This window comes from Deltaproteobacteria bacterium, assembly GCA_020848745.1.
In the GTDB taxonomy this organism is placed as follows: domain Bacteria; phylum Desulfobacterota; class Binatia; order UTPRO1; family UTPRO1; genus UTPRO1.
In genome coordinates, this window is the sequence record JADLHM010000115.1 from 1 (window position 1) to 50,848 (window position 50,848).

Below are 50,848 nucleotides of genomic sequence, written 5' to 3' on the forward strand. Positions count from 1 at the left end.
GCACGTGCAGGTTCTCGTGGCCGTGGCGGCGGTAGGTCAAGCGGTGGATCAGCCACGGGTAGCCGTGGAAGGCGAAGATCACCGGCTTGTCGGTCGTGAAGAGCGCGTCGAACTCGTAGTCGGGGAGGCCGTGCGGGTGCTCGTGCGGCGATTGCAGCTTCATGAGGTTCACGACGTTCACGACCCGCACCTTGAGACCGGGGACGTGGGTGCGCAGGAGGTCCACGGCCGCGAGTGTCTCGAGCGTCGGCACGTCGCCGCAGCACGCCATCACCACGTCGGGCTCGGAGCCGCGGTCGTTCGACGCCCATTCCCAGATGCCGATGCCGGCGGTGCAGTGCCGCTCGGCCTCCTCCATCGTGAGCCATTGCGGCGCCGGCTGCTTCCCGGCGACGACGACGTTCACGTAGTTCCGGCTCCGCAGGCAGTGGTCGGTCACCGACAGCAGGCAGTTGGCGTCGGGCGGGAGGTAGACGCGGATGACTTCGGCCTTCTTGTTTACGACGTGGTCGAGGAAGCCCGGGTCCTGATGGGAGAAGCCGTTGTGGTCCTGGCGCCAGACGTGCGAGCTCAGGAGGTAGTTGAGCGAGGCGATCGGCCGTCGCCACGGGATGTGGTTGCACACCTTCAGCCACTTCGCGTGCTGGTTGAACATCGAATCGATGATGTGGATGAACGCCTCGTAGCAGCTGAAGAAGCCGTGGCGCCCGGTGAGGAGGTAGCCTTCGAGCCAGCCCTGGCACTGGTGCTCGCTCAGGACCTCCATGACGCGGCCGTCGGGAGCGACGTGGTCGTCGTAGGGGTAGATCTCGGCGACCGAGCAGCGGTTCGTCACCTCGAGAATGTCCTGCCAGCGGTTCGAGTTGTTCTCGTCGGGGCTGAAGACGCGGAAGTTCCGTGACGCGAGGTTCTGCTTCATGACGTCGCGGAGGAAGGTGCCCTGGACGCGCGTCGCCTCGGCGTCGACCGCGCCGGGTGCCGTCACCTCGACGGCGTAGTCGCGGAAGTCGGGGAGGCGGAGCTCTTTCAAGAGCAGGCCGCCGTTGGCGTGCGGGTTGGCGCTCATGCGCCGCTCGCCGACGGGCGCGAGCGCGGCGATCTCGGGAAGGAGGCGACCGCTGCGGTCGAAGAGCTCCTCGGGACGGTACGACTTCATCCACTTCTCGAGGATCTTCACGTGGGCGCGGCTCTCCATGTCGCCCATGGGAACCTGGTGGCTCCGCCAGTAATCCTCGGCGCGCTTGCCGTCGATCGTCGGCGGGCAGGTCCAGCCCTTCGGCGTGCGGAGCACGATCATCGGCCAGGTCGGCCGGCCGGTGAATCCCGAGCGGCGCGCCCGCGTCTTGATGTCGGCGATCTTGGCGAAGACGGTGTCGAGGGTCGCCGCCATCTGCTGGTGGACGGCGGCAGGTTCGTGGCCCGTGACGAAGTGCGGCTCCCAGCCGTAGCCCTCGAAGAGCTTCCGGAGCTCGCTCTCGGGGATGCGGGCGAGCACCGTCGGATTGGCGATTTTGTAGCCGTTGAGATGGAGGATCGGCAGCACGGTGCCGTCGCGCGCGGGGTTCAGGAACTTGTTCGAGTGCCAGCCGGTCGCGAGCGGCCCGGTCTCGGCCTCGCCGTCCCCGACGACGCAGGCGACGACCAGATCCGGGTTGTCGAAGGCGGCGCCGAAGGCGTGCGAGAGCGCGTAGCCGAGCTCGCCGCCCTCGTGGATCGAGCCCGGCGTCTCGGGCGCGACGTGGCTCGGGATGCCGCCCGGGAAGCTGAACTGCTTGAAGAGGCGCTGCATCCCCTCGGCGTCCTGCGACACGTCGGGGTAGATTTCGCTATAGGTACCCTCCAGGTAGGCGTGCGCGACGATCGCGGGGCCGCCGTGCCCGGGGCCTATGACGTAGATCATGTCGAGGTCGCGCTCTTTGATGATGCGGTTCAGGTGCACGTAGACGAAGTTCAGGCCCGGCGTCGTGCCCCAGTGGCCGACCAGACGCGGCTTCACGTGCGCGCGCGTCAGCCGTTCGCGCAGCAACGGGTTCTCGAAGAGGTAGATCTGCCCGACCGCGAGGTAGTTCGACGCCCGCCAGTAGGCGTCCATCGTGTCGAGCAGCTTCGCCGGCAGCGGGCCCGAAGGCCGCCGATCATGCGTGCGCTTCGCCGTACGCCTCGTGTTCTTCGCCATGCGCCACCATCCTCCCTCGAGCGCGCGCTACGCGCCGCGCGGCGTGCGAGATGGGGAACACTACGCCGCCGGCACCATGCTTGCGAGCAAGGACGAGCTTCCGAGCGACAGAAAGCAGTTGATCATCGGCGCGCGCCGTGCAATGACCGCTCGCGAATCGCCCCGCCCGGCGACCGGCTCGTCCGTCGAACGAACCTCAAAAGAATCCACCGGAGGCCACCACCCATGCCGTCGAAACGACTCCGCACCTCGGCGTTTCTCTCCCTCGTCCTGCTCACGGCCGCTTCGATCCGCGAAGCACGCGCGGCGACGACCTGGGGCGTTCCCGGAGACAGCTCGAATACCTGCACGGTCGTCGTCCCGAGCTGCAATACGATCGCGCAAGCCGTCACGGCATCGAGCAGCGGCGATACGATCCTGATCGGCGCCGGGTCGTTCCCGGTCCCCTCGTCGATCGCGCTCACCAAGTCGCTCACCATCACGGGCGCGGGCATCGGCACGACGTTCGTGCAGCCGACGACGACGGCGTTCTCGGTCCGCACCAGCAACATCGTGTTCAGCGACTTCACGTTGCAGAACGGCGCCATCGGCATCGCCTTCCAGAGCGCGTCCAGCAACAACACGCAGATCACGCGGGTCGCCTTCAGCGGCCAGACCTCGCGCGGCATCGACGTTTCGCTCGGGGCGGCCTTCCCGGTGACCAACGTGGCGATCACGGACAGCTCGTTCGCCACCGCCAACATCGGCATCCGCACCTCGTCCACGGCGCAGGTGGCCGGGCTCACCATCACCGGCACCAGCTTCACCGGGAACAAGTTCGGCATCTACGTCGCCAACGACAACAACACGTCGAAGTTCTCGGGCCTGACGATCCAGAACTCGACGTTCACGAACAACGTCAACTGGGCGATCTACGCCGAGGAGATGCGCGACGCCCTGATCGAGGACTCCACCTTCACGGGCGGCGGGACGGCGATCGGCCTGTTCAAGTTCTACGGAAGCAGCGGGGTGGCGATGTCCAACATCACCATCCGTGAGAACACCTTCAGCGCCTTCACGGGCAATGCGCTCGATCTCGAGGTCTATCTCGGCGGCACGGCTCCGGCCGGCGTGGGTCTGGAGAACCCGGTCGTCGTGCAGAACAACACCATCCAGAAGGACGTCGGCATCGCCACGTCGAGTACGGCCGTGTTCGTGCGCCTGCCGCCGGCGCTGACCAACGCGCCGGTCAACATCCTCGACAACGACATCCTGATCTCCGGCACGTTCTCGGCGGGGACCCGGGCGTACGGCGTCACGCTGCGTGGCAACGGTCCCGTCGTGATGACCGGCAACGTCATCGACGGTGGCAACGTCGGCGGGTCGGGTACGACCCCGCCGACGTCGGGCATCTTCATCCAGTCGCAGAGCGCGCCGATGAGCCTGCCCTCGGGAACGTTCCCGAACGTGATGCCGGCCACCGTCAGCATCACCGCCAGCTGCAACCGGATCCAGGGCTTCCGCAACGGCGTCAGCGTCTTCGACTCGATCGGCAACGCGTACGGCGGCCTCCAGGTCGGCGCCACCGTGACGATCGAGGACAACGCGATCCTCGGGAACGACAGCGGCCTCGTCACCGGAGCCGCCGCGCCGACGATCGACGGGGAGAACAACTACTGGGGCTGCCCCGCGGGCCCGAGCGACGCGGCGTGCGACGACGTCGTCGGCGACGTCGACGCCGATCCCTTCCGGATCGTGATCGCTCCGTGCGTGCCATGTCTCCAGAACTCGGAGTGCAATGACGGCCTCTTCTGCAACGGCGCCGAGACCTGCGACCTCCAGACCTCCCAGTGCGTCGCCGCCGTCGATCCCTGCCTCGGAGGCCCCGCCTGCGGGAACACCTGCAACGAGGTCACGGACGATTGCTTCGTCCCCGCCGGAACGGTCTGCCGCGCCGCCGTCGACGCGTGCGATGCCGAGGAGACCTGCAGCGGGCTCGGCGGACCGTGTCCCGGCGACGTCCTCCTCACCGCCGGGTCCACCTGCCGCCCGGCCACGGACGTCTGCGACGCCGCCGAGACCTGTGACGGCGTGAGCGCCGCTTGCCCGGCCGACGCCTTGCAGGGTGCGGACGTCGTATGTCGTACAGCCGCCGGATCCTGCGACGTTGCCGAGAATTGCAGCGGATCCGCCGCCGCCTGTCCGGTCGACGGCTTCGCGCCTGCCGGACAGGAATGCCGCGCCAGCGCCGGCGTTTGCGACGTCGCCGAGAGCTGCACGGGAAGCGGTCCGAACTGCCCGGTGGACGCTTTCCAGCCGCCGGCGACGGTCTGCCGGGCGGCGGCCGGCGTCTGCGACATCGCCGAAACCTGCGCGGCCGGGAACCCGAGCTGTCCGCCGGACGCCGTCGAGCCCGCGACGACCGTGTGTCGCGCGGCTGCCGGCGCCTGCGACGTTGCGGAGAACTGCAACGGATCAGGGACGACATGTCCGAGCGACGGGTTCGCCGCCGCCGGGACCAACTGCTCCGACGGAGACTTCTGTACGCAGCCCGATGTCTGTGACGGCAGCGGGATCTGCGACGGTCCGGCGGTCGATTGCGACGACGCGAATCCGTGCACGGACGACGCCTGCGACTCCCAGGCGGGCGGCTTCCTTTGCGTCTACACCAACAACGGTAGCTGCATCGGGCCCAATTGCGGCAACGAAGTGGTGGATGCGGGCGAGACCTGCGACCCGCCGAATCTCGCGATCGATCCGATCACGAATCAGGCCGAGTGCCGTCTCGACTGCACCTCGTGCGGCGACGGTGTGGTGCAGGCCAACGATCAGGAGACCTGCGACGACGGCAACACGATCGGCGGCTGCCGGCTCGACAAGCCGCAGAAGCCGATCGACGATTGCCTCAATAGCTGTCGCTTGCCGATCTGCGACGACCCGTCGCGCATCAAGCTGACGAGCGGACTCGACCAGCTGGCGTTCCACGGCCGCCTGATCACGTCTGCCGGCATCGACTTTTCGAGCGAGCACCTGGTGATCCAGCTTTCCAGCAGCGACGGGACCGTGCTCTATCGCGACTCCCTGTTGGCCGGCGCGATTTCCCAGACGACGGCCACCGCATGGAAGTACCGCAACAAGCTCGCCAAGCAGCAGGGTGGGGTCTATGCCCTCAAGGTTCGGGGCAAGGACGGCGCTTACGCGTTCACGATGCAGGCCTACGGAGACGGCAGCGCCGCGGTGGCCGACATGCGGACACAGGTCTTCGTGGGGTCGAACGAATGGGCGCTACGCGGTCGGTGGACGGAGCTGCCGGGCGGTAAGGGTTGGCGGCTCAACAAGAAGTCCGAGTTCCTGGAACCCTGAGCGCACCTCGGTTCGCCAGGGCGGCGTTGCCATCGAGGCGCGCCGCCCTGGCGAGACACGCATGAGAACGCTCCGCGCCCGTGCCGACGTGACGCTGGTCACTTGGGTGTGTGATCTCCATCAGGGCGGATAGGCCAGGGGGTCGTAGCCTCTCCTGATGCCGGGAACGCACCGGCGAAGGAGGGTAGCGCCATGCATGTTGTGTTCCGCGTCTCGCGCCTTCGAGTTCGCAGCGGGAGGACGATCGCGGCCGCCGTCGTTCTCGCCGCGCTGGCGGTGACGTCCGCATTCGCGGCCCCGTGCACCGCCCCCGACAGCGGCGGCAGCGCCGCTTTGCCGCCGGCGGCGCCGACCGTGGCGTGCCCGGACGGCTACCTGAGCCCGTCGGACAAGCTCGAGATCATCGACGGCCTGCCCCTCGGGACGACCATCGAGATCACGGGCGAGCTCACGGGCTTCGCCGCCATCATGGCGAGTCCGGGCGGCAGCCTCGGCGGCGAGGTCCAGGATTTCGGAGCGCAGCTCGCGATGCAGATGCAGGGCACCGGCACGCTCGCCGGCTATACGCGCTCCCTGACCATGACCAACGTGACCGGGCAGACGCACAGCGCACCGCGGTCCCCCGGTGCGGCGGTACAGAGCTTCGACACCGACTTCCATCAGCTCAACGGTCAGCTCCCGCCCGGCGATCCGGACTTCGACCTCCTGCGGATCACGGCCGGAACCGATTTCGGCTTGCCGAGTCCGGGACACACGACCCTCACGCGGATGGGAGGGGATTGGAACGTCGACAGCTTCTTCGACATCACCTACCGCATCGACTTTGTCGGCGCGCCGGGTGGTACCCTCGCCGGAAGATCGGGCAGCACCACGGGAACGATCCGCATGCAGCTCGGCCAAGAGGCGATCTTCGACCACCTCGAATGTTTCGGCGTCAAGGACCCGCTCAAGCTGAAGGGCGTCGTCAGCCTGCCGTCGCTCGCCGGCGGACTCTACGATGCGGTGGGGTGCAAGATCGGGAGGGCCAAGAAGTACTGCACGCCGGTCGCGAAGCTTGTCACCGCATCGAGCGTGCCGGTCGTCCCGCTCGCGGGCCAGGGCCTCGTCGACGACTACGTCTGCTACCCGATCACCTGCCCGAAGGTGAAAATCACGCAAGGCATCGTCGATCAGTTCGGAGCGCGCGTCCTCGAGAAGCTGAAGCAGAAGGAGCTCTGCGTCCCGGCGCAGCGCGCGCCGTGAGCACGGGATACGACGCGTGGCCATCGCTGCGACCGCGAGCGCCGCGATGCTTCGTTCCCGATGTGCCGGTTTCGCCAGCGGTGACCCCTCCTCCGCAACAGCGCATGCCGAGCCCGGCTCAGACGACGTCCAGGCGGTTCCGACGCGCAGGGAACGTACTGCTGCCGATTCTCATGATCGCGATCCTGTCGGTCTCGCCCGGCTCGGCTGAGCCCGGACCATCTGTGCCGGCATCTTTTCGAGCCGGTCCCCCCGCGCAATTCGCCTACACCGTCACCGACCTGGGCACGCTGGGGGGCGCCAGCGAGGCGCACGCCATCAGCGAGAACGGCAAGGTGGCGGGTATGTACAACCCCGGCGGCGGGTACCAGGCGTTTCTCTGGGATGATGGGGTGATGACGGGGCTGGGCACGCTCGGCGGCAGCAGCAGCGAGGCGCACGGTGTCAACGACGCCGGGCAAGTTGTTGGCTATTCCGTCACCGGCAACGGTCGCACGCATGCTTTTCTGTGGCAAAACGGCGCCATGCAAGACCTGGGCACGTTTCCCGGCGGCCTACAGAGCCATGCGCTGGCCATCAACAACGCGGGCCAGATTGCAGGCCACTCAGACAATGCCGCCTACAAGTTGCGCGCCTTTCGGTGGAGTGGCGGCATGGCGGATTTGGGCTCCCTGGGCGGGGATGGCAGTTGGGGCAATGCCATCAACGAGAGCGGGCAGGTGGCGGGCTTTTCGACGATTGCTCCCTATCCAGACAATACCCATCACGCCTACCTGTGGAATGGCGGGATGCAGGACCTGGGCACAGGGGGCTGGGCGAAAAGTCTGGGGTTTGGCATGAACGACCATGGGGATGTGGTCGGCCGTTTGGTGAACGCGGGTCTGGACGACTGGCACGCCTTCGTGTCGCAGGGAGGCGGGGTGCAAGACCTGGGCGGCACCAACTCCACCGCTTACGACATCAACAACGCCGGGCTGATCGTCGGCGAATCGGGTGCGGCTCCGCACGTATACGACGGCCGAGCCATGCTGTGGGAAAACGGCCAGATGAAGAACCTGAACAGCCTGATCGACCCTGGTTCGGGTTGGGTCTTGCAATCTGCCCGTGCCATCAACGAACAGGGGCACATCGTCGGCATGGGTTCCTTGAACGGCCAGACGCGCGCCTTCCTGCTCGAGCCTGGCACCTATTACTGGATCAACCCGAGCGGTGGCTCGTGGCACACGGCCACGAACTGGGATCCGCAAGGCGACCCCGGTCGCGGCGCTGCGGTCGTCTTCGCTCTGAACGGACAGTACACCATCGACGCCGGCCCTCGGGGCCGCGCGGGCCAGTTTCCGGTGGGCCGCATGATCGTCTCGGACACCAACACCGTCGATTTCAACAACCTCGCCTTGAATCTCCTGAACGATTCGGTGACGGAGCCGGCGTTGACTGTCAACGACGGCGCGACGGTGAAGATCACCTCGGGCACGGGCACCTACATCCACGCCGTGGTCGGCGGGGTGTCTCCGGCGAATCCCTTGAGTCCGCCCACCGCTCATCTATGGGTGTTCAACGGCGGCACCACCCTGAACGGCACGGGCCGCTTGAGTATCGGCGACAAAGGCCCGGGCGACCTGTTCGTGGCCAACGGCGGTCAACTGAGCAGCGCCGAGTCACGACTGGGTGGCCTGTCCACGGCGCCCGGCACGGCGGTGGTGGGCGGAGATGGCTCGCTCTGGGAGACGGGCAACATCGCCGTCGGTCATGGCACGACCGGCGAATTGACCATCGAGAGCGGCGGGCGCGTGAGCTCGAACGACGGCTACGTGAGCTTCGGCGCCATCAGCGACGATTCGCGAGTGGACGTCGAGGGCATCGGTCTCGGCAACCATCAAGCCTCACTGTGGGCGCTCTCGGGCAATTTGTTCATCGGACAAAGTGTGCGTGGGTTTGTCTCCGCGGAGAATGGCGGCGACGTGTATGTCGGCCAGGATGTTCACATCAAAGAGGGCTCACTCTGGATTGAAGGCCGCCATGCCAACGGAGACCCGTCAGAGCTCGACGTATTGGGCAGTGTGTTCGTCGGCGGCGTGGACAACCCGCTCTTGTACTTGAGCCGCGGGGCGGAGGGCGACATCGAAGGCGATCTGCACGTTGGCAAGGACGGCGGCGGTGTCGTGGCGCTGTTTGGCTTTGGGAGTACCACGCGGTTGGACGTAGTGGATCCGCAAGCGGGTCTCTGTGTCATCGGGCGCGAGTTCGACGGCGAAGTGGGCCTCGACGACGGCGGCTCGCTGCGCTGTCGAATCATCCAGCTCGGCTGGGCCGGCACGAACGGCGCCGGCGCGATCGGCGTGGACGGCGGCGTCGTGCACGCGCTGGAGGTCTTGCGGGTGGGCCAGGTCGGGGGCGGCGGCGGCGTGGTGAGGATGCAGGCCAACGCGACGATCACGACCGACATCGGGATGAACGTCGCTGCCAACGGCACGGTCAGCGGCTCGGGGACGCTGCAGGTGGGATCCGTCGGGTTGATCAACGACGGAACGATCGACCCCGGCATCACCGTTCTCTCCCCGATCGTCGTTCCCCGTTCTGCGGGACGGCTGCGGCGCGACGCCGCGACGCCGGCGGTCGGCCGGAGCGGCCTCGGGGCCGGCGCGCTCGGAACGACGCCCGGCACGATCGTCGTCGACGGCGACTTCACGCAGGACCAGGCGGGGGTCCTCGTCATCGAGGTGGGCGGGAGCACGCCCGGAGCGTTCGACGTCCTCGACGCGCGCGGCGCCGTCCGCCTCGGGGGCACGCTCACGCTGCGCTTCCTCGACGGCTACCTGCCGCAGCCGGGAGACGCGTTCGCAGTCCTCCCCGGCAAGAAGTTCAAAGGCGTGTTCGACGCCGTGGAGGTCGAGAACGTCGGGCCGGGCTTCGACTTCGCGCTCGCACCCACGGGTGCAGCCCTCACCTTGACGGCGCGCTCGGCCGCGACGCCGCCACCCTGCCGCGACCCGGCCGACGGCGATGCGGACGGCGTCACCTGCGCGGACAACTGCCCCGCCGTCGGCAATGCCGATCAAGCCGACGCCGATGGGGACCGGAACGGCGACGCCTGCGACGCCTGCACGGGCGGTTCTCCGGTGAGGAAGCCGGTCCTCGGGCTGAAGAAGGAGAAGCTCGTCCTCAAGGGGGCGCTCTCGCTTCCGGGGGCACCCTTGCTGCAGCCGGCGGTCACGGGGGCGCGCGTGACCGTCGAGGACGGTACCGGCGCCGCCGTCGCAACCTTCGACGCGCCGCCCGGCGCGTTCGACGCCGCCACGAAGACCGGCTGGAAGAAGCTCGCGTACACGAGTCGAACGGGCGGCCTCCGCGGGCTCAAGATCGGACAGGCGAAGAAGAAGCCGGCGGCGGTGAAGATCACGCTCAAGGCCGTCCTGCCGGGCATCGACCCGTCGACGATCGTGCCGCCGGTTACGGCGCGCATCCTGCTCGAAGGGCTGAAGCCGACGTCGTCGCTCTGCGGGCAGGTCCGCTTCGCGGGTCCGCCCGGGGTGAATCCGGTCTGCGCGCTCAAGCGCGGTGCGCTCGACTGCCGGGTACGCAAGAGCCAATGAGCGCGGCGCGCGTACGGGCTACGTCGTGCTCACCAAGGCACTCCGCGCACCAACATCACCCCCGCGGCGACGAGGATCAGCGCCAGGACGACGTTCACGCGACCGAGGACGGAGGTTCGCCGCCGTAGACGCTGTGCTCCGGGCGACCGGGGGTCTGCGGCGATCGCCCGGGTCGCTCGCGGCCCCACGACGAAGTCGTGGACGGCGCTCACCACGAGCACCAGCAGGAAGACGCCGAGCTTGAGGACGACGGTCTCCCCCAGCGGAGACGCCAGCCACTCCGCGCGCCCGAAGTCCGACAGGCGAACGCCCCGAACCCACAGGTTGAACGTGCCGGTGATCAGGAGCAGGAGGAAGCAGCTCCAGCCGACGTTGCGAAAGCGTACTCCGGTCTCACGCAAGAAGACGCCGGCCTCGATCTGTCCGCCGCCCCGCAGCCAGGGCACGACGACGAGGACCAGGAACAGCATGCCGCCGATCCAGACCATCGCGGCGAGGATGTGGATCCAGACAGCGAACAGATAGAGGGCGTGCGTCGTTACCTCCGCTCGCCCCGGGTGCCGAGCTGCCCATCCAGGTACTCTTTGAGCGCCACGGCGTTGTTGTGCAGCTCGTCCTTGGCCGCGAACAGCAAGGTGATCGTCTTTCCGCGCGCGGCGTCCGCGAGCTGCTCGACGATGCCGTCCTGCCGACGGAGCTCACGGAAGTACTTGCGCTTGAAGGACGCCCACTTCGCGGGGTCGTGACCGAACCACGAGCGAAGCTCGGCGCTCGGAGCCGCGTCCTTCAGCCACGCGTCGAGCTTCGCCGCGTCTTTCGAGATGCCGCGGGGCCATATGCGGTCCACGAGGATCCGGCAGCCATCCGAGCGCGCGGGAGCCTCGTAGATTCGCTTCACCTCGATCGTGAGGCGCCGTCTCATGGCATCCCCCCCCGCGCTACTGGCCCGTCCGCCAGCCCAACGTGAGCAGAAACGCGCCGTCGGTCTGGGCGTGCACGTCATGCGCGAGGCCGGGGCCGAGCACCAGGAGCTGGCCGGCCTCCAGCTCCACGGCTCGATCGGGGAGCTGCAAGCGAATCCGCCCGGAGAGAACGTGCACCGCGGCGGTGACGTTCGCGTGGTGCTCGGAGATCGTGCTCCCCGCGCGGACCGCGATCAGGACGACGCGAAGGTCCGATGCCCGAAGGAGCGTCCGGGCCGTGTGCCCTTCGCGGACGTACGGCTCCTCGTTTCGAAGCTCCTGCGCGATGGTCGCGAGATCGAAGGTGACGCCGTGCTCCGCCGATTCGGGTGTGCTCATGGTTCGTCCTCCTGTGCCGGGGTCGATCGAGGTTGCCGCTGCGAGGCGCGACGTCGCTCCCGGAGCTCGTCCACGATCGATGTTTGCGTCTCCGCGGGCACCTCGTGGCGAAGGGCGGGAAAGATCACGCGCTCCTCGAGCGCCAGGTGCTCCTCGAACTCGGTCTGCAACGGCTCGGCGACCGCGGCGAGCCGGCTCTTCGCGGCCTCGTCGAGAGGCGCGCGCCGCACCTCGGCGAGCGCGCGGAGCAACAGCTCGATCCGGGCATCGTGCCGTAGGTGCTGAGCGCTCAGAGCGTCGAGGACGTCGTTCACGGCGGGGCTTCGATCACGAAGACGCGGCGCGATGCTCTGCTCCTCGTCCGCTACGTGCAGCGGCAGCGCCTCGCTGAAGTAGCGCATCGCATCGGCGCAAGCCTGCGCCGCCTCGACGGCCGGCACATCCCGCCGCCGGGCGACTGCGCATGCGAGGCCAATGAAGTGGCGGATCCGGTGGTGACACTCGCCGAGGAGATCCACCAGGCTCGATGCTTCGGCGGCGGGCCGCGACGACAGATTGATTAGCATGCGTCGGTCTCCGCTCGCGGCTCCTGGCAGCCCGGAGAAGACCCCGAGCCGCATGGGAGGCGTGTAGCCCATGCGGCTCGTACGGACAAGGTGGGTGTGCGGGCGGGCTCAGATGACACGGGCCGAGGTCGCCAGCGGCGGCCTCGACCCGTGTCGCTTTCCTGGGGCGCCTCGTGATGCCCGCGGCTCAGGGGCAGGTGATGACGATGTCCGGGCCCACCACACTGAACGGAGCTTCGTAGCCGCAGACGCCGCTCGGGCACTCCGCATCGGTGCTGCATGACGCACCGTCGTTGCTCCCGCCCTCGCACTGGCGAATGGTCGGAACGAAGTCACCCGGGAGGAGAGTGCCGCACGACGTCGGGCTGTCGCACTCGACGTTGTTCCAGCCGGGCGTGCGATGCACCATCGCGCTCACCCAGTCGACGATCGTCGGAACGTTGCCGCTCGTGTCGGTGTAGACCTTGCCGGATCCCCACATCGTATGCAGGTCGCCGGCGCCGATGTAGTAGCGGTAGTTTGACGGCGCGGCGGCGGCCATGGCGTGCGCGCCCGCCACCATCGCCGAGTTCCACGCGCAGGTCGCGTGCCACCAGTTGGTCCACTCGAACACGTTGCCGGGGTTCAGCATGATGTTGTAGAAGCCGGTCTGCCCGCCGATCGCGCCGTCATAGGCCGTCGTGTAGTGCGCCCAGCGCGTGTTCGGATAGTACGCGGCAACCGCCTCCGTGTAGGCCCGGATTCCCGTCCCGTCCGAAATGGATTCCGCGACGCCCGGGATCGCCGGAAGATGCCCCTCGAAGTTCCACTGCTGCAGGCCATAGCCCGGCGTGTTCAAGAAGTCCGGCGGAATGATGCCGTTCTCGGCGTCGGCGAGCACCGCGGACCGCGCCGCCGGCCACACCTCGAGGTTGTGCGGAGCGTTGAACAAGGCGCCGAGAGCACCCGCGCTCGAGCCGGTCACGAGGAGATCCTCGGGAGCGACGAAATGCTCGCGCGCCCACTTCTCCGCGATGAGAGCGTTGTGCCAGCCCTTGTGGCGGATCGGCGTCCCGCCGTAGCTCCACGTCGTGTCGCCGAAATGCACGTCGCCCGTGCAGTACGGGACGAAGACGATGTTCCAGTCCTTGAACGGGTTCAGCGGGTTCGTGAGATCGTTGAGGCCGCTCGTGGCGTTGTTCGGGTTGTCGCCGTAGCACAAGGTGCCCGCGCTCTGGTCCGGACAGTCCGCGATCGTGGTGCAGGACTCTTGCGCGTTGGTGCCTCCGAGGCACAGCCCCGTCAGCGAAACGTCCTGGTCGAACGTCCCGAGCGTGGCGCAGGTGAGCGTGCTCCAGCACGCACCGCCGCCCTGATAGTAGACGAGGAGCCTGTTCGTCGATCCCTTCTTCACGAAGAAGTGGTACGGCGTGCCGTGCGAGCAGACGGGGTGCAGCTCGGTGCCCTCGTAGACGACCCCGTCGTTCTCCCCGGGCGAGATCATGGTGAACTGGGTGTCGTCGACGACGGGGGAAACGATGCTGTTGCCGACGACGTCCTCGGTGAGCCCGTCCACGTCTTCGTCGAGGGACGCGAGGGTCGCCGCCGTGGGGCAGCCCGCGAGCGCGGCGGTTACCGTGCTGTCGAACTTGTCGTCCGCCTTGTCGTTGCCGGCGTCGCGTTTCGCGGTGCCGGCCGACTGCTTGCCGACGAAGCCCGCTTCGTTTTTCAGCAGGCTGGCGCAATACCCCGCGGCCGCCTTCAGGAGCGTGGCGCCGCACTTGGCGTCGCCCGGGTTGCCGAGCGTGAGGCCGGTCGTGACGTCGGTGACGATGTCCGAGACCGCGTTGGCGACGAGCGCCTGCATGGCGCCGTCGGCGAGCGTTGTGTCGATGCAGTCCGCGCCCTTGGCGGTCGCCTTGGTCTCGGCCTTGCTCCAGGAAGCGGTCATCTTGGCGGCGGCCTTCGCGAGCGCGTCGTCGCGCTTCGCCGTGTCGGCGCCACCCCCGCCGACGAACTTGGACCACGCGCCGAGCACCGCCTTGCAGTTGCCGCTCGCGGCCTTGAGCTTGTCGGCGACGCACTTGGTGCCCGGATAGGTCGCGGCGTGGAGCGCTTTGGGAACGATCAGCGCCGGAGCGGCGATCACGAGCGCGGCGAACGCGCCGGACAGAACTCTGGAACGAGCCATTGAGAGACCACCTTTCGACCGTCGTTGCCTGGGATTGAGCGGCCCGCCGAACGAAGGGGCCACCTCGACGGAGGTTCACACCCGCGAGGTGCACGGGTCAAGAAGAAATCGACGCGTGCGCTCGGCGTCTCGGTGCCGGACGGACGCGCCTCGCGCTGGTCTGCCGATCTGATAATACCGATCAACCCATCTAATGCGCCGCGTTGCTTGCGGACCCGAAACCGCCTCTTTATAGTCCGCCGCCCATGGCTCCCCACCCGTCCGCGGTCGGCGGACACGTCGAAGGTTTCGGCGCCACCGAGCGGAAGGACGGCTGGTGGGTCGAGCCGGCCGTCACCGCCGTCGTCTTCCTCACGTTCGTCGTCTACACGACGTGGGCCGCGCTCCAGGGCGTGCACTATCACTGGGGACCGTATCTCTCGCCCTTCTATTCTCCGCTCCTGTTCGCCGCACCGGGGGACGAGGCAGGGCTGCACCATGCGTGGTTCGGCGCCTGGCCGACCTGGTGGCCGTCGTTCCTGCCGGCCTCGCCGGCGGTGCTGATCCTGGCCTTTCCCGGGAGTTTCCGGTTCACCTGCTACTACTACCGGAAGGCGTACTACCGCTCGTTCGCGGGCTCGCCGCCGGGATGCGCGGTCGGTCCGCTCGCGGGCAACCGCCCGTACCGCGGCGAGACGTTTCTGCTCCTCTTCCAGAACCTCCATCGCTACGCGATGTACTTCGCGGTGCTCTTCGTCTTCATCCTCTCCTACGACGCGATCGTGTCGTATTGGTGGGACGGCCGCATCGGGGTCGGCGTCGGCTCGATCATCCTCACCCTGAACGCCGTCCTGATCGGCGCGTACACGTTCGGCTGCCATTCCTTCCGGCACATGATCGGCGGCGGTACCGACTGCATGTCCTGCGGCAAGGCGACGCTCAAATACGGGGCCTGGAAGAAGGCGACCTGGTTCAACGAGCGGCACATGGAGTTCGCGTGGCTGAGCCTCGTCTGGGTCATGGTCACCGACCTCTACGTCCGCCTGCTCTCGGCGGGCGTGATCACCGACCTCAACACCTGGAGCCGCTGAGCCCGGCGCCGCCATGCTGAACGTCTCCGAGATCCAGACGATCGATCACGACGTGCTGGTGGTGGGCGCCGGGGGCGCCGGCCTCCGCGCCGCGATCGAGTGCAGCGCGCAGAAGCTCTCGACGGGCGTCATCTCGAAGAGCCTGCTCGGGAAGGCGCACACGGTCATGGCCGAGGGCGGCATGGCCGCCGCCATGGGCAACGTCGACCAGCGCGACAACTGGAAGGTCCACTTCCGCGACACCATGCGCGGCGGCAAGTTCCTGAACGACTGGCGCATGGCCGAGCTGCACGCCAAGAACGCGCCGGCGCGCGTGCGGGAGCTGGAGGAATGGGGCGCCGTCTTCGACCGCACGAAGGAAGGCCTGATCTCGCAACGCAACTTCGGCGGCCACCGCTATCCGCGCCTCGCGCACGTCGGTGATCGCACCGGCCTCGAGCTCATCCGGACGCTTCAGGATCACGGCGTGCACTCGGGCATCTCGTTCCACATGGAATGCAACGGCCTCGAGATCCTGAAGGACGGAGACCGGGTCGCGGGGCTCCTCGCCTACTGGCGCGAGACCGGCCGCTTCGTGATCTTCCGCTGCAAGGCGGTGATCCTCGCCACGGGCGGCGGCGGCAAGGCGTGGCCGGTCACGTCGAACTCGTGGGAGTACACCGGCGACGGCGGCGCGATGGCGTACGGCGCCGGCGCCGAGCTCATGGACCTCGAGTTCACGCAGTTCCACCCGACCGGCATGGTGTGGCCGCTCTCGGTGCGCGGCATCCTCGTGACCGAGGGCGTGCGCGGCGACGGCGGCGTCCTCAAGAACAACAAGGGCGAGCGGTTCATGTTCAACTACATCTCCGAGCGCTTCGCGCCGGAGACCGCCGACACCGTCGAGGAGGCCGATCGCTGGCTGAAGGGCGACAAGACCGCTCGCCGCCCGCCCGAGCTCCTGACGCGCGACGAGGTCGCGCGCGCGATCACCGCCGAGGTGAAGGCGGGACGCGGGTCGCCGCACGGCGGCGTCTTCCTCGACATCGCCTCGCGCCTCCCGGCCGAGACGATCAAGCGGAAGCTCCCGTCGATGTACCACCAGTTCATGGAGCTCGCCGAGGTCGACATCACCAAGGAGCCCATGGAGGTCGGACCGACGCTCCACTACTTCATGGGCGGCATCAAGGTCGATCCCGACTCGCAGATGTCGTCGGTGCCCGGGCTCTTCGGGGCCGGCGAGTGCACCGCGGGCATGCACGGCGCCAATCGCCTCGGCGGCAACTCGCTCTCCGACCTCGTCGTGTTCGGGAAGCTGGCCGGCGAGGGCGCCGCCGCCTACATCCGGAAGCTCGCGTCGGCGCCGCAGGTGCAGGACGCGCAGGTCACGACCGCCGTGCGGTCGGCGACCGACATCCTGAATCGCGCAAAGGGCACCAATCCGTATCTCCTCCACGAGAAGCTCCAGGACACGATGTCGAAGGGCGTCGGGATCGTGCGGGTGAAGAACGAGCTCGAGCAGGCGATCGCCGAGATCGAGCAGCACAAGAAGGAAGCCGAAACGCTGAAGGCGCCCGGCGCGAGCCAGTACAACCCCGGCTGGCACGAGGCGCTCGCGATGCGGTCGCTGCTCGTCACCGCGGAAGCCGTCGCGCGTTGCGCGCTCATGCGCGAGGAGAGCCGCGGCGCCCACACCCGTCTCGACCATCCGGGCGAGAGCAAGGAGTGGGCGAACTTCAACTGCGTCGTGAAGCGCGGTCCCGACGGGACCATGGAGATCGAGAAGCGGCCGAAGCCCGCGGGCCCTCCCGGTCTCGTCGCGATCGCCAATGCCAAGATCGAAGACCTGGAAAGCGGCGCGGTCGGCGCGGACGTGAAGTAGGGCGGGGCACATGGCGACGACACGGACATTCAAGGTCTGGCGCGGCGACGCGAAAGGCGGCGAGTTCCAGCGGTTCGAGATCGAGGTCGACGAGGGCATGGTCGTGCTCGACGTCCTCCATCGCATCCAGGCGCGGCAGGCGAACGACCTGGCGCTGCGCTGGAACTGCAAGGCCGGGAAGTGCGGGTCGTGCAGCATGGAGATCAACGGCAAGCCGAGGCTCGCCTGCATGACCCGCATGAACTCGCTGCCCGAGGGCGAGACCATCACCGTCCAGCCGTTGAAGACGTTTCCGGTGATGAAAGACCTCGTGACCGACGTCTCGTGGAACTACGAACAGAACCGGCGCATCCCGAAGTTCCAGCCGAAGCCGCGCGATTCCGACGGCGCGTACCGCATGTACCAGGAAGACGTCGATCGGGTGCAGGAGTTCCGGAAGTGCATCGAGTGCTACCTCTGCCAGGACGTCTGCCACGTCCTGCGTGATCGCGACGGCCGCGAGCAGAACAGCTTCGTCGGCCCGCGCTTCATGATCCGCCTGGCGTCACTCGAGATGCATCCGCTCGACACCGCCGATCGTATCCCCGCCGTGCGCGACGAGTTCGGCTCGGGCATGTGCAACATCACCAAATGCTGCACCGAGGTCTGCCCCGAGCACATCCACATCACCGACAACGGCATCATCCCGCTGAAGGAGCGCGTCGTGGACCGCTTCTACGACCCGATCGCGATGCTGATGCGCAAGATCTTCGGGTAGCCGCGCGCGTTCGGCGCGCGCACCGGAAGCCGGTGCCGCGGCTCCGGTTGTGCGGCGGCACGCGGGCGTAATGGAGGGGATCCGTATGGCCGACACGTCCGAGTACACGCCGCCGAAGGTCTGGACCTGGAACAAGGACGCCGAGCACCGCTTTTCGAGCATCAACCGGCCGATCGCCGGCCCGACGCACGAGAAGGAGCTGCCCGTCGGCAAGCATCCTCTCCAGCTCTATTCGCTCGCGACTCCGAACGGCGTGAAGGTCACCGTGATGCTCGAGGAGCTGCTGGCGAAGGGTCATACGGGCGCCGAATACGACGCCTGGCCCATCGTGATCCTCACCGGAGAGCAGTTCGGCTCGGGATTCGTCGCGGTGAACCCCAACTCGAAGATTCCGGCGCTCCTCGACCGCTCGAACTCCGAGAAGCCGATCCGCGTCTTCGAGTCGGGCGCGATCTTGATGCACCTCGCCGAGAAGTTCGGCGAGTTCCTGCCGACCGAGACGGCGGCGCGTGCGGAGTGCCTGTCCTGGCTTTTCTGGCAGATGGGCGCGGCGCCCTTCCTCGGCGGCGGCTTCGGGCACTTCTACGCGTACGCGCCGGTGAAGCTCGAGTACCCGATCGACCGCTACGCGATGGAGGTGAAGCGGCAGCTCGACGTGCTCGATCGCCGGCTCGCCGAGAGCGAGTACGTCGCCGGTCCCGAGTACACCATTGCCGACATGGCGATCTGGCCCTGGTACGGGGCGCTGGTGAAGGGGGAGATCTACGGCGCGGCGGAGTTCCTGAGCGTGCTCGAGTACACGCACGTCATTCGCTGGACCGATCGGATCCTCGCGCGTCACGCCGTGAAACGCGGCGTCATGGTGAACCGCATGTGGGGCGAGCCGTCGGGCCAGCTCCCCGAGCGCCATGACGCCAGCGACTTCGACACGATCGCGAAGCCGCCGCTCTGAGTCCGGGAGCGATCGGCGCCGCGGTTGACCTCGCGCGCGGGGTCGGGTCATATCGATCGCGCCGCCGATGCTCGAGCTGAAGAAGATCTCGCCGCAAAGCATCCCGCACGCCCTGGAGAAGGCGGAGGGCTATCGTCTCCGCAACGACCCGGCGCAGGCCGAGAGCATCTACCGGGACGTTCTCGCCGTCGATGAGCGCAACGCGGACGCGCTTCGCGGTCTCGTGCTCTCGCTCACGGATCAGTTCGGCGTCTCCGGGCCCGCGGGGGGAGCCCGCGAGGCGCGGAGTCTCATCGAACGCTTGAGCGACCGGTACGAGCGCGCCTACTACACCGGGATCGTCTGCGAGCGGACGGCACGGGCGCTCCTGAAGCAACGCAACGCGGTGCGCTCGTCGGTCTATGACGGGCTCCGGCAGGCCATGGAGTGGTACGAGCGCGCCGAGGCGATTCGTCCGCCGGGCAACGACGACGCGATGCTGCGCTGGAACAGCTGCGCGCGCGCGATCGAAGCCGAACGTCTCGAGCCGGCGGCTCGCGGCCGCGAGCTCCCGCTCGAATAGGGTCGGTCGCGCGGCGATTCCGGTCGCTTCAGGGGAAGCCGCCGCCGCTCTGCAGGAGCTCGTCGAGACGCGGGAGCTCGCGTTCGACGAGCTGCCGCGCCCGGCACGCGTGATGCCGCTCGAGGCAGTCGCTCACCGCGGTCACGGAGTCGAGGCTCGCGACGCCGAGCGCCTTGCAGAGCGGCGCCGCGGCCTGGAACCCGGCGCCGGTCGCGCCGAGGATCTCGCCGATCGCGAGAGGCGGCGCGCCGCATCGCTTCGCCACCGCGTCGGCGACCCGCGCGGCGAGCGCGGCGATCGCGGCCGCCCGCTTCGGGCACCAGGTCCGGGCTTTCGCGATGCAGTCCGGGTCGCTCGGCTTCGTCTGCCGGCACGCGAGCACCCGACCGGCGCAGGACCGGAGCGCCGCCGCCGCTCCGCTCGCGAGCTTGGTCCCGGCCTTTTGGAGCGCGCGCGTGCACGCATCGACGACCTTGCCGCGCGCGCCGAGCCCGCTCCCGCCCGCGCTTACGGCAAGCGGCGGGCAGCGGAGCGCGCCGGGCGACACGGCGCCGAGCGCCAGGAGCTCGCCGAGGCGCGGCGTCTCGAGCGCGACCAGGCGATCCGTGGCGCAGGCGTGCTCCGCGAGGAGGCAGCGCGCCACGTCGTCCGCTCCGGCGAGCGGGGCGACGTCGAGCTCGGCGCAGCGGCCGGCCTCCGCGCTCCAGCCGAGGCCCGCCGACCCGAGGAGCTCGCCGCTCGCGAGCGTCTCGCAGCGCGCCACGATCGTCGCGCGCGCCTTCGCGCCACCGGGCGCGAGCTCCGCGAGCGCCGCGCCGCAGGCCTCGCCGGCCTTGGCGGCGCACGCCGCGTCGCCGGGCTTCTTCTGGACGCAGGCGGCGAGGCGGGCGACGCAGCCGCGGAGCGTCTTCGCGCGCGCCGCGCCCGCCTTGGCGCCGGCCTTCTGCAGCGCGGCGGCGCACTTCGCGACGAGCTTCCCCCGCGCGGCGTCGCCGACGCCCGCATCCGCGCCGTCGGCGCGCGGCGGGCAGTCCGCGTCGTCGCGGTCGACGGCGCCGTCGCCGTCGTCGTCGATGCAGTTGGCGCAGCGTTCCGGACAGAATGGATGGCCGGCGCACGCGAGATCGTCGCAATCGACGAGTCCGTTGCCGTCGTCGTCGAAGCCGTTGGCGCAGTTCTCGATCGCCGCGGCGAGCTCGAAGGCGCCGGCGTCGCAGCGCGCGGCGCCGTCGCCGTCGCCGTCGGCCGGGCGCGGGTGTCCGCGCTGGTCGACCGCGTCGCACGCGGCGTCGCTGCCGGCGTCGACGGCGGGGCTCGTCGGGTCGAGCGCATGGGTCGCCGTCGGGCCGCCGTTGTCGGCGAGGGGGCCGAGGAGCGGATCGACGCTCACGAGATCGCCCATGCCGGCGAGGGGACAGGATGCGTCGCCGCTCACGTTGCCGCCGTTCGAGACGAGCGGATCGGTGCCGGCGGCGATGCCGCAGTTCGCCGCGGTCGCCGGCGGCTCGACGTTGTCGGCGAAGATCACGTTCGCGAGGGTCGTCTGGAGTCCGTCCTCATAGAATCCGCCGCCGCGGCCTCCCGTGTTGCCGGCGATCGTGACGTTGCGCATGACGAGCACGTCCTCGTTGTCGATGCCGCCGCCGTCGCGCCGCGCCTGGTTGCCGCTGAGCGTGCTGTCGACGAGCAGGACCGCGCCTTCGCCCTCGATGCCGCCGCCGGTGCCCTGGAACGTCCCCGCGCCGAGCGCGCGGTTCCCGCGCACGGTCGCGCCGTGGAGCGTGACGAGCGTGTTCAGCGATTGTCCGCAACAGGCATAGATGCCGCCGCCCTGCGTGGGGCCGTCGTTGTCGCTGACCGTGCTGTCGCTGACCGTCAGTGAGGTGTCGTTGCAGCAGTGGTAGATGCCGCCGCCCTCGCCGTGCAGGCCCGCCACGCTCGGGTCGTCGACGGCGGTGTTTCCGGTGATGGTCGTGCGCTCGATCGCGACCGTCAGGTTCTCGCAGCAGAGGTGGAGGCCGCCGCCGTCGCCGTCGGCGAGCGTGTTGCCGCTGATCGTGCTGTCGCTGATGGTCACGGACGACGCCAGGGGTCCCTCCTGGTCGATGCGGATGCCGCCGCCGCCGTCGAGGCCGCGCCCGCCATCGTTTCCGGTGACGATCACGTCCGCGAGCGTGAGGGTGAGCGCGCGTCCCGTGTCGGGCTCGTTCCAGAGGAGGCCGCCGCCGCCCTGGGTGTCGCCGTCGGGCACGCGGCCGTTGCGAATCGTGAGGCCGCGTAGCGCGACCGTCGCGGTCGCGACGACGTCGAAGACGCGGTCGCCGCCGCCGCCGTCGACGATGGTGAGGTCGGCGCCCGCACCCGTGATCGTGACCGACCCGGCGAGATCGAGGTCGCCGCTCGCCGCCAGATCCTCGAAGCCGGCGCCGCCGAGGACGTAGGTGCCGGCCGGGAGCAGGATCGTGTCGGCGTCGGGCGCCGCGTTGGCGGCGATTACCGCGTCGCGCAGTGAGCAGTCGGCGTCGCAGGCGCCGTCGGCACCGTCGGCGATCTTGGTGACGGTGAAGGTCGCGGCGCCCGCCCCGGGTGCGATGAGGCCGGTCACGAGCACGGCGGCGAGCGGGAGGCTACGGAGGATCGGGCGAAGCATGAGAGGCGGGCCAGTTCCGGGAGTAGCAGCGCGCTCCGCCGCGGTGCAACGGTGATTCGGCGCCGGGTGCGCGCCGACTCCCGACTAGCGCATTCGCTCGGGCGTCGGCCGTGCGCCGAGCGATTCCTTCCGACCACGCGGCCGCCATGGCCGCCAGCGCGCCGGCCGGCGCGACCATGGCGCGACCGCGACCCCTCCCGTCGCGGTTGAGGCAGGGTTCCCCGCCTGGTACGCCATCGCCCCATGCCCAAGACCCAAGGCCCCCTCTCCGGAATCAGAATCGTCGAGCTCGTGGGCATCGGCCCCGGCCCCTTCGCGTGCATGCTGCTCGCCGATCTCGGCGCCGACGTGATCCGCGTCGACCGCGCCCAGAACGTGAGCGGCGGCGATCCCGAGTCGCCCCCGGCCGACCTGCTCGCACGCGGTCGCCGCTCGATCGGCGTCGACCTGAAGTCTCCGGCCGGCGTCGAGACGGTGCTGCGCCTGGTCGAGAAGGCCGACGTGCTGATCGAGGGTTTCCGTCCCGGCGTGATGGAGCGCCTCGGGCTCGGCCCCGACGTCTGCGCGAAGCGCAATCCGCGTCTCGTCTACGGCCGCATGACCGGGTGGGGACAGGAGGGTCCGCTCGCGCACGCGGCCGGCCACGACATCAACTACATCTCGCTGACGGGTGCGCTGCACGCCATCGGCCGCTCCGGCGAGGTGCCGGTGCCGCCGCTGAATCTCGTCGGCGATTTCGGCGGCGGGACGATGTACCTCGTCATGGGCGTCCTCGCGGCGCTCGTGGAGCGCCAGGCGTCGGGGAAGGGGCAGGTCGTGGACGCCGCGATGACCGACGGCGCCGCGTCGCTCATGACGATCTTCTACGGCATCAAGGCCATCGGGTTCTGGAAGGACGAGCGCGGCGTCAACATGCTCGACAGCGGCGCCCATTTCTACGACGTCTACGAGACCAAGGACGGCCGGTACGTCTCGATCGGCTCGATCGAACCGCAGTTCTACCAGCTCTTGCTGAAGCACACGGGGCTCGCGGGCGAAGAGCTTCCGGTGCAGTTCGATCGCGACCAGTGGCCGGCGTTGAAGGAGCGGATGGCGGCGATCTTCCGCACCAAGACCCGCGACGAGTGGTGCGCGATCATGGAGAACACCGACGTGTGCTTCGCGCCGGTGCTCAGCATGAGCGAGGCGCCCCGCCACCCGCACAACGCGGCTCGCGGCACCTTCACCGAGGTGAAGGGGGTCGTGCAGCCGGCGCCTGCCCCGCGCTTCAGCCGCACGCCGGGCGCGATCCAGTGCCCGCCCGCGCATCCGGGACAGCATACCGACGAGGCGCTCGCCGACTGGGGCTTCTCGGCCGCGGACATCGCGAAGCTCCGGGAGGCGAAGGCGATCGCGTAGCCGCCGGCGGCGACGTCAGCGGACCTCGGCCTGATCGAAAACGGGCGTGGCCGCTCGGTCGTACGGCCAGGGCTCCGCGCCGAGGGCCACGGCGAGCGCTCCGACGAGCGCGTCCTGGCGCCGGCGCGCCTCGGGCACCGGCACGCCGCGATTCAGGATGGCGAAGGTGACGACACCGTGATGCGCCGTGCGGAGCGCTCCCGCGAGTCCCGAGGCGCCCTCCGAGCCGTAGGTGCCGGTCTTGCCGACCACCAGCCCGCGGCCGGCCGGCGGTTCGAGGAGACGTTCGCGCAGCGTCCCGGGGTCGATCCCCGACACGGGCAGCACCGCCGTGAGGTCGCGCCCGAGGCTCGCGACCTTCCGGCGGAGCGCTTCCAGCAACGCCACCGCCGCCCGCGGGCTGATGCGGTTCACGGTGCCGGCGCCGGCGCCGTTCTCGATGAGGATCTCGCCGCGGAACTCGGGCGGCACCGCGGCGCGCGCCGCCGCCTGCACGGCGGCCGCGCCGCCGATCGCGTCGGCGGCGAAGTGGAAGACGTTGTTGGAATAGCCGTTCAAGGCCTTCACGATCGCGAGCAGCGGCGGCGAGCGATACTCGACGAGCGCCGTCGGCGCGGCGCTCCACTCGGCGTGCGGTACACCTCCGAAGGCGAGTGCGGCGGCGCGGAGCGACGGCCAGTCGGGTGCGGTCGGCCACTTCGTGATGGCGCCGCCGAGGGCGCGGGCGAGGGCACGGCCCGTAGGATCGCGTTGCCAGTCGAAGAGGAGCGACCCGCGCACGACGAGCCGACCCGTGACGCGGCGAACGCCGAGCGCGTGCAGGCGACGGAGGATGAGCGCCGCACCCTCGTCGACGAGGAAGGGGTCCCCGCCTGCCGCGACCACGAGGTCGCCGCGGAGCACGCCGCCTGTGACCTCGCCGTCGGCGAGGATGCGGGTGGTGAAGCGGTGGTCGGGACCGAGGCGTTCGAGGAGGGCCAACGTCGTCGCGATCTTCGTGACCGACGCGGGATGGACCGCCCGCGCAACGGCCTCCGACGCGAGTACGGTGCCGTCCTCGGCCACCGCGTAGACCCCTTGCCCCGTGCCGACGACGTCACGGGCGAGCGCCGTGTACGGCGCGTCCGCCGCCCGCGCGGGTCCGGCGAGCGCCGGGCCGAGCGCGAGCGCGAGCAGCATCCCGACCCGTGCGCCGATCACCCGACCCCGAGCTGCGCGAGGAGTCCGGCCATCGCGAAGACCTCCGCCACCGCGCCGGCATCGTGCGCGTTCCACGCCGCGGAGGTCGCGTCGTTGATTCGGAGCGTCTGCTCGCGCGAGGCCGGCATTCAGGCGAGCGCCGTGGGATCGTAGAAGAACGCCTCGCGTGCGATCTTGCCGTCGCGGATCTCGTGCACGGCGACCTCGTGCAGCTCGGCTCGGCGCCCGGACGCCGCGAGCGTCGCCCGCCCGAGCCACTCGATCACGATGACGTTGCCGTCGACCATGATCCGGCGCGGCTCGAAGGCGGTCTCGGTGGTCATGCTGCGCCACCCGGCGAACTTGGCGCGGAGTGCGTCCTTGCCGATCGCGGGCAGACCGCCGGCTTCGCTCGATTCGACGTCGTCGGCGTAGAGCGCGAGGATGGCCTCGTCGTCGTCGCCGAGCGAGACGTCGACGATGTGCTGCGCGAGGGCGCGCATCGCCGCGGTCGGGTCGACCGTGCGGGCCGGCTTCGGCTTTCGCGCCGCCCGGACGGCGGCGCGTTTGCGGGGTTTCGTCGCGACGGGTCGTTTCGGCGCCTTCTTGGCGGCGGCCTTCCTGGCGGCGATCGTGCGGGTCTTCGTCTTGCGGCGTGCCATGGCGTCCTCCTCGGGGTGGCAGTCGGGGTAGCGCGCCGGCGCGGGCGCGGCAAGCGGGCCGGGGCGGCGGGGGGGCGGCCCGTGAGGCGGGTGGGTCGGGTGCCGCCCCCGCGTGCTTGTCCGACGCGGCGGCTCTCGGTTAGGGTCCGGTCCTCTTCGAGGAGGCTCCCGCTATGACCCTTCGCGCCCCGCAGGTGATGGTTGCCGTGCTTCTGCTGCTCGTATCCGTTTCGGCGCGCGCCGATTTCCCTCCCGGATTCCTCTGGGGAACCGCGATCAGCGGCTTCCAGACGGAGGCGGGCGGGGTGCCCGCGAACGGTGATCCCGGGTCCGACTGGTGGGTGTGGGTCCACGATCCGACCAACATCACGAGCGACTTCGTGAGCGGCGATCTTCCCGAGAACGGTCCCGGCTTCTGGGATCGTTATCCCGGCGACTTGAAGCTCGCGCAGAAGCGCTTGCGCAACAACGCCTTCCGACTCGGCATCGAGTGGAGCCGGATCTTCCCGAGTTCCACGGCGGGCGTCGACGCGAGCGGCGGCATCACGCTCCCGGTGCTCCAGCAGCTCGACGCGCTCGCCGATCAGACGGCGGTCGGGCGCTACCGCGCCGTCTTCGACGAGATCCGCGCGCGCGGGCTCACGCCCTTCGTGACCCTCGTCCACTTCACGTTGCCGCTCTGGATTCACGACCCGATCGCGGCGCGCGACGCGCTCGCCGGCACCGATCCCAGTGCTCCGCCGCCGAGCGGGTTCGGACCGGCGGGGTGGCTCGACGCCGCGACCGTCCCGGAGCTCGCGAAGTACGCGGCGTACGTCGCGTGGAAATTCGGCGACCAGATCGACTTCTGGACGCCGCTGAACGAGCCGATCGTCGTCGCGGTGAGCGGCTACGCGAACATTCCCGGCGCGCTGGCGGCGTACTTCCCTCCGGGGGCGTTCAGCTTCTCGGGAGCGCTCGCCGTCATCCTGAACGAGGTCGCCGGCCACGCGGCGGCCTACGACGCGGTGAAGCTCTGGGACACCGTGGACGCGGACGGCGATGCCGATCCCGCGCGCATCGGCCTGGTCCACAACATGGTCTATTTCGTACCCCAGCGCGCGGGGCAGGCGGTCGACATCACGGCCGCGCAGCACGCCGATTACATCTACAACCGGGTCTGGCTGAACGCGACGATCCACGGCGACGTGGACGCGAACGTGAACGGCGCGATCGATTCCGGCGAGCACCACCCGGAGTACGTCGGCAAGGCAGACTTCATCGGCGTCAACTACTATTTCCGCGGGAAGGCGCTCGGCCTCGGCGGGCCGGTGACGCCGGTGGTGCCGCTCTTCGACTTCTTGCCGACCACCGCCTTCGAGAACTGCCAGCCCGGATGCAGCGACCTCGGATGGGAGACGTTCCCGGAAGGGTTGCGGGTCGTCCTGAACACCGCCGCGGGCTACGGGCTCCCGCTCTACGTGACCGAGAACGGCATGGCCGACGCAGACGACCAACAGCGGCGCGGCTACCTCGTGAACCATCTCCGGGTCGTCGAGGAGGAGATCACGAACGGGCTCGACGTCCGCGGCTACTTCCACTGGTCGCTCGTCGACAACTTCGAGTGGGCGCTCGGTCTCGCCCCGAGGTTCGGGCTCTTCGGCTACGACCCGGTCAAGCAGCGGCGCAAGCTCCGCCGGAGCGGGCAGATCTACGCCCGCATCATCAAGAAGAACACGGTGCCGCAGCAGCTGCGCGACCGCTACTGAGCGTCGCCGGTCCGGTGCACGGGGTTACGGGACGATCTGGCCGGCGAGCGCGAAGAGGTTCGTCAGCAAGAGCTGCGTGCCCGGGCTGCCGTTCCCGGCGAGGTCGCCGTCGGCGAGGAAGACGGTGAACACGCCCGAAGCGTAGGCGGGAGCGCTGATGTTCGCGGGGGCGTCGGTGACCTGCACGATGACGTTCTTTTTGAGGTCGTAGGAGTAGAGCTCCGGACCGACGCTGGAGTTGTTGAGCAGATCGTCGGGGGACAGGAACGCGACGGCGTGGCCGTTGCTCGACATGGACGGGGAGGTGCTGCTGCCGCCGGGCGAAGTGGTGAGCTGGCGGAGCGTCGCTTTGTTGCGTCGATAGAGGAAGAGCTGCGTGCCGCCAGTCGCGAGGCCGGTGAGATCCGCCTCGGACTCGAACACGAGCCGACCGCCGTCGCGCGTCACCGTCGGAGTGCGGGAGGCCCCGGGCCCGTGGCTCACGATCGAAAGTCCCTGACCGCGGTTGTCGTACAGGTAGATCTGGTTCTCGGTCTGGCCGATGTTCAGGAGATCCGCATCCGATTGGAAGTAGATGAACTTACCGCTGTTGCTGGTGACGGCGTTGCGGTTGTTGCCGGTCTTGTTGGTGAGCTGGGTGAGGCCGGCGTTGCCGCTCGCCGCACAGGGAAACGGGCACCCGAGCAGCGCCTTGCGGAGATCGAGGCGGTAGATCTGCGTGCCGCCCGCGCCGCTGCCGAAGAAGTCGGCCGCCGACTCGAAGACGACGACCCGCTCGCCGTCGTCGATCCTGGCGTTCGTGCTGTCGCCGCTGCCGTTCGTCAACTGATGATGCGCGCCCGTGTGGCGATCGAGCAGCATGAGCTGGCGCGCCCCGATGCCGCCGAGCCGGGCGTCGTACACGACCGTGACTGCTTTCCGACCGGTACGCCCGCGCTGATTGTCGTCGGCGGCGGCGGTGGTGAGCTGGGTGAGCGCGAGGACTCCCTGGACGTCGCGGGTCTGAAGATCGAACAGGAAGATCTGCCGGCCGGTGCTGCCATTGGCCAGGAGATCGGCATCGCTGTCGAAGAGGACATAGCGAAGGCCGCCCCAGGACGGATTCCGGATCGTGCCGGGGTCGTTTCCGACCGGCGGAATCTGCACGAGCGGCGGCGTGATGTAGTGGAATGCGGCCACCGGGACGGCGCACAGACCAAGGGCGAGGACCAGCAATAGGCGGACGGCACGAGGCATGGGGGGGCGCTCCGGCGAAGCGAGAGTCCGCCAAGGATGCCTGAGTGGCTCGGGCGTTGGCAAGCCCCGACTACACGCCAAGACGCATAAGAGAGGAGGTGCGGCCGTGCGTCGTACCAGAGGATCGGCCCAGCGAGGCTTTCAAGCGGCAAACCCACTGAAAAGCCGATGGTGCCGACGAAGGACGAGCGTGCGGCCCGACTCAGTACGTGAAGGTCGCGTATCCGACGGTGAGCCCGGCCGCGCCGACGCCGGCCAGGATGCGCTGTCCCCGCCGGAGGCGCGGCATTCAGGATCAGAATGCGCTTGCGGCGCGCGCGAGCGCCGCGCGAGCCGCGTCGACCGCGAGCGCGATCGCGCTCTCCCCGTCGGCCAGCTGGCAGCGCACCTTCGTACCGCCGATGCTCAAGAGGCTCTCGACCTGCGCTACGAGCCGCGCCAGCTCGGACGGCGGCAACAGCGCCGCATTCTCGGCTCGGATGCGATCCAGAATCCACTGATTCGTGATCGTGCGTGAGAGCAGTCGGTGCTCGACGGCGGCGATCAGCATCGATGCGATTCAGTCTGCGCGGATGCCCTGCAAGATGGGTTCCTGGGTGGCGTAGCGGGCCGCGAAATACCCGGTGGCGAGCGTCATGAGGAGGACGATGCCAACCGACAGGGCAACCGTCGAGAGCGCAACGTGAAAATCGAGGTCATACCCGAGGAGGTAGCGGTAGTTGATGGCCACCCACATCCACGACGTGATGAGGCCGACGGGGACACCGAGCAGGGTGCCGAGCCCTCCGATCGTGGCGGACTCGAGCACGATCGTCCGCCGCACGGTCCCGTCGTCGGCGCCGATCACCCGCCAGAGCGCGAGCTCTCGCTGGCGCTCCACGATGCGGGCGAGCAGCAGATCGAAAATCCCTGCGACGGTCACGATGATCACCAAGAGCTGGATCGCATCCGTGAACGCGAACGCCTCCTTCACCTTGTCGTCGAGGTAGCGGATCACCTGGGGCATCGTGACGATCTTCAGACGGTATCGGGCGCCGAGGTGCGCGGTGACGGCCTGGCGAACCGCGGCCGGGTCGGCGTTCGGCGTGAGGAAGAGGTGGACCCGGCTCACCCCAGGCTCGAGCCAGCGGGTGGTGAGGACGTTGCGATTCACGATGACGGCGCCGCGGTCGGAGATGTAGTCGCGGACGACGCCGACGATCGGAAGGGTCAACGGCCCCGTCGGCGTGTCGAGCGTCAACGCGTCGCCGACGTGCAGGTCGAAGCGCTCGGCCATGGCCGACGACACGTTCGCTCCGGTCCCGCTTCGCAGCGCGGCGGCGGCGGCGGCGGGATCACCTTCGCGGTACCAGCGCGCACCGTAGCGGCGGGCATCGATGAAGCGCTCTCCGAGCCCGAAGAGCGCCACGCGCTCGTCGCGGAACACTTGTCCGGGGATCGCTCGCCAGGCCTCGGCCGCAGCGACGCCCGGAACCTCCGACAACCCGACGACGACTTCGGGCGGAAGCGGCGTCTCGAGCCAGCCGCCCTCGGTCGTGGTCGCGCTCACGACGAGATCCCCCGGTAAGAATCCGCCTTCGCGGTAGTAGCTCGTGACCGAGCGCTGGAAGCTGACGCTCAGCGAGGATACGGTCACGGCGAGCGTCAACACACCCGCTACCGCCGCGACGGTGAGCCCGGTTCGCATCGGCGAGCGAAAGACACCCTCGGCGGCCATGCGGCCCGACGCTCCGAACGCCCGTGGAAGCAAGAGGGAGAACAGGCGCGCCGACCACGCGACGAGCGGAACCGCGAGCACCACCGCCGACGCGTTCCAGAGGTTCGAGCCGAGATTGCCCCACGCGAACGACTTGAGGCGTACCTGTGCGTAGAGGGCGATGCCGCTGGCCGCGATCATGGCGCTCCACCAGAGCAGAAGCCGGCGTGAGTCGAAGTGTCCCGACTCGGTTCGGGTGCGGCCGCGAATGATGTCCGCCGGATCGACGCGGGACATGCGCCGGGCCGCGAAATAGGACGCGAAGCAGGCGGTTCCGATGCCGAGCGAGAGGATGGCGGCGACGTGCCGGAGATCGATGGCGAGCGACTCGACCGGGAAACGGAGCTGGAAGATGACCCCCATGGAGTCCGACACCATGCCCGTCAGCAGGTGCGCGAGGCCGATGCCGTACGCGACCCCCAAGAGCGAGCCGATGCCGCCGAGGAGAGCCGCCTCCAGCATGAGCAAGCGAAACAGGACGCCTTCCGTCGCGCCCGTCACGCGCAGCTCGCCCATCACGGCGGCCCGCCGTACGGCACCCGTCGACGTGGTGTTGTAGATGATGAAGACGCCGACCACGAGGCAGAGGGCGCTCAGCCCCGTCAACATCGCCTGGAAGGCGCTGACGATGCGTTCGTAGTTGGCACTGCGCTGCTCCGGACGGGAAACGCTCAGGGTCTCCGGCACGACCGAAGCCACGCGTTTCTGCACGTCGGTCACGCTCTTGTCCGGAGCGACGACGACGTCGATCTGATCGACCCGCCCCGTCTTGTCGAGCAACATCTGCGCCGCCGGCAGATCCATGACGGCGAGGGCGCCGTCGAGCGCGGCGGCGAGGCCATGGACCTCGAGCAGCCCGGCGACGGTGAGGCTCTCGAGCCGCGGCGTCGTGACCTGGACGACGTCTCCGACTCGGATGCCGTGCCGTTCAGCGAAGGCCGTCGTCAGGAGGAGTGCGCGCGGATCGGCCAAGCGGCGCAGGATGTCAGCTCGGTTCGCGGGATCGATCTGGTAGCGCTGGAGCTCCTCCTCGGCCGTCAGGTCGGCACCGAAGAGCTGGAGCGCGTCGTCCGGATCCTTGGCGAGCGCGATCGTGCCGCGGACGAGCGGGACGGAGGCGACGACGTCCTCGACGCCCCGGACCTGTTCCACGAGGGACTCGGGGAACCCGACCTCCCCGACCCCGAGCGTCACCTGGAGTTGCGCGGGTCCGGCCATCAAGTCGATCGTCCGCTGGAAGTTCGCGAGGACGCTCGTGTTGATGATGTTGATCGCGACGATCAAGGAGACGCCGGTCGCGATCCCGCCGACCACCAGCAGTGTTCGCCCCCAGCTGGCGCGAAGCTGCGGGTAGCTGATCAGGCGGAGAAGACGCAGCACGGAGGGACCATAGGTGGCGTGTCGGCAAGCGTCAAAGCACGGTTTCCGCTGGAGCCGTCCACCCCGACGGCCGCGTGCTCACGCTACCAGCGACGTCAACCAGCCATGCCTCGCTCGCTCGCCGCCAGCGCCTCGTCGTCCTCGTCGAAGTCCGTCGTGTGCTCGAGCGCACCGTCGACCAGGCGGAGCACCCGCTTTGCCATCGCCGCGAAGACCGGGTCGTGGGTGACGAGCAGAATGGTCACGCCGAGCCGCTCGTTGAGATCGGCCATGAGATCCATGACGGCGCGGCCGTTGGCGCGGTCGAGGTTGCCGGTGGGCTCGTCGGCGAGGACGATCGCGGGATTGATGACCAGGGCGCGCGCGATGGCGACCCGCTGCTGCTCGCCGCCGGAGAGCGTGGTCGGGTGGTGCTTGGCGCGGTGGGCCATCTTCACGAGCTCGAGGGCCTCGACGACGCGCCGGTCGACCTCGCGTTGCGGCACGTTGTCGAGGACGAGCGGCATGCCGACGTTCTCCTCGGCGGTGAGGAAGGGCAGAAGGTTGAAGGTCTGGAGCACGTACCCGACCCGGCGGCGCCGGAGCTCGGCAGCCTCCTTGCTGGTCATGCGGGCAACGTCGCGGCCTTCGACGAGGACCGCGCCGCTCGTCGGCGTGGTGAGCCCGGCGATCAGGTGCAGCACGGTGCTCTTGCCCGAGCCGCTCGGCCCCATGAGCGACCAGAAGTCGCCGCGCTCGATGATGAAGGAGAGATCGTCGACGGCGCGGACGGCGGTGTCGCCGCTGCCGAAGATCTTCGTGACTTTCCGGAACTCGATCATGCCGAGGCCGAAGCTCCGTAGCGGTCTTGGAGCCGCTTCGCGACCTCGTCGAGCCAAGCGAGCTCGGCGCGGGCCGCATAGCCGTGGATGCCTTCCGGGTTGCAGGACACGACGCCGAGAACCGCGTGCTGGATTCCGTGAGAGTGACGCATCGTACGGCTCCAGGGGCCCAACCGACCGGAGGCCGACCCCGCTACTGCGTTCGGATTCGACCGTTCCACGCTGCCTCGCGAAGTGTCAACCGAATCCCGCGCGCTCGGGGCTACTTCCTATTCTGGGCCGGAATGGTCCACGGCGTTCCATGAGGCCCGTACAGCCGAAACCAGTGGATCGTCGCGGCGGTGCGCGTCAGGCGTAGTGGGCGCGGACCCAGGCGAGCGCGGCCTCGCGGTCGGCGAGCGCGCCTTCGAGCTGCTGCTCCTCGACGGCCTGGAGGATTTCGCTGAAGCGCGGGCCGGGCGCGAGGCCGATCGCGATCAGGTCCCGCCCGGTCACGAGCGCCGGCGGGTGCATCTGCTCGGCGGAGAGGCTCGCGAGCTTCGCGCGGCAGAACTCCCAGTACCGGAGGTCGCCGCTCGAGGCCGTGGCGTCCATGCGGGCGAGCTCGAGGAGCTCGTCGATGCCGTCCTCGCGCAGGAAACGGGTGAGCGTCGAGCGGCGCATCTGCGGAGCGCTCACCAGCCGCAGGTGGTTGCGGACCAGGTACGCGACGCGCTCCCAGACCGCGCGGCTCCGCTTCAGGCGTTGGCAGATCGCGACCGCCATCTCGGCGCCGCGCTCCGGGTGCCCGTAGAAGGTGATGCGCTCGCTCTCGGCCGTGCTCTTGCGCCCGGCGCAGGAGGGCTTCGCCACGTCGTGCAGGAGGGCGCCGAGCGCGAGGGTCTCGGTCGGCGCGCGCAGCTGCTCGATCACGAGGAGCGTATGCGTCCAGACGTCGCCTTCGGGGTGATGGATCGGCGTCTGCGCGACCCCCCGCATCGCGAGCAGCTCGGGGACGATCGCCGCGAGCAGTCCCGAGGCGTGCAGCAGCTCGAAGCCGCGCCGCGCCGGTCCTTCGCAGAGGATCATGCGGATCTCCTCGCCGATCCGTTCCCAGGCGATGCGGTCGATGAGCGGCGCCTCGCGGCGGATGGTGTCCCAGGTTCGCGCCTCGATCTCGAAGCCGAGGCGCGCGGCGATGCGCACCGCGCGCAGCATCCGGAGCTTGTCCTCGTCGAGTCGGTCGGCGGGGTCGCCGATCGCGCGGACGATGCCGCGGGCGAGATCCTCGCGGCCGCCGACGTAGTCGATCACGCGTTCCTCGATCGGGTCGAGGAACATCCCGTTGATGGTGAAGTCCCGGCGCGCGGCGTCCTCGCGCGCACTCCCGAACGTCACCGTGACCGGGTGGCGCGAGTCGAGGTAGACGCCGTCGCGGCGGAAGGTCGCGACCTCGACGCGGTCGGCGCCCGACGGCACCAGCACGACGCCGAACTGGGCGCCGACCGGGAGGCTGCCGGCGAAGAGCCCGAGCACGCTCGCTGCCGGTGCGTCGGTCGCCACGTCGTAGTCCTTGGGTGTACGCCCGAGCAGCTCGTCGCGCACGCATCCTCCCGCGAGAAGCGCCTGGAATCCCGCGTCGCGCAGGCGCTGCACGACGGCGACGGCGTTGGCGCGCGCGGGTAAGGACATCGGGTCGGATCATGCATGGCGCCGGAGGGTCGGGCAACGCGCGGTCCGAGGCCTCGGACCCGAACGGCGCCGCGGGGAGCCATCCCCGACCCGCCTGCCTGCTGCCACCGATTGCTCTGCCGCGTACAGAAGAAGTGCGATACCACCGCCGCGGCGCCCGTCTTGTGCACTCGGAGCGCGCGTGGCATGTCGCGCGCCATGCGTGCCGTCCTCGCGCTCGTCCTCGTGCTCCTCGCGCCGCCGCTCGCCGGCGCCCACGTCGTCGTGTTGCCCGCGAAAAGTCAGGCGGGCGGGTGGGAGCGCTATACCGTCCTCGTTCCGACCGAGAAGGAGTCGCCGACCGTGCGCGTCGAGGTGCGCCTCCCGAAGGGGATGGACGTCATCGCCGTCGAGGCGAAGCCCGGGTGGGAAGGCCGCTACGAGCCCTTTCCGATCGGCGCGGCGCGCGTCGAATGGAAGGGCGGGCGCGTTCCGAACGGCGAGTTCGTGAGCTTCGAGTTCCTGGCGTGGAATCCCACGGCGCCGGGTGACCTGCCCTGGCAGGCGACGCAGTGGTACGAGGACGGATCGAGCGACCGCTGGGGCGCCGCCGGGACCGACGCTCACCACGCCTCCCGAACGACGCTCGAGCCCGGCAAGGGCCCGCGGGGCGGCCTGCACCGCCACGCGCCGACCGAGCCCGTCAGGCGCTGAGTGCGCGGCTCAGTGCCCCGTGATCTCGGGAGCGGCGTTCGCGCCCGGGGGAGGGTTCGGTAGCTCGACCTTGGCGAGCGCGTCCTCGTCCACCGTGATCTTCGCGTCCGCCTTCACCTTGTCGAACCGCTGCGTCACCAGCTCCTGCCGGCGCTGGTTGGTGAGCGCCACCCGGATGCGCTCCTTCACGTCCTCGAAGGGCTTGGCGGGACCGTCCTTGCGCTCGATCAGCTTGATGATGTGGTAGCCGAAGGGGCTCTGGATGACCTGGCTCAGGTCGCCGGGCTTGTCGAGGGCGAACGCCGCGCGTTCGAACTCCGCCACCATCCGGCCTTGCCCGAAGAAGCCGAGATCGCCGCCGCGCGCCGCGGTCGCGGTGTCGGTCGAGTTGGTCTTGGCGAGTTCCTCGAACTTGTCTGGCGCCGCGTCGAGCTCGGCGCGCAGTCGCTTCGCGAGCGCCTCGTCCTTCACGAGAATGTGCGCCGCGTGGACCTGGGCGCCCGAGAAGAGGCGCTGATTCTGGTCGTAGTAGGCCTTGATGTCGGCGTCGCTGAGGACGGGCGCCTCCTGGTAGTCCCGCATCACCCGCTGCACGACCAGGCGTTGGCGGAGGTCGTCGATCTGTCGGACGATGTCGGGGTCGCGGTCGTAGCCCTTGGCGCGCCCCTGCTCCGCGAGCAGCTCGTTCAGGATGTAGTTGTCGACGAACTGGCGACGGCGGTCGGGCGTCGTGAGCTGCGCGCGCGAGCGCGGCGGAAGGCGCTCCACCTCGCGGCGAAAGTCCTCCGTGGTGAACTTCTTGTCGTCGTACGTCGCGATGACGGCGCCCCCCGCGGCGGGTGCGGGCGCCGGCGTCGACGCGTTGTCATTGGCGCATGCTGTTGCGAAGCACACGAAGACGATTGCCCACCGCGAGGTCCGTGCCACGCGGCGGGCATACCGCAATCATTCGTTGACTGCCAAGAGGGGCCCGGGTTAAGTCTGGTCTCCCAACGCTCGCACTACACCCCCGCTCAGGAGGAACACCCCGATGGAACAGATGCTCGAACAAGCCGAAGCCGTCCTTCGCTTCTCCGGTGAGCTACAGCGGCGCATGTCCGAAGTCGGCGTCGAGGGCATCGGCGGTGTGATGAGCCTGTACGCGCAGCTGCGCAGCGCCCTCGAAAAGGTCTCGCACGACGAGCTGGATTGGGCGGCCGCCGAGGTGAACCGGGTGTTGGAGAGCCTCACGAAGATCAGCGACGAGGTGCGCCGCTTGAAGGGATTGAAGCTCTCGCTCGAAACCGGTCACTGATCCGGTTCCGGCCCTCCGCGCCCGCGGCAGCGGGCGAAGATCAGCGTGCCGAGCGCGGCGCCCGTGGTGTCGATCAGCACGTCGACGCCCGAGCCCGTGCGGCTGGGCACGAGCGCCTGGTGCGCCTCGTCGAGCAGGGCGTACGCGGCGCAACAGGCGACCGCTCTGAGCGCCACCGCGCGCGAGATGCGCGCTCCGGGCTCGGTCATGGCGCGGCAGATCAGCCCGCCGAGGATCGCGTACTCGGTGAGGTGCGCGCTCTTGCGTATGATGCTGTGCGCGAGCCGGAACCCGGCCGGCGTCAGCTCGCCGAAGAAGAAGCGGAGAACCGGGTCGATGTAGCTGTTCGTCGAGCGCGCCGAGAACGCGTCGGTCGAGAACCACGAGATGAACGCGGCCCACGCGACGACCGGCAACCAGCGCTGGATGCCGGCCGCCCACGCGGACCGCGGCAGCTCAGACGATCTCGTTGACGGCTCGCTGGACAACCGCCAGGACCTCTTCTCCGTACTCCGCGTCGAGAAAGTCCTCGAGCTTCTCGCGTTGACTCACGTACTGGCGAGCGTCCCCGGGCTTCTGCTCCTCGGTGAGATGCGTACCGGACATGAGGTCGAGAAAGGCGAGCACGCCGCCGCAGTCGCCCTTGCCCCAATCGCGTTCGAGCTTCTGGTCGATGGCGAGGCGAAGCGTGAGGTAGCACAGGCGGTAACGCATCTCTTCGGTGAGTTCCATGACGGGTCCTTTCTCTGGTTCGGGTCAGTCGCGGCGTTCGAGGGCGATCACGTACTCGTAGCGGCTGCGCTCGAGCGCGCCCTCGACTTTGCGGCCGTTGATGACCAACGTCGGGGTCGACTTGACGCCAAGTCGGCCGCCGGCGTTCGCGTCGGCGAGGACGCGTGAGCGCGCCGCCGGGTCGTCGAGACACGCGGTGAACTGCTCGGCCGGAATGCCGAGCCCGACCGCCTTCGCGACGAGATCATCGCGCCCGAGCTTGTCCTGCCCGCGAAAGAGGAGGTCGTGATACTCCCAGAACTTGCCGCTGCGCGCGGCGCATTCGGCGGCGATCGCCGCCTGGCAGGCGGATCGGTGCATGCGGGTGGTCACGTTCGGATTGCAATCCGCGTCGAGCGGGAAGTGGTGGAACACGATGCGTACGCGGTCCGGATGGCGCGCGGCGAGCTCGTGGAGGTCGCGAAACGCCATGGCGCAGGCCGGGCACTCGAAGTCGGAAAACTCGATGATCGTGAGCGGGGCGCTCTCGGGGCCCTTGGCGTGCGTGCTCGGCGGGAGGTCTGTGGTGACCGGGAGCGTCGTGTACCAGTCGAAGAACTCACGGTCGCGCGCCTTCACGTCGTCGGCCGTCATGGTCGCGCCCGAGATCGGCCGCGCGGCGAAGTGCAGGGCGGCGATCACGGCGATGCCCGCCAGGATGATGCCGACGCCGCCGAGCGCGCGCCGCGATGTGAGCACGGGCCGGGCGCTCCGCGCCAGATCGACGCGGACGAGGCGCCACACGAGCACGGCCGTCGCGATCACGAGCAGGTACATCGCGGCGCAGAGAAGGCAGAAGGCGCCGATCGCGAACGTCGAGATGCCCGCCATGTACACGGACACGGCCACGTTCCAGAGCGCGAGCCCGAGCGTCAGGAGGCTCGCGTGCGAGCGGGCGTCGCCGACCGCCTGCCCGCGGCGATACAGGAGAACGGCGAGCGTCACGTAGCTCAGGAAGCCCCATGCGGCCATCGGGACGCCGAGCAGCACGCTGTACGGGCTCATCAGCACGGCGTCGCAATTCACCGCCGCGTTGACGTTGCAGAAGCTCGTGTACGAGCCGTGGGTCGCCGCGAGCTGCGCGTGCAGATAGAGCTGGATGAGGGCGATCGCAGCCGAGAGCCCGGTCAGGATCCAGAGGGCGCGTTCGAGGCCGCCGGTGCGTGCCGCGGGGATCCGCAGGCGGGTCGGCGCCGGCGTCGGCCCGCCCCGGCGACGCCCGGAATTCCGCTGCTGCGTCGCCCCTTTGTGCGCCATGAGCGAGGCATACTAGCGACGGGGGCACGCGCTTTCAATTGAGGCGAGTGGCGTCGTCCTTCACGCCAGCCTGGCGGTTCGCGAGATCCGCGCTCTTCCACGACGTGCCCGTGAAGGGCCAATGTGGACCGACCTCAGTAGTGGTACCGCGCTTGCAGAAAATCGACGCGATCCGCACTCACCGTATAGACCAGGCGGTGTTCTTCGGTGATCCGGCGCGACCATGCCCCCACCAGAACGTATTTCAGCGGCTCAGGCTTCCCGATGCCTTGGAAAGGATCCCGCATCACCGCCTCCACGAGATCGAGCGTACGAAGCGCCACGCGCCTGTTAGTCTCGACCCACCATCGAAGATCCTGACGAAATTCCGGCTGGAATACTGGGAGGCGTTCAGCCTTCCTTGGCAAGGCCGAAGTCCCGTCTGAGTTTGTCGATCGTCTGGGGCTTCAACCTCTTGCCTTGGGCGCGCCGAAGAGCCGCGATCAGCCGCTTGACGTTCTTGGGAGACCGAAGGAGGTGGGCGGTTTCGATGAGGCTCTCGAGCTCATCGGCCGCCACGAGCGCCACGTTCCGAGCCCCGCGACGATGGATGATCACGGCCTCGCGGGAGTTTGCCACGTCGTCGCACAGCGAAGCGAGGTTTGCGCGCGCATGGGTGTACGTGGTCTCTCTCGGCATAGGTAAGTCGCCGGTACAGGATTGCTGTACGCTCTCGACGCCTACCGGTCAAGCAGCCCACCAGTTCCGATCCGAGGCATTTTGCCGCATCGAGGGGAGAACTCGCTCGGAGCTCTCCCCTCTTGTTTCGACGATCGATCCATCTCCCGGCCCCACCGCCCGATTTCGCGCACATACCGACCGGCAGCCATGCATCGGCTGCTCGGCGAGCAAGCCGAGGATGGCGTGGCGGATCGACACGCCGGGTGTGGTGTCAGACCGCGAGGCCCGCGATCAAGAAGAAACGCGCGCGGGGTGCGGATTTTTCCTCCGCACGAAAATACGGCTGGGCGGAATACTCGTCGTGCGCCGCCCAGAAGCGAAGCGGGGGAACGGTCGCTGGGACCGTTCCCCCCTTCTCGCAAAACGAACCGAGACCTAGAACTGGTACGTCAACCGCAGCGCCGTTTCCGAACGGCCGCGATTCGTACCGAGGAGCCACGGATCGAACACGCCCTTCTGCACGTCGCTCTGGCCCGGGATGAAATAGCGCTGGGTCAGGTTCACGATGAAGTTCGGCGTGACGACCCAGTCGACGTTCCAGAACGGGTACAGGCTGTTCGAGTTGACCGGATCGTAGATCATGCCGAGCAGCGGGACGACCGATCCGCCCTTGTAGAAGGTGAAGATCGCGAGCGTGACCAGCGACTCCCAGCTCCGGACGTCGTCGCGGAAGCTGCCGTTGCCGTTCGGATCGTTGCAGGGCTGGTCCTTCGGCGCGCCGCAGTACGGACGGGAGCGCGCGCCGGCGGTCGGCAGGTCGAGCGCCGACGTGAGCGTGTCCTCGTTGTGCATGATGTGGTGCAGGAACCACTGGCCGGTGATGAAGAAGGTGGTCTTCTTGTTGAGCGAGCGGATCCACGTGGGGCGGTCGAAGGCGATCATGCCCTTCCACATGTCCTTGCGCGTGGTGCCGGGAAGGAGCGGCGCGAACGTCGTCTCCTTGTCGCGGTCGAGCATGTAGATGCCGAAGTCGTAGACCGTTTCCAGGCGGAAGATCGCCTGCGTCCAGTCGCCCTCGAAGTAGTTGGCCGAGATGCCGACGGTGTGGATGTACGGCGTGATGTACTCGACCGGGAGCGTGCCCTTCGCGAGGAGCTGCTGGGTCCGGATCTGGCCTTCCGGGGTCGGCGTGATGCCTCGGACGGGCGAGAACGGCGAGCCGTCGTCGCCGGACCAGCGCTGGTAGAAGTAGTGCAGGCCGACCTGCAGGCCGTTCGGGAAGACGCCCGAGAATCGCACGCCGACCTGGCTGTTGTCGACCGGATTGCGGTCGTAGTCGCCCTGCTTGAAGAGCGCCGAGCCCTTCATCAGGCGCTCGAGCGGACCGCCCGTCGTCGGGTTGCGGAACGGGGCCAGGAAGGCGCCGTCCTCGCGGTTGAAGAGGGGGTTCTGGATGCGCAGACCCCACGGCCTCGGCAGATAGCTCACCTTCACCGGGCGCCAGTCGCCGGGGTTCCAGTACGCTTCGAGGAAGACGTTCGAGACCTTGCCGATGTTGCCGATGTCCCAGAGGCCCTTCGCCATCCAGAGCGGGATGCGGAGGTCGTCCCAGCCGAAGGACGGCGGCGGGACCTCCATGATGAAGTGCCACGAGGTGTCGAGCGGGTTGGCGCGGTCGAGCATGCGGAAGTCGTCCGCCTCGCCCCAGATGATCTGCTGCTTGCCGAGCCGGAAGCTCAGCGGCGCGTCGGCGAGCTTGATGTCGACGTAGAGCTCGCGGAGCTGGTTCTCGAACTTGACGGCGTCGCGCGCGCCGTTCGACATGTCGTTGATGTCGCGGAGGGCGGCGCGCCCCGGCTTCCGACCCCGGAAATCACGCTCGCGGAGCGTCGGCTCGTAGTCGTAGATGCTGTCGTAGACGCCGCGATACAGCAGGAAGAACTTCGAGCTTTCGATGAAGGGGAGGTCGATGCGATCGATCCATTTCCCCCGGTCGATCCAGTTCCAGTCGACGCGGGCTCGCATCGTGTTGCGCTGCTGGACGAAATGGTACTCGTCCACGTCGGGATGCCGCACGATGTTCTGCGACTGCAAGCTGCCCGATAGCTCGAGCGGACCGTACTTCATCGTCGCCGATGCCGGCGACGCGCTGACCAGGGTGAGCGCCGCCACAGCAACTGCGCGGCGCCAGGTCTGACCCGTTCCCGTCATGACCGCCTCCTTGCACGTGGCTCGAGAGCCGAGCGCTACTTCGATGTGAGGTACCGGAGGAGGGGTGCCCGCATCACGCGGGCACCCCTCGGAGCTGCAGAGAAAAGACTACTAACGCGGCGTACGGACCTGCGACGCCGGGATCAGCGCCGCGCCCGGACCCGGCAGACCGGCCACCGTGTTGATGGCGGCGGCCTGCGTCGCCGGGATGCAGAAGATCGAGGCGAGCGTCCCCTGCTGCGTGCCGCACTGACCCGTCCGCGAGATGGTCGTGCCGAAGCAGGGCTGGAGCTGCGACTCGCACGTGCCGGCGCCGGGCGAGAGGTCCTCGCAATCGGTCGTCGGCCCGCTGCTGAGGAAGCACTGCCGGAAGGGCTGCCCGGAGCAGACGCCGATCGGCGGGTTGTTCTCGCAGAGGCCGCTCGCGGGACAGACGCCGTTCGGGTTGATGCAGGAGTTCGGCTGGATCTGGCCCGGGCAGAAGCAGGTGGCTCCGAACGTCGAGTTGAGGCAGGCGACGTTCGCGTCGACCGAGACCGTGCCCGTGGTGAGCGGGTTCAGGTCGATGTTGAGGTTGCCGACGGGGCTGCCGTTCGGCTCGCAGTCGTTCGAGGTGCTGCCGGCATCCGGCGGCGCGCCGCCCGCGTTCTGGAAGAGATCGCTGATGCCGCCCACGTCGCACGGCGCGCCCGGCGTCTTGCCGCCGTCGCAGGTGCCGCCCTTCACGCCGTCGTTCGGCGTCGGGTCACCGACGCAAGGCGGGCAGGGCTTGTTCTGGTCGACGACCAGGTACACCTTCGAGAGCAGCTTCACGCTGCTCTCGCCGCACCCGCTCTCGCAGTTGTACGTGCCGGTGATCGCCTCACGGAACTGGTTGATGACGCAGGAGGAGACGCCGCCCGACGAGAGCGGCAGCGGCGAGCCGAAGGTCGTGCCGACGAGCTCCGAGCCGTCGACCGTGCAGTTCACGCCGTCGGCGCAGTCGAGCTTGGTCGTGACCTTCGCTTCGCGGGTCGCGACCGAGTCGTGCGCGATGCCTGTCCAGCCGGTGTCGAGGTCGGAGCCGCCGAGGCTCGTCACGGTGACGTTGAGCGCGGTGCCTTCGCACACGGTGCCGGTCGAGGTCGCGGTCGGTTCCGGCGTTGGCGCGACGGTGCCTTCGGTCTCGACCGGTGTCGTGGTCGGCTCGACGTCGGTCGCCCCCGGCGTCGCGGTCGGCGGCTTCGGGGTCACCGTCACTACGGGAGTGCCCTTGGGATCGTCGTTGTCGTTGTTGTCGTCACCACAGCCCGCGATGGCCAATGCCGCGACCATGGCGAGCGCGAAACATCTCGTCCGTGTGCTCATGAAAACTCTCCTCCTTGAGGGGTCGACCACTCCCGTTGGCGTGCGGGGCTCGATAGCAAATGGGTGATTTTTCTGTCAAGGAACGGCACTCGCCTTTGCCGGAAGTATGACGCTCGCGCAGCGTCCGAGGCAACGCGAACCTCCGCCGCGCGGCGGGGGAAGTATTCCGCACCGGACGTCGTCCGCCTTTCTTTCAATTTGGAATGCCCTGTGCTTAAGACTCGCCCCGCATGCGACCCGTGAAGCGATGGTTCGGCGCGGCGGCACTCGTGTGGATCGGATGCGTCGCGGCGGCGGACGTCGCCGGTGCGCAGTTCATCAAGAACGGCGACTTCTCGCAGGGATCCGCCGGCACCCCCACCGACTGGCGCATCGACCGCTGGGACACCAATACGGGCACGACGGAGTTCCTCTGGAAGGCTCCGAGCGGGTCCGAGCCGGGGCAGGCGGGCATTCGCAACACCAAGCCCAACGACGCCCGCTACGTGCAGGATCTGCACGTGAAAGAGGAGACCTGGTACCACATCGCGGGCAAGATCCGGACGGAGAACGTCGGGCAGGGGGCGATCGGGGCCTACCTCTCCCTGATGGAGGGGTTCCAGAACTCCCAGGATCTCAAGGGCTCGCAGGATTGGCAGCCGGTCGAGCTCTGGGTGAAGACCGAGAAGTGGCAGGACCGCCTCACTCTGGCGCTCCGCGTCGGCGGGTACAGCAGCCTCAATACGGGCGAGGCCTGGTTCTCCGACATCACCGTCGAGGCGGTCTCCGGCCCGCCGCCGAACGCGAAGAATGTCTATCAGCCGGCGTCGGGGGGCGGCGGCTTCGCGCCGCTCAGCCTCTGGGCCCTGATCCTGCTCCTCGGCCTCATGACGGCGGCGCTCTGGTACTACCTCCGGCCGCCGCCCGGCGGCGGCGATCGTGGCACGCCGGCGGAGAAGCTCGGGCTCCTCGCCTTCCTGCTCGCGCTGCTCGCGATCAAGATGGCCGTGGCGCCGCACTTCGGCTTCGACACCGATCTCGGCACCTACAAGGCGTGGGCGATACGCCTCGCCGACCGCGGCCCGGCGGATTTCTACGCCCCCAACTACTTCTGCGACTACCCGCCCGGCTACCTCTACGTTCTCTGGCTGCTCGGCAGCATCTACCAGGGGATGCACCTCGCGACCTCGGGGCCGCTCTCGACCCTCATCATCAAGATGCCGGGCCTGATCGCGGACCTCCTGTCGAGCGTGCTCCTCTACGCGCTGCTCCGCCCGCGCGCCGGGCAGCGGACGACCTGGCTCGTCGTGCTCGCGTACTCGCTGAATCCGGCGGTCATCTTCAACTCGGCGATCTGGGGGCAGACCGACTCGCTCTTCACGCTCGAGCTCTTCCTCGGGGCGCTCCTGCTCTTCGAGGGCCAGATCGCGTTCGGCTGGGCCGTCCTGATGATCGCCGCCATCACCAAGCCGCAGGCGCTGATCTTCCTGCCGCTCTTCGCGTCCTGGCGGGGCAACTGGGACCGGCCGGAGCGGCCGATCGTCGCCGCCGCCACGGGGCTCGCCGTCGCCGCGGTGCTCACGCTTCCCTTCGTCGAGCCGCTCGGACTCGCCGCCCACTACCAGAAGGGCGCCGCGTACTACGCCGAGACGTCGGTGAACGCCTTCAACCTGATGGCGATCCTCGGCGGCTTCCGGCAGTCCGATAGCGCCATCCTGCTGTTCATGAGCTACAAGGCGTGGGCCACCGCTCTGGTGGTCCTCTTCTTCGTCTATCTCGCCTTCCTGATCTACCGGCGCCGCGACGCCGAGATGTACGTGTACCTGATGTTCCTCTTGCCGCTCGGCTTCTTCATGCTGTCGACGCGCATGCACGAGCGCTACCTCTTCCCGTGCCTCCTCTTCCTGACGCCGCTCTTGCCCCGCCGCAAGCACCTGTGGGCCTTCTACGGCGTCCTCACCGCCACCTACTATTTGAACCTCTGGTACATCCTGCGGGCGTTGAACTCCGAGGTCTTCCTCGACAAGTACGATCCGTTCGGGATCGCGGTCTCGATCGTGAACGTCGGGCTCTTCGCCGCGGCGCTGGCCGAGGGCTGGCGGATGACGCGGCTGGCGCCCGAGCCCCTGCCGCTGCCGTGCGGCGACGGCGACACGACGCTCGCGCCCGCGGCTCCGGTGGTCGCGCGCGCGGCGGCGCCGGCGGCGAAGCCCGTGCCCGCGAGGGCGATGGCCAAGGCGGCGTCCGCAAAGGCGCGGGACGAGCGCGGGCCGGAGGACGTTCCCGCGGCGAAGCCCCGCGGCTGGGTGTCCTTGCCGCAGTGGGAGATCGAGGCGGGGGCGTCCTGCTATCGCATCACCCGGCGCGACCTCGCCCTCGCCCTCCTGCTGGTCGTCGTCGCCGGCGGACTGCGCTTCTGGAAGCTCGAGCAGCCGAACGAGCTCGTCTTCGACGAGGTCTACTTCGTCGAGCAGGGCAAGAACTACCTCCGCGGCAAGGAGTTCATGGACCCGCATCCGCCGTTCGCGAAGCTCGCGATCGGCGCCAGCGTGGCCCTCTTCGGAGGCGAGGCGAACGGCTACCGCATCTTCAACGCGGTGTGCGGCACGCTGCTCGTCGGCGTCGCGTACCTGACCGGCCGGAAGCTCCTCGGAGACGGCCTCGCGGCGTTCGCGACGGCGGCGGCCGTCGCGTTCGACGGGCTCTTCATCGTCGACTCGCGGATCGCCGTCATCGACATCTGGTACGTTACCTTCGGAGCGATCTCCTACCTCCTGTTGTTCCAGTATTTGCGGACGCCGCCGGTCGAGCGCCGCCCCGGGATCCTGGTGCTCCTCGGGCTCGCGCTCGGACTGAACCTCGCGAGCAAGCTCTTCATTCCCGCGTTCACCTGGATGACGGTGGTGTTCTTCCTCGCCGTCATCTCGGTGCACGCGGAGCGCTTGCACCGCAGCCGGCAGCCGCTGGCGCGCGGGCTCGCGCCCGCGGCGCTCGTCACGTGCGCGGCCGCCGCGATGTACCTGGCCGTCTTCCTGCCGCACTACTGGCTCGGCTGGTGGCACAGCATCTGGGACATCCCCAAGTACTTCAAGGACGTGGTCGGGTACGAGGCGGCGGTCGCCGACGCGACCCACCCCTACTCGTCGAAGTGGTACACCTGGCCGTTCCTGCTGCGGCCGGTCTGGTACCACTTCAAGGACGTCCCGAACGATCCGTCGCACGTGGTCGGCGTCTGGGGCGGCGGGAACCCGATCCTCTGGTGGGGCGGCTTCGCGGCGATCCTGGTCGCGCTCGCACGCGGCATCCGCGAGCGTCATTTCGCGAGCGTGTTTCTCTGCACCGCCTTCATCCTCCACTACATCGTCTGGTCGTGGATCGGTCGGACGCTCTTCCAGTACCACTATCTCCCGTCGCTCTACGCGAGCCTGCTCGCGCTCGGGATGGCGCTCGGGATGCTGTGGCGTGCGCCGGCCGACGACGGGTTCTGGGTCGGCGCCGGCGTCGCGCTCCTGGTGCCGCTGTTGCCGACCCTGATCGGGCCGTTCCCCCGCTGGGGGGTGCTTCTGTGGGCCGCGATCGCGGGCGTCTACGGCGCGGCGGTTGTCTACCGGCGGCTGCCGACGTTCCAGTGGCCGCCCGGCCGCGTCGTCGTGGTGGCGTACGGGGCGGTGACGATCGCGCTCCTCGTCTATTTCTATCCCCTCTGGTCCGGCATGCCGATCGGCCGGGACGGCTACAGCGTCCGCATGTGGTTCCAGAACGGGCCCGCCCGCTGGATCTAGGCAGGTTGCTGAAAAAGAGCCATCTGCTGCGTTGCTCGGTCGCTCACTGGTGCGGCGTAGCTTCCGCTACGCCTTCGCGTTCGCTCCCTCACGCCTTGCAACTGACCCTTTTTGAGCAACCTGCCGGGGGTGCCACTGGCGCATGGTGGGACGCTCGCTGCGCTCGCGTTCATCAATCGCATTGGGTGGATGGCCCCATTGTGCGAGTAAGAAACGAGTAAGAATGAATGCGCGGAGCGCAGCGAACGCGGAGGCGTAGCGAAGCTACGCCGCACCCGCTCTGAGCACGGCAAGTGAGCGACCGAGCAACGCAGCAGATGGCTCTTTTCCAGCGACCTACCAGGCGTCGCATCGCCGCGCTGGCCGTGTTCCTCGGTGTGACGGCGCTCTACTACGCGTCGAACCCGCGCCTGCCGGACGCGTACAAGCACCACGTGTACGTCGCCGACGCGTGGCTGCACGGCCGGCTCTGGGTGCAGGGCTACCCGGGGCACTATCACGACTGGATCACCGTGAACGGCCAGGTGCACTCACCGTTCGCGCCGACGCCGGCGATCCTGCTCGTACCGTTCGTCTGGTGGTGGGGCACCGCGTTCAACATGAACTTCTTCAGCATGGCGGTGGCGGGCCTGAACGCCATGCTGTGCTGGCTCGTGTTGTTGCGGGCCGGGGTCGGCGCGCGGCGTGCGGCGCTCGGCACGATGATCTTCGCCTTCGGCACCGTGAACTGGTTCTCCGCGGTCATCGGCACCACGTGGTTCCTCGCGCATCTCTGCGTCGAGCTCTTCCTGCTGTTGGCGCTGTTCGAGGTGTTCGGCCGGGGGCGGGCCTGGCTCGTCGGCGCGGCCTTCGGCTTCGCGATGCTGGCGCGCGCGAACGTCGCGACCGCCGCTCCCGGCGTGTTCCTCCTGTTGGTGCATCGCCACGCCGTCCGGACGAGCTTCTTCCGCTTCTGCGATGGGCGCGCGATCGTGCGCGGCCTGCTCTTCGGGCTCGGGTTCGCGTTGCCGATCGCGATCGAGCTCGGGCTGAACTACGCCCGCTTCGGGAACGCGTTCGACACGGGGTACGGCAAGGCCTCCGAGATCTACATGGCGGGGAAGAAATACGGCTGGTACGACTGGCACTACATCCCGCAGCACGTCCACATCGCGATCTTCAAGGGCTGGGAGTACATCGAGGAGTTCCCGTTCTTGAAGCCGTCGCCCGAGGGTCTGTCGATCCTGCTGACGAGCCCCGTGCTCCTCTACGCGTTCGCGGCCTCGCGGCGCGACGCGACGGTGCGCCTGCTCTGGCTCGCGACGGCGCTCACGGCGGCGGCGCTGATCCCGTACTTCTACCAGGGCTGGGTGCAGTTCGGGTACCGCTACCTGCTCGACGCGCTCCCGTACGTGATCGTGCTAGCCGCGATCGGCATGCGCGATCGCGGCTCCGGACCGCTCCTCTTCCTGGCCGAGTCGTCGGCGCTACTGAACGCGCTCGGCGTGTACTGGGGGAAGAAACTGGGCTGGTAGCGTGAAGCCCGGCGAGGGCGGCGTGACCGCGGCCGGGCCCGCGTCGCGGCGGAGCGCCAGCACGAGCTCGCTCTGGAACACGTAGGCCGTGTCCTCGAGCGCGAAGCCCCATTCGCGGCAGAGCTGGATCAGGCGGCCGCGGGTGTAGTGCGTGATGTGCTCGTCCTTGTAGCCCCCCGGCGCGAAGAAGCCGTAGAGCGGCTCGATCGTGCGCCAGCCGACGGTGTCGTAGTCGGGCGTGCCGAGGACGAGGAGGCCGCCGGGACGCAGCACGCGCCGCAGCTCGGCGAAGATGCGGTCGTCGTAGGGAATGTGCTCGATCACCTGCGAGCAGACGACGCAGTCGAAGGTGGCGTCGCGCACCGGCAACGCGAAGATCGATCCCCGGACGAGCGGCACGTCGTAGCGCCGCATGTAACGGAGCTTGTTGTGCAGGATGTCGAGCCCCACCACGTCGTTGATCGACTGCAGGATCACGCTCGAGCCGCAGCCGATGTCGAGGGTCTTGCCGGCGCCGCGCGCCCACGCGCAGATGATCTCGTGGCGCCGCCGCTGCCACCAGCGTTGCAGCGGGATCGGGCTGTAGAACGCGCGTTCGTCGTAGTCCGCCGACTCGATCGAGCTGCGAAGCTTCCACAGCCGGACGAAGGCCTTCAGGAACGCGACGCCGAACGCGACGATGCGCGCGTGCGACGACCCGCGCTCGCGCGGGTAGTAGGTGAAGGGGATCTCGATGATGCGCCACCCTTCGGCGTGGATCTTGACCAGGATCTCTTCCAGGACCTCGAAGTTGGTGCCTTCGAGATCGAGGCCCCGCACGGCGTCGGCGCGGTAGAGCCGGAATCCGCTCGAGAGATCGCGCACCGGCAGTCCGAGCCCGCGCGCGAAGAAGGCGTTCAGCACGCGCGACAGGATCAGGCGGTTGCGCGGCATGTACGCCACCCCGCCGCGGACGTAACGCGACGCGATCACCACCTCGGCGCGCTCGCGGCTGCGCCAGAGCTTCACGATGAAGTCCGGGTCGTGCGAGAGGTCGGCGTCGAGCGTCAGGATGTAGGTTCCGGCCGCGGTCGCGAGCCCCTCGCGGAGCGCGCCGCCGTATCCCGGCAACGTCTGGCGGATGACCCGGGCTCCGCCGGCCGCGGCCGCCTCGGGCGTACCGTCGGTGGAGCCGCCGTCGACCACCACCAGCTCGTAGGTGCAGCCGATCGCGCGCAGCACGCCGACGGCGCGCGGGAGGAGCCGTTCGACGTTCTCGCACTCGTTCAGGACCGGGAGGACGACGCTGAGATCGAGCGGCCGGGGCGCGGACATACGACGGCCGAGGCTAGCAAAGGACCGCTCGATCGTACACCGCGCGAATGCGAAGGAGCCGTTCGATGCACCGAATAGACTCGCCGACGGCGGGGTGGTACTTGAGGCGCGCGCGTGTCCCGTCTCCCCGGCATTTCGGCGTTCTTCCCCGCGTACAACGAAGAGGCAAACGTCGGCGCCATGGTCGAACGCTTGCACGGCGTCTTGCCGCGGGTGAGCGACGACTACGAGATCATCGTCGTCGACGACGGCAGCCAGGACCGGACCGCCGAGATCGCCGACGGCCTGGCGGCGGCCGACCCGCGGGTGCGCGTCGTGCACCATCCGCAGAACCGCGGGTACGGCGGCGCGCTCAAGTCGGGATTCGCCGCCAGCCGGAAGGCCTACGTCTTCTTCACGGACGGAGACGGGCAGTTCGACGTGAACGAGATCGAGAGGCTGCTGCCGTACGTGCCCGAGCACGACGTCGTGATTGGCTATCGCATCGACCGCGCCGAAGGCGGCCTCAGGCGGGTCAACGCCGGAGCGTGGAACTGGCTCGTGCGACGCCTCTTCGGCATTCCGTCGCGCGACGTGGACTGCGCCTTCAAGCTGTTCGACCGCCGGGTGTTCGACGTCGTGAAGCCCGAGGCCGAGGGCGCCATGATCAGCACCGAGATCCTCGCGCGCACGGTGCGCGCCGGCTTCCGGATCACCGAGGTGGGCGTCCATCACTTTCCGCGCCGGCACGGGAAGCCGACCGGGGCGAACCCTCTCGTGATCGCGCGGGCGTTCTATGAGCTCTTCAAGCTGTACCGGCGCATCACCCGCGAATCCGCCGCGCGAGGGTGATGCGCCGGGCTAGCTGACGACTCGCGGCAGCGAGCCGCGCAAAGAGCCCGGATGAAATCGTAGGCCACCGTGCTCGAGCGCTTCTCGCAGCGTCGCGACGGTGCCGCGAAAGAGCTCGGACCGTGCATTCAGTACGCAACGTCCCGCCTCGGCCGGCGGCAGGAGCTTCACCACCGCGCGAGCCGAGTCGAGAATGAGGTGCCAGCGATGCGAAAGTACGGCGGCATCCGGCGGCTCGCCGTCGAAATCCAGGGCGGAACTCGGTGACAGCCATCCCCGGATTTCCCCTGCGCGCATGAACGCTGCCCGGTCACCATGGCGCTCGATGTAGTCGAGAACTCGCAGCGTTTCCGTTTCGGTCGCGGGATAGTAGTCGGCTCGCAGAGACCACAGGCAGCGATCACGATAGTCGTCCACGAGCCGGCGGACCGCAACCTCGATTGCTTCCGCCTCCGGCCGCATGACGGCAACGGGAGCAGGCCCGCCGGCGGGGCGACAATGCTTCACGCGCCTGTCTGCTGCGTTTGCTAGGGACAGCTCGTCGCGATGCAGGTCCTCGTCGGGAGGACGATCGATCCGGGGCCCGGTAGGCCCGCGGCGGCGTTGACGGCGCCGCTCCGCGTTTCGCCGATGCAGAACGTTCCGACCTGGATCGGCCGCGTCTGACTCGGCGTGCCCGTGCGGGTGACCGGCCCGTTCGGCGCGCCAGCGGCATCGGTCGGTCCGAGGCAGCCGCGGGGCCTCGTCGAGCAGCCGTCGCCGTCCATGGGGCAGTCAGCGTCGGTCGTGCACGAGCGGAAGGTCTCGATCGCGCACAGCGAGTCGATGGGTCCGGCGTCGCACGCGCCCTCGCCGCCGCCGGCGACGCTGCAGACGCCGTCCTGGCACTGGTTCGGCTGGAGCTGGTTCGCGCAGTAGCAGGGCGCTCCGCTCGCCGCCGCGCCGACGCAGCTCGCCGCCGGGGCGAGCTCGCGGGTGCCGGTCGTGAGGTTCAGGGGGAGAGTCGAGCTGCCGATGTCGGCGCTCGCGCTCGGCGGGCAGTCGAAGCTCGTGTTCCCGAAGAACGGCGTCGTGCCGTCGGTGGTGCAGGGTTGGCCGTCGC

41 protein-coding genes are annotated in these 50,848 nt (G+C 68.9%); 15 read left to right on the plus strand and 26 right to left on the minus strand.

The genetic code is table 11. The features are described 5' to 3' along the window. Nucleotides 1-2,176 (minus strand): phosphoketolase family protein (locus IT293_17580; protein MCC6766475.1); only part of this gene is annotated, 2,176 nt, incomplete at its 3' end. Between the two features lie 225 nt (nt 2,177-2,401). On the opposite strand from IT293_17580, the gene IT293_17585 reads away from it, so the two are divergent. From IT293_17585 to IT293_17595, 3 genes are all read left to right on the plus strand, one after another. Further along, a complete protein-coding gene (locus IT293_17585) occupies nt 2,402-5,518 on the plus strand; it encodes a right-handed parallel beta-helix repeat-containing protein (protein ID MCC6766476.1) in 3,117 nt (1,038 codons plus the stop codon). A 192-nt stretch (nt 5,519-5,710) separates the two neighbouring features. After that, nucleotides 5,711-6,760, plus strand: coding sequence for a hypothetical protein (locus tag IT293_17590; GenBank protein MCC6766477.1), 1,050 nt, complete (start codon nt 5,711-5,713; stop codon nt 6,758-6,760). Between the two features lie 173 nt (nt 6,761-6,933). Next, the gene (locus IT293_17595) at nt 6,934-10,353 is read left to right on the plus strand and encodes a hypothetical protein (GenBank protein ID MCC6766478.1); all 3,420 of its coding nucleotides are present in this window, start codon (nt 6,934-6,936) and stop codon (nt 10,351-10,353) included. Nucleotides 10,354-10,382: 29 nt separating this feature from the next. Here IT293_17595 and IT293_17600 read toward each other — a convergent pair whose 3' ends face one another. From IT293_17600 to IT293_17620, 5 genes are all read right to left on the minus strand, one after another. Further along, nucleotides 10,383-10,841, minus strand: a complete 459-nt coding sequence (locus tag IT293_17600) for a CopD family protein (GenBank protein MCC6766479.1) — start codon at nt 10,839-10,841, stop codon at nt 10,383-10,385. A 50-nt stretch (nt 10,842-10,891) separates the two neighbouring features. Beyond that, a complete protein-coding gene (locus IT293_17605; GenBank protein MCC6766480.1) occupies nt 10,892-11,275 on the minus strand; it encodes a DUF488 domain-containing protein in 384 nt (127 codons plus the stop codon). A 16-nt stretch (nt 11,276-11,291) separates the two neighbouring features. Then, on the minus strand, nt 11,292-11,654 hold the full coding sequence (locus tag IT293_17610) for a cupin domain-containing protein (GenBank protein ID MCC6766481.1): 363 nt from the start codon (nt 11,652-11,654) through the stop codon (nt 11,292-11,294). Continuing rightward, nucleotides 11,651-12,220, minus strand: a complete 570-nt coding sequence (locus tag IT293_17615) for a hemerythrin domain-containing protein (protein ID MCC6766482.1) — start codon at nt 12,218-12,220, stop codon at nt 11,651-11,653. The genes IT293_17610 and IT293_17615 overlap by 4 nt, the downstream gene beginning before the upstream one ends. 187 nt (nt 12,221-12,407) lie before the next feature. Further along, the gene (locus IT293_17620) at nt 12,408-14,390 is read right to left on the minus strand and encodes a hypothetical protein (GenBank protein ID MCC6766483.1); all 1,983 of its coding nucleotides are present in this window, start codon (nt 14,388-14,390) and stop codon (nt 12,408-12,410) included. Between the two features lie 245 nt (nt 14,391-14,635). Between IT293_17620 and IT293_17625 the strand changes: the two genes are divergently transcribed. The 5 genes from IT293_17625 (at nt 14,636) to IT293_17645 (ending at nt 19,592) form a co-directional block, all read left to right on the plus strand. Next, nucleotides 14,636-15,460 carry a succinate dehydrogenase gene (locus IT293_17625; GenBank protein ID MCC6766484.1) on the plus strand — a complete coding sequence of 275 codons (825 nt, stop codon included), beginning with the start codon at nt 14,636-14,638 and terminating at the stop codon, nt 15,458-15,460. A 13-nt stretch (nt 15,461-15,473) separates the two neighbouring features. Beyond that, nucleotides 15,474-17,321, plus strand: coding sequence for a fumarate reductase/succinate dehydrogenase flavoprotein subunit (locus IT293_17630; GenBank protein ID MCC6766485.1), 1,848 nt, complete (start codon nt 15,474-15,476; stop codon nt 17,319-17,321). A gap of 10 nt (nt 17,322-17,331) precedes the next feature. Next, on the plus strand, nt 17,332-18,078 hold the full coding sequence (locus IT293_17635) for a succinate dehydrogenase/fumarate reductase iron-sulfur subunit (GenBank protein MCC6766486.1): 747 nt from the start codon (nt 17,332-17,334) through the stop codon (nt 18,076-18,078). Nucleotides 18,079-18,163: 85 nt separating this feature from the next. After that, nucleotides 18,164-19,030 (plus strand): glutathione-dependent disulfide-bond oxidoreductase, encoded by an 867-nt coding sequence (gene yghU, locus IT293_17640; GenBank protein ID MCC6766487.1) that lies wholly within the window; start codon nt 18,164-18,166, stop codon nt 19,028-19,030. Nucleotides 19,031-19,097: 67 nt separating this feature from the next. After that, a complete protein-coding gene (locus tag IT293_17645; protein ID MCC6766488.1) occupies nt 19,098-19,592 on the plus strand; it encodes a hypothetical protein in 495 nt (164 codons plus the stop codon). A gap of 28 nt (nt 19,593-19,620) precedes the next feature. Here the strand turns inward: IT293_17645 and IT293_17650 are convergent, their stop codons facing one another. Next, on the minus strand, nt 19,621-22,242 hold the full coding sequence (locus tag IT293_17650) for a right-handed parallel beta-helix repeat-containing protein (protein ID MCC6766489.1): 2,622 nt from the start codon (nt 22,240-22,242) through the stop codon (nt 19,621-19,623). A 243-nt stretch (nt 22,243-22,485) separates the two neighbouring features. Between IT293_17650 and IT293_17655 the strand changes: the two genes are divergently transcribed. Beyond that, a complete protein-coding gene (locus tag IT293_17655; protein MCC6766490.1) occupies nt 22,486-23,640 on the plus strand; it encodes a CoA transferase in 1,155 nt (384 codons plus the stop codon). 15 nt (nt 23,641-23,655) lie between these two features. Here the strand turns inward: IT293_17655 and IT293_17660 are convergent, their stop codons facing one another. Beyond that, nucleotides 23,656-24,840 carry a D-alanyl-D-alanine carboxypeptidase gene (locus IT293_17660; GenBank protein ID MCC6766491.1) on the minus strand — a complete coding sequence of 395 codons (1,185 nt, stop codon included), beginning with the start codon at nt 24,838-24,840 and terminating at the stop codon, nt 23,656-23,658. A 128-nt stretch (nt 24,841-24,968) separates the two neighbouring features. Continuing rightward, the gene (locus IT293_17665; protein MCC6766492.1) at nt 24,969-25,481 is read right to left on the minus strand and encodes a nuclear transport factor 2 family protein; all 513 of its coding nucleotides are present in this window, start codon (nt 25,479-25,481) and stop codon (nt 24,969-24,971) included. A 173-nt stretch (nt 25,482-25,654) separates the two neighbouring features. On the opposite strand from IT293_17665, the gene IT293_17670 reads away from it, so the two are divergent. Then, on the plus strand, nt 25,655-27,229 hold the full coding sequence (locus tag IT293_17670) for a glycoside hydrolase family 1 protein (protein ID MCC6766493.1): 1,575 nt from the start codon (nt 25,655-25,657) through the stop codon (nt 27,227-27,229). Nucleotides 27,230-27,253: 24 nt separating this feature from the next. Here the strand turns inward: IT293_17670 and IT293_17675 are convergent, their stop codons facing one another. The 6 genes from IT293_17675 to IT293_17700 all read right to left on the minus strand — a co-directional run bounded on the left by IT293_17675 (nt 27,254) and on the right by IT293_17700 (nt 34,093). Next, nucleotides 27,254-28,465, minus strand: a complete 1,212-nt coding sequence (locus IT293_17675) for a PD40 domain-containing protein (GenBank protein MCC6766494.1) — start codon at nt 28,463-28,465, stop codon at nt 27,254-27,256. Between the two features lie 295 nt (nt 28,466-28,760). Further along, nucleotides 28,761-29,015, minus strand: a complete 255-nt coding sequence (locus IT293_17680; protein MCC6766495.1) for a hypothetical protein — start codon at nt 29,013-29,015, stop codon at nt 28,761-28,763. A gap of 9 nt (nt 29,016-29,024) precedes the next feature. Then, nucleotides 29,025-31,601: an ABC transporter permease gene (locus tag IT293_17685; protein MCC6766496.1), complete on the minus strand. Its 2,577-nt coding sequence runs from the start codon at nt 31,599-31,601 to the stop codon at nt 29,025-29,027. Nucleotides 31,602-31,696: 95 nt separating this feature from the next. Next, complete coding sequence (locus tag IT293_17690) at nt 31,697-32,422, minus strand: ABC transporter ATP-binding protein (GenBank protein MCC6766497.1); 726 nt, start codon at nt 32,420-32,422, stop codon at nt 31,697-31,699. After that, nucleotides 32,419-32,574, minus strand: coding sequence for a hypothetical protein (locus IT293_17695; GenBank protein MCC6766498.1), 156 nt, complete (start codon nt 32,572-32,574; stop codon nt 32,419-32,421). Before IT293_17695 ends, IT293_17690 begins: the two co-directional genes overlap by 4 nt. A gap of 196 nt (nt 32,575-32,770) precedes the next feature. Further along, nucleotides 32,771-34,093 carry a CCA tRNA nucleotidyltransferase gene (locus IT293_17700; protein MCC6766499.1) on the minus strand — a complete coding sequence of 441 codons (1,323 nt, stop codon included), beginning with the start codon at nt 34,091-34,093 and terminating at the stop codon, nt 32,771-32,773. 198 nt (nt 34,094-34,291) lie between these two features. On the opposite strand from IT293_17700, the gene IT293_17705 reads away from it, so the two are divergent. Further along, nucleotides 34,292-34,786, plus strand: a complete 495-nt coding sequence (locus tag IT293_17705) for a DUF1775 domain-containing protein (protein MCC6766500.1) — start codon at nt 34,292-34,294, stop codon at nt 34,784-34,786. 9 nt (nt 34,787-34,795) lie between these two features. Here IT293_17705 and IT293_17710 read toward each other — a convergent pair whose 3' ends face one another. After that, nucleotides 34,796-35,713, minus strand: a complete 918-nt coding sequence (locus tag IT293_17710; GenBank protein ID MCC6766501.1) for a peptidylprolyl isomerase — start codon at nt 35,711-35,713, stop codon at nt 34,796-34,798. Nucleotides 35,714-35,816: 103 nt separating this feature from the next. On the opposite strand from IT293_17710, the gene IT293_17715 reads away from it, so the two are divergent. Next, nucleotides 35,817-36,080: a hypothetical protein gene (locus tag IT293_17715; GenBank protein ID MCC6766502.1), complete on the plus strand. Its 264-nt coding sequence runs from the start codon at nt 35,817-35,819 to the stop codon at nt 36,078-36,080. On the opposite strand, the gene IT293_17720 is transcribed toward IT293_17715, so the two are convergent. The 7 genes from IT293_17720 to IT293_17750 form a co-directional block, all read right to left on the minus strand. After that, on the minus strand, nt 36,074-36,496 hold the full coding sequence (locus IT293_17720; GenBank protein ID MCC6766503.1) for a VanZ family protein: 423 nt from the start codon (nt 36,494-36,496) through the stop codon (nt 36,074-36,076). The genes IT293_17715 and IT293_17720 overlap by 7 nt on opposite strands. 40 nt (nt 36,497-36,536) lie before the next feature. Next, the gene (locus IT293_17725; GenBank protein ID MCC6766504.1) at nt 36,537-36,812 is read right to left on the minus strand and encodes a hypothetical protein; all 276 of its coding nucleotides are present in this window, start codon (nt 36,810-36,812) and stop codon (nt 36,537-36,539) included. Between the two features lie 24 nt (nt 36,813-36,836). Further along, nucleotides 36,837-38,108 carry a thioredoxin domain-containing protein gene (locus IT293_17730; GenBank protein ID MCC6766505.1) on the minus strand — a complete coding sequence of 424 codons (1,272 nt, stop codon included), beginning with the start codon at nt 38,106-38,108 and terminating at the stop codon, nt 36,837-36,839. A gap of 134 nt (nt 38,109-38,242) precedes the next feature. Continuing rightward, a complete protein-coding gene (locus tag IT293_17735; protein ID MCC6766506.1) occupies nt 38,243-38,515 on the minus strand; it encodes a Txe/YoeB family addiction module toxin in 273 nt (90 codons plus the stop codon). Next, nucleotides 38,499-38,786, minus strand: a complete 288-nt coding sequence (locus IT293_17740; GenBank protein MCC6766507.1) for a type II toxin-antitoxin system Phd/YefM family antitoxin — start codon at nt 38,784-38,786, stop codon at nt 38,499-38,501. Before IT293_17740 ends, IT293_17735 begins: the two co-directional genes overlap by 17 nt. A 417-nt stretch (nt 38,787-39,203) precedes the next feature. Further along, on the minus strand, nt 39,204-40,979 hold the full coding sequence (locus tag IT293_17745; protein ID MCC6766508.1) for a DUF1302 family protein: 1,776 nt from the start codon (nt 40,977-40,979) through the stop codon (nt 39,204-39,206). 111 nt (nt 40,980-41,090) lie between these two features. Continuing rightward, a complete protein-coding gene (locus tag IT293_17750) occupies nt 41,091-42,326 on the minus strand; it encodes a hypothetical protein (protein MCC6766509.1) in 1,236 nt (411 codons plus the stop codon). 230 nt (nt 42,327-42,556) lie between these two features. On the opposite strand from IT293_17750, the gene IT293_17755 reads away from it, so the two are divergent. Both IT293_17755 and IT293_17760 read left to right on the plus strand, forming a co-directional pair. Then, the gene (locus IT293_17755; protein ID MCC6766510.1) at nt 42,557-46,087 is read left to right on the plus strand and encodes a phospholipid carrier-dependent glycosyltransferase; all 3,531 of its coding nucleotides are present in this window, start codon (nt 42,557-42,559) and stop codon (nt 46,085-46,087) included. A 293-nt stretch (nt 46,088-46,380) separates the two neighbouring features. Next, nucleotides 46,381-47,601 (plus strand): hypothetical protein, encoded by a 1,221-nt coding sequence (locus IT293_17760; GenBank protein MCC6766511.1) that lies wholly within the window; start codon nt 46,381-46,383, stop codon nt 47,599-47,601. On the opposite strand, the gene IT293_17765 is transcribed toward IT293_17760, so the two are convergent. Further along, nucleotides 47,554-48,915, minus strand: coding sequence for a glycosyltransferase (locus IT293_17765; protein ID MCC6766512.1), 1,362 nt, complete (start codon nt 48,913-48,915; stop codon nt 47,554-47,556). The genes IT293_17760 and IT293_17765 overlap by 48 nt on opposite strands. 114 nt (nt 48,916-49,029) lie before the next feature. Between IT293_17765 and IT293_17770 the strand changes: the two genes are divergently transcribed. Next, nucleotides 49,030-49,746: a glycosyltransferase family 2 protein gene (locus IT293_17770; GenBank protein MCC6766513.1), complete on the plus strand. Its 717-nt coding sequence runs from the start codon at nt 49,030-49,032 to the stop codon at nt 49,744-49,746. Nucleotides 49,747-49,755: 9 nt separating this feature from the next. Here the strand turns inward: IT293_17770 and IT293_17775 are convergent, their stop codons facing one another. After that, nucleotides 49,756-50,208: a hypothetical protein gene (locus tag IT293_17775; protein ID MCC6766514.1), complete on the minus strand. Its 453-nt coding sequence runs from the start codon at nt 50,206-50,208 to the stop codon at nt 49,756-49,758. Nucleotides 50,209-50,273: 65 nt separating this feature from the next. Then, nucleotides 50,274-50,848, minus strand: a 575-nt coding sequence (locus IT293_17780; protein ID MCC6766515.1) for a hypothetical protein, incomplete at its 5' end; no start/stop codon positions are given.

Coding starts and splice junctions, on each gene's coding strand:
- IT293_17705 (MCC6766500.1), top strand. CDS start 34,292: ATGCGTGCCGTCCTCGCGCTCGTCCTCGTGCTCCTCGCGCCGCCGCTC.
- IT293_17645 (MCC6766488.1), top strand. CDS start 19,098: ATGCTCGAGCTGAAGAAGATCTCGCCGCAAAGCATCCCGCACGCCCTG.
- IT293_17625 (MCC6766484.1), top strand. CDS start 14,636: ATGGCTCCCCACCCGTCCGCGGTCGGCGGACACGTCGAAGGTTTCGGC.
- IT293_17675 (MCC6766494.1), bottom strand. CDS start 28,465: ATGCCTCGTGCCGTCCGCCTATTGCTGGTCCTCGCCCTTGGTCTGTGC.
- IT293_17600 (MCC6766479.1), bottom strand. CDS start 10,841: ATGGTCTGGATCGGCGGCATGCTGTTCCTGGTCCTCGTCGTCGTGCCC.
- IT293_17610 (MCC6766481.1), bottom strand. CDS start 11,654: ATGAGCACACCCGAATCGGCGGAGCACGGCGTCACCTTCGATCTCGCG.
- IT293_17750 (MCC6766509.1), bottom strand. CDS start 42,326: ATGAGCACACGGACGAGATGTTTCGCGCTCGCCATGGTCGCGGCATTG.
- IT293_17635 (MCC6766486.1), top strand. CDS start 17,332: ATGGCGACGACACGGACATTCAAGGTCTGGCGCGGCGACGCGAAAGGC.
- IT293_17715 (MCC6766502.1), top strand. CDS start 35,817: ATGGAACAGATGCTCGAACAAGCCGAAGCCGTCCTTCGCTTCTCCGGT.
- IT293_17585 (MCC6766476.1), top strand. CDS start 2,402: ATGCCGTCGAAACGACTCCGCACCTCGGCGTTTCTCTCCCTCGTCCTG.
- IT293_17655 (MCC6766490.1), top strand. CDS start 22,486: ATGCCCAAGACCCAAGGCCCCCTCTCCGGAATCAGAATCGTCGAGCTC.
- IT293_17620 (MCC6766483.1), bottom strand. CDS start 14,390: ATGGCTCGTTCCAGAGTTCTGTCCGGCGCGTTCGCCGCGCTCGTGATC.
- IT293_17595 (MCC6766478.1), top strand. CDS start 6,934: ATGATCGCGATCCTGTCGGTCTCGCCCGGCTCGGCTGAGCCCGGACCA.
- IT293_17670 (MCC6766493.1), top strand. CDS start 25,655: ATGACCCTTCGCGCCCCGCAGGTGATGGTTGCCGTGCTTCTGCTGCTC.
- IT293_17700 (MCC6766499.1), bottom strand. CDS start 34,093: ATGTCCTTACCCGCGCGCGCCAACGCCGTCGCCGTCGTGCAGCGCCTG.
- IT293_17590 (MCC6766477.1), top strand. CDS start 5,711: ATGCATGTTGTGTTCCGCGTCTCGCGCCTTCGAGTTCGCAGCGGGAGG.
- IT293_17680 (MCC6766495.1), bottom strand. CDS start 29,015: ATGCTGATCGCCGCCGTCGAGCACCGACTGCTCTCACGCACGATCACG.
- IT293_17725 (MCC6766504.1), bottom strand. CDS start 36,812: ATGGAACTCACCGAAGAGATGCGTTACCGCCTGTGCTACCTCACGCTT.
- IT293_17745 (MCC6766508.1), bottom strand. CDS start 40,979: ATGACGGGAACGGGTCAGACCTGGCGCCGCGCAGTTGCTGTGGCGGCG.
- IT293_17630 (MCC6766485.1), top strand. CDS start 15,474: ATGCTGAACGTCTCCGAGATCCAGACGATCGATCACGACGTGCTGGTG.
- IT293_17740 (MCC6766507.1), bottom strand. CDS start 38,786: ATGCCGAGAGAGACCACGTACACCCATGCGCGCGCAAACCTCGCTTCG.
- IT293_17665 (MCC6766492.1), bottom strand. CDS start 25,481: ATGGCACGCCGCAAGACGAAGACCCGCACGATCGCCGCCAGGAAGGCC.
- IT293_17605 (MCC6766480.1), bottom strand. CDS start 11,275: ATGAGACGGCGCCTCACGATCGAGGTGAAGCGAATCTACGAGGCTCCC.
- IT293_17695 (MCC6766498.1), bottom strand. CDS start 32,574: ATGCGTCACTCTCACGGAATCCAGCACGCGGTTCTCGGCGTCGTGTCC.
- IT293_17615 (MCC6766482.1), bottom strand. CDS start 12,220: ATGCTAATCAATCTGTCGTCGCGGCCCGCCGCCGAAGCATCGAGCCTG.
- yghU (MCC6766487.1), top strand. CDS start 18,164: ATGGCCGACACGTCCGAGTACACGCCGCCGAAGGTCTGGACCTGGAAC.
- IT293_17730 (MCC6766505.1), bottom strand. CDS start 38,108: ATGGCGCACAAAGGGGCGACGCAGCAGCGGAATTCCGGGCGTCGCCGG.
- IT293_17765 (MCC6766512.1), bottom strand. CDS start 48,915: ATGTCCGCGCCCCGGCCGCTCGATCTCAGCGTCGTCCTCCCGGTCCTG.
- IT293_17650 (MCC6766489.1), bottom strand. CDS start 22,242: ATGCTTCGCCCGATCCTCCGTAGCCTCCCGCTCGCCGCCGTGCTCGTG.
- IT293_17690 (MCC6766497.1), bottom strand. CDS start 32,422: ATGATCGAGTTCCGGAAAGTCACGAAGATCTTCGGCAGCGGCGACACC.
- IT293_17755 (MCC6766510.1), top strand. CDS start 42,557: ATGCGACCCGTGAAGCGATGGTTCGGCGCGGCGGCACTCGTGTGGATC.
- IT293_17775 (MCC6766514.1), bottom strand. CDS start 50,208: ATGCGGCCGGAGGCGGAAGCAATCGAGGTTGCGGTCCGCCGGCTCGTG.